Genomic DNA, 52500 nt, shown 5'->3' with positions numbered 1-52500 from the left:
AGGACCATCTCCCAAGGCTAAATACTACCTAGTGATCGATAGTGAACCAGTACCGTGAGGGAAAGGTGAAAAGCACCCCGGAAGGGGAGTGAAAGAGATCCTGAAACCGTGTGCCTACAAATAGTCAGAGCCCGTTAACGGGTGATGGCGTGCCTTTTGTAGAATGAACCGGCGAGTTACGATCCCGTGCGAGGTTAAGCTGAAGAGGCGGAGCCGTAGCGAAAGCGAGTCTGAATAGGGCGTTTAGTACGTGGTCGTAGACCCGAAACCAGGTGATCTACCCATGTCCAGGGTGAAGTTCAGGTAACACTGAATGGAGGCCCGAACCCACGCACGTTGAAAAGTGCGGGGATGAGGTGTGGGTAGCGGAGAAATTCCAATCGAACCTGGAGATAGCTGGTTCTCCCCGAAATAGCTTTAGGGCTAGCCTCAAGTGTGAGAGTCTTGGAGGTAGAGCACTGATTGGACTAGGGGTCCCCATCGGATTACCGAATTCAGTCAAACTCCGAATGCCAATGACTTATCCTTGGGAGTCAGACTGCGAGTGATAAGATCCGTAGTCAAAAGGGAAACAGCCCAGACCGCCAGCTAAGGTCCCAAAGTGTGTATTAAGTGGAAAAGGATGTGGAGTTGCTTAGACAACTAGGATGTTGGCTTAGAAGCAGCCACCATTTAAAGAGTGCGTAATAGCTCACTAGTCGAGTGACTCTGCGCCGAAAATGTACCGGGGCTAAATACACCACCGAAGCTGCGGATTGATACCTATGGTATCAGTGGTAGGGGAGCGTTCTAAGTGCTGTGAAGTCAGATCGTAAGGACTGGTGGAGCGCTTAGAAGTGAGAATGCCGGTATGAGTAGCGAAAGACGGGTGAGAATCCCGTCCACCGAATGCCTAAGGTTTCCTGAGGAAGGCTCGTCCGCTCAGGGTTAGTCAGGACCTAAGCCGAGGCCGACAGGCGTAGGCGATGGACAACAGGTTGATATTCCTGTACCACCTCTTTATCGTTTGAGCAATGGAGGGACGCAGAAGGATAGAAGAAGCGTGCGATTGGTTGTGCACGTCCAAGCAGTTAGGCTGGTAAGTAGGCAAATCCGCTTACCGCGAAGGCTGAGCTGTGATGGGGAAGCTCCTTATGGAGCGAAGTCTTTGATTCCCCGCTGCCAAGAAAAGCTTCTAGCGAGATAAAAGGTGCCTGTACCGCAAACCGACACAGGTAGGCGAGGAGAGAATCCTAAGGTGAGCGAGAGAACTCTGGTTAAGGAACTCGGCAAAATGACCCCGTAACTTCGGGAGAAGGGGTGCTTTCTTAACGGAAAGCCGCAGTGAATAGGCCCAAGCGACTGTTTAGCAAAAACACAGGTCTCTGCGAAGCCGTAAGGCGAAGTATAGGGGCTGACACCTGCCCGGTGCTGGAAGGTTAAGGAGAGGGGTTAGCGCAAGCGAAGCTCTGAACTGAAGCCCCAGTAAACGGCGGCCGTAACTATAACGGTCCTAAGGTAGCGAAATTCCTTGTCGGGTAAGTTCCGACCCGCACGAAAGGTGTAACGATTTGGGCACTGTCTCAACCAGAGACTCGGTGAAATTATAGTACCTGTGAAGATGCAGGTTACCCGCGACAGGACGGAAAGACCCCGTGGAGCTTTACTGTAGCCTGATATTGAATTTTGGTACAGCTTGTACAGGATAGGCGGGAGCCTTTGAAGCCGGAGCGCTAGCTTCGGTGGAGGCGCTGGTGGGATACCGCCCTGGCTGTATTGAAATTCTAACCTACGGGTCTTATCGACCCGGGAGACAGTGTCAGGTGGGCAGTTTGACTGGGGCGGTCGCCTCCTAAAAAGTAACGGAGGCGCCCAAAGGTTCCCTCAGAATGGTTGGAAATCATTCGTAGAGTGCAAAGGCATAAGGGAGCTTGACTGCGAGACCTACAAGTCGAGCAGGGACGAAAGTCGGGCTTAGTGATCCGGTGGTTCCGCATGGAAGGGCCATCGCTCAACGGATAAAAGCTACCCCGGGGATAACAGGCTTATCTCCCCCAAGAGTCCACATCGACGGGGAGGTTTGGCACCTCGATGTCGGCTCATCGCATCCTGGGGCTGTAGTCGGTCCCAAGGGTTGGGCTGTTCGCCCATTAAAGCGGTACGCGAGCTGGGTTCAGAACGTCGTGAGACAGTTCGGTCCCTATCCGTCGTGGGCGTAGGAAATTTGAGAGGAGCTGTCCTTAGTACGAGAGGACCGGGATGGACGCACCGCTGGTGTACCAGTTGTTCTGCCAAGGGCATAGCTGGGTAGCTATGTGCGGAAGGGATAAGTGCTGAAAGCATCTAAGCATGAAGCCCCCCTCAAGATGAGATTTCCCATAGCGTTAAGCTAGTAAGATCCCTGAAAGATGATCAGGTTGATAGGTTCGAGGTGGAAGCGTGGTGACACGTGGAGCTGACGAATACTAATAGATCGAGGACTTAACCATATAATATGAAGCAAATGTTATCTAGTTTTGAAGGAATATACCTTCATAAGTCTGGTAATGATGGCAGAGAGGTCACACCCGTTCCCATACCGAACACGGAAGTTAAGCTCTCTAGCGCCGATGGTAGTTGGGACCTTGTCCCTGTGAGAGTAGGACGTTGCCAGGCAAACGAAAGACGAGTCATTGGACTCGTCTTTTTATTTTTACCCTGCTATTCTTGGCGTAAGATTTACTCTTTAAGAAACAACTGGGAGATTCAACTATTTTTCAGACAGACACTTCGCCTAGAAATGATTCATACAATAAAAGTATAAAAGGGCGTATAAATTTTTAAAAAGTGTTAACGCTTATAAATGTACTGTTTCATTTCATATAGAGGGGAGGGAAAGCTTAATTATCGTTTGTCTAGTTTTATATAATGCTGGTTAGATAGACTACGATAAATAGGCGAACATATGGGGTATGCTACAACAAAAGAAGAGGTTTGTATTGTGTGTGAACATAAGAAGGATAGTGGCATTCATTTGTATACGAGTTTTATATGTGAATCATGCGAGCGAGAAATGATAGGAACAAATACAAATGATCCGAAGTATATGTTTTATTTACAGCAATTGCGGAAGATACAAGTATCGAGTTAGAAAATAGGCATATTTGCCTATTATTTTTTTTGTACAAAACTCGGTATAATGTAGAGAGAATGAATAATAAGGAAGAGTGAGTATGGATCAAAGAAAAATGCCATTATATGAAGCGTTAAAGATTTTTGCAAATAAGAAGCCAATATCCTTTCATGTTCCAGGTCATAAAAATGGAACAAATTTTCCACATGAGGCACAGAAGTATTTTCATGATATACTTTCTATTGATGTAACAGAGCTTAATGGACTTGATGATCTTCATAGTCCATTTGGATGTATAGAAGAAGCACAGCAATTATTAGCAGAGTTATATGAAGTGCAAAAAAGTTATTTTTTAATTAATGGTTCAACCGTTGGAAATTTAGCTATGCTATTGGCATGCTGTAATGAGCATGATACGGTTCTTGTACAACGAAATGCTCATAAATCCATTATGAATGGTCTTAAATTAGCTGGAGCATCCCCTGTTTTTCTAGAGCCATGGATTGACGAAGAATATGGTGTACCTGTTGGTGTTCCCCATGACGTGATTGAAGCTGCAATTCAAAAATATCCGCAAGCAAAAGCTCTTATTTTAACACATCCAAATTATTATGGTATGGGTGTAGATTTAGAAAAGAGCATTGCTTTAGCACATGCATATCGTATTCCTGTTTTAGTAGACGAGGCACATGGAGCTCATTTTTGTGTTGGAGAGCCTTTTCCAATATCAGCTCTTATGTATGGAGCTGATATTGTTGTTCATTCTGCACATAAAACATTACCAGCAATGACAATGGGTTCATACCTACATGTAAATAGCACTCTCGTTGACGAAGAAAAAATTTCTTCTTATTTAAATATGTTGCAATCTAGTAGTCCTTCTTATCCAATAATGGCTTCATTAGATATAGCTCGTTTTACATTAGCAAAAATAAAAGAAGAAGGTTGTAAGGAGATTTCTACATTTACTCAGCAATTTCGTAAAGCATTAAATCGTATTCCGCAATTTTCTGTTTTAGATTATCCAATACAAGATGCATTAAAAGTAACTGTACAAACACGTTGTAAACTCTCTGGATATGAATTACAACGCGTATTTGAAGAGATTGGTATCTATGTTGAAATGGCAGATACATATAATGTTTTACTTATTTTACCGCTCCAAGTAGATGAGGAATATATAAAGATAATCGATAAGCTAGAGGCTGTACTGAGCTCATATGATGTAGAAAATAGTAAACCATGTATTCGCTATCCTTATAAAGAAAGTTTGTCTTCTTTATCATTTACATATAAGCAATTAGAGAAGTATAAGAAAAAAATTGTACCGTTAGAAGAGGCGTTAGGCATGATTGCGGCTGATATGATTATACCGTATCCGCCAGGGATTCCGTTGCTCATGTATGGAGAAGAAATTACGTTAGAGCATATAAATCAAATTTCTTATTTAGAAGAGACGGGTGCACGTTTTCAAGGAAATACAAAAAATATTACTGTATACGATATATAAAGAAAGAAGGTTTTACAGATGAAGGGATTGTTTGTAACAATTGAAGGACCTGAAGGATCAGGAAAATCTACATTAATTACAAAATTACTGCCGTACTTTGAGAAGAAGGAACAAAAGGTAATGGCAACACGTGAACCAGGTGGTATTAAGATTTCAGAAGAAATTCGTACCATTTTACATAAAAAAGAGCATACAATGATGGAAGCACGTACAGAAGCTTTATTATATGCTGCGGCACGAAGACAACACTTAGTAGAAAAAGTTATACCAGCTTTAACAGATAATTATATTGTAATATGCGATCGTTTTATTGATAGCTCTCTTGCTTATCAAGGATATGCAAGGGGGCTTGGCGTTGATAAAGTATTTGAGATTAATCGTTTTGCGACAGAAGATTGTATGCCGGATATTACTATTTATTTAGATATTGAGCCAGAGGTTGGACTAGCTCGTATTAGAAAAGATGGTAATAGGGAAGTAAATCGCTTAGATTTAGAAAGTATGGAATTTCATAAACGTGTTCGTGAAGGATACTTACAATTAGTAGATCGCTTTGCAGATCGCATCGTCGTTGTAAATGCAGATCAACCAATAGACAGTGTTATAGAAGAAGTTACTCAGATTATTGAACAAAAGTTGTTATAATAGAAGAAAGTATAAAAAGTGAGGTATAAAACATGACGAAGACGTGGGAACAACTGTCTCTTATACAACCCATTGTTGTAAAAATGTTAATGAATAGTATTGCAAAAGAGCGGATATCCCACGCTTATTTGTTAGAAGGGCCAAAAGGAACAGGAAAGATTGAAACAGCTATGCAAATGGCGAAAAGCTTTCTTTGTTTGCAGCGAAATGGGGTAGAGCCTTGTCATACATGTACGAATTGCCGGCGTATTCATTCGGGTAATCACCCAAACGTATATACCGTTACACCAGATGGATTATCAATTAAGAAACAGCAAATCCATGAATTACAAGAGGAATTTTCCAAAACTGGTCTAGAAGCAACTAAAAAAATATACATTATTGAGCATGCAGATAAGATGACACCAAATGCTGCAAATACATTGCTTAAATTTTTAGAGGAACCGAGCAGTGACACAACGGCTATTTTGTTAACTGAGCAAAGTCATCAAATTTTAAGTACCATTTTATCACGATGTCAAATTGTTACGTTTCGATCTCTTCCCAAAGATGCACTGATAAATCGTTTACAAAAAGAAGAAGTAAGTATCTCTTTAGGGAATCTTGCGGCTGAACTTACAAATAGTTTTGATGAAGTGTTATCGTTTTGCAGTGATGAATGGTTTGCACAAGCACGAACTTTAGTGATAAAATTATGTGAAGCCCTAGAGAAAGATACCACGTCTCTTTTTTTTGTACAGGAGAAGTGGGTAAAGCATTTTGGAGAGAAAGAACAATTACAGTTAGGATTAGATATGTTGCTCCTTATTTATAAGGATTTATTATATGTTCAATTGGGAGAAGAAGATCGTCTCGTTTTTCAGGACCAAAAAGGGTTATTCCAATCTTTTTCCTATTCTCAAAAGCGCATTGTATCGGCTCTTTTCAATATATTAGAAGCAAAAAATAGAATCAACGCTAATGTAAATGCGCAGCTTGTGTTCGAACAGTTAGTGTTGCGGTTGCAGGAGGGATGACCGTTTGTATGATGTAGTAGGTGTTCGTTTTAAGAAGGCCGGAAAAGTGTATTACTTTGACCCCAATCAATTTGATATCTCAGAAAATGAATTTGCGATCGTGGAAACAGTACGGGGAATCGAATATGGGAAAGTTGTCATCACAAAGAAGCAAGTCGATGAAAATGATGTTGTACTACCATTAAAGAAAGTCATTCGTATAGCAGATGAAAATGATCGTACAATTGTTGAGGAAAATAAACGTGCAGCAAAAGAAGCATATCAGGTTTGTCAGCAGAAAGTAATCGAGCATGATCTTGATATGAAACTTGTTGACGTGGAATATACATTTGATCGCAATAAGGTTATTTTTTATTTTACGGCGGACGGTCGTATTGATTTTCGTGATCTTGTAAAAGACTTAGCGGCTATTTTTCGGACAAGAATCGAGTTAAGACAGATTGGTGTTCGGGATGAAGCAAAAATGCTTGGCGGTATTGGTCCATGCGGTCGAATGCTGTGCTGTTCTACTTTTTTAGGTGATTTTGAACCTGTATCCATTAAAATGGCAAAAGATCAAAATTTATCGTTAAATCCTGCGAAAATCTCTGGGTTATGTGGTCGACTGATGTGTTGTTTAAAGTATGAAAATGATGAATATGAAGCAGCAAAAGAGCAGCTTCCAGATTTAGATGAAAAGATACAAACACCGCATGGTCTTGGTCGTGTAATCGGATTAAATATTTTAGAAAGATTAATTCAAGTGGAATTAGTAGACAAGGAACGGATAGTAGAATATACGTTAGATGAATTAATAAATAAAGGGGTCGTTTCGAGTCAAACCACAGATTAATGAGGTGGGTGCTTGTGGAGAAAAAAGATATTTTTGCAGCTGTTTCCAGTATGGAAGAGCAAATTGGACATCTCTATAAACAGTTGGGAGAGTTAAAGCAGCATCTCGCAGAGCTACTTGAAGAAAACCAACATATTAAAATGGAAAATGAAAATTTGCGAAATCATTTTGAAGAAGTTCAGAATAAACAGAAACAAAAGTCGAGTAAACGAAAAGAGATAAAACCTAAAATAGATATTGGTGAAGGATATGATAATTTGGCACGCCTGTATCAAGAGGGTTTTCATATTTGCAATTTGCATTATGGAAGTGTACGTAAAGAAGGGGATTGTTTATTCTGTTTATCGTTTTTAAATAAAAAATAAAATTACCTTTCCAATAAATTGGAAAGGTAATTTTTTGTACATATAACCAAAATATAAGTAAAGCAGATTAGGCTGTTATGAACATGACATAAATTGTCTTAACGTCTGTTAAAATAAGTTTGAATGATAAGGAAGGAAAGAAATGTATGCAGTTGTATGGAGATGAACGTTTAGATTATTTACTATCAAAAGATATGAAAATTATTCAAAGTCCGTCAGTATTTAACTTTTCATTAGATGCAGTGTTACTGGCGAATTTTGCGTGGGTGCCAATTCAGAAAGGAAATATATTAGATTTGTGCACAGGAAATGCAGTGATTCCTCTTTTATTAAGTTCTCGTACGAAAGGGAAGATTACGGGGGTTGAAATACAAGAGCGCATTTACAACATGGGTGTTAGAAGTGTTCAATATAATGATTTAGAAGAGAGAATACAGCTTATTCATGGTGATTTAAAGCATATGCCTGAGCAAATAGGGCGACATCAGTTTGATGTTGTTACATGTAATCCGCCATACTTTCAAACACCAAAACCATCTGAACAAAATTTAAATGAGCATTTAGCGATTGCTCGTCACGAAATTATGTGTACGTTAGAAGACGTTGTACGTGTTAGCAGCCAGCTTGTTAAACAAGGGGGAAAGGTTGCCTTTGTACATCGCCCTGGTCGTTTACTTGATATTGTAATGCTTATGAGAAAATATAAAATTGAGCCAAAACGCCTCCAATTTGTATATCCAAAAGTAGGTAAAGAAGCCAATACGTTATTAATTGAAGGTATTAAAGATGGGAATGCTGATTTGAAAATTTTGCCGCCTCTTTTTGTATATGAAGATAATAACGAATATACGAAAGAAATGAATGCGATTTTATATGGAGCAGAATAAGCATTATTTTTATGTAGTTGAATGCGCTGATGGGAGCTACTATGCGGGATATACAAACCATTTAGAGAAGCGAATTAAAGCTCATAATAGCGGAAAAGGAGCACGCTATACAAGAGCAAGGCGTCCTGTTATGTTAAAATACTTTGAAACTTATGAAGAAAAAAGGACTGCAATGCAGGCAGAATATCGTTTTAAACAATTAAAGCGAAAACAAAAAGATGAGTATATACAAAAAGGAGACTATTATGTGGCAGCAAAAAAGCTTTCAGATGAATGAGAGAGGAATATTATACTTAGTTCCAACTCCAATTGGAAATTTAGAAGACATGACATTTCGTGCGATTCGTATATTAAAAGAAGCAGACTTTATTGCAGCAGAAGATACAAGGCAAACGAAAAAACTATGTAATTATTTTGAAATTGAAACACCTGTAATGAGTTATCATGAACATAATAAAGAAGTGAGCGGTCGAAAAATTTTAGATATGTTAGAACAAGGAAAAATGGTAGCGCTTGTCAGTGATGCAGGTATGCCGTGTATCTCAGATCCTGGTTATGACATCGTTGTACAAGCAGTAGCGCAGCAGTATTCAGTTGTGCCTCTTCCTGGCCCAAATGCTGCGCTTACAGCATTAATTGCATCTGGATTAGAGACAAAGCACTTTTACTTCTATGGATTTTTACAGAGACATAAAAAAGAGCGTAAAGCAGAATTAGAGAAGTTGCGTTATATTCCAAATACAATGATGTTTTACGAAGCACCACATCGATTAGGAGAAACATTAATTTCTATGAAAGATGTATTAGGGAATAGAAATGTTGTACTATGTCGTGAGCTCACGAAGAAATTTGAAGAATTTATTCGTGGCTCCTTAGAGGAAGTCATTCATTGGGCAAAGGAAAATGAAGTACGCGGAGAATTTTGTGTTCTAGTAGAAGGTTCTACGGAAGAAGAGACAGATGAAGAAATGTGGTGGGAAACATTAACGGTTGAGGGACATGTCGAATACTACATAGAGGAGAAAGGTCTTTCTTCTAAAGAAGCGATTAAAATAGTTGCAAAAGATCGAAATATGTCGAAACGGGATGTATATCAAGCATACCATGTTTAAAAATAAAGCTTCTCTAATAGAGAAGCTTTTATTTTGCTGCTGCGATGAATTGTTGTAACTCTTTTAAGATTTGTTCTGCGCCTTCTGGGCTTAAAATGATTTTACCTTCAGCTAATGAAAGGTTGCTATCAGAAACCTCACCTGTTACTTGGCAAGTCATGTTTGGCTTATATTTTTTTAAGATGATCTTCTCATCGTCAACGTAGATTTCAAGAGCATCCTTTTCTGCAATACCTAGTGTGCGACGTAATTCAATTGGAATTACAACGCGGCCTAACTCATCAACTTTACGAACGATACCAGTAGATTTCATATTTGTTTCTCCTCCTCATATTCTGCAAGTTTGTAAGTCTATTTCAATTCGTCATTTTTCGACAAAATACCCTATGCACATATGATACCAATCATTGACATTTCCGTCAATTCTTTAATTATAAAATTTATAAAAGTTTTGTAGATTTTCGCATCTATTTATTATATATACTAAAAAATAATAGATGTATAGAGAGATTTACTTTATTATCTTAATTTTATTGACAATTCTGAAGTGTTAAAACGTATATTTTTTCTTAATATGAGTAATAGATGATAAAAGATATAGAGCATTCACTCGTTTTTATACGTAAGTTTTTGATATACTGTTTATAAATACATATGAGGTCATTTGGGAGGTTCAAAACGATGACAGAGGAAAATAAGACCTTTTACATTACAACTCCGATTTATTATCCAAGTGGAAAACTTCACATCGGACATGCTTATACGACTGTAGCGGGAGATGCGATGGCACGCTATAAGCGTATGCAAGGATATGATGTCTACTATTTAACAGGCACTGATGAACATGGACAAAAGATTCAAAAGAAAGCAGAAGAATTAAATGTTACACCACAAGCGTATGTTGATAACATTGTAGCAGGAATTAAAGAACTGTGGAGTAAAATGGATATTTCTTATGATGATTTTATCCGTACAACAGAAGATCGTCATAAAGAAGTTGTAGAAAAAATCTTTAAGCAACTTGTTGATCAAGGTGATATTTATCTTGATGAATATGAAGGCTGGTATTCTGTACAAGATGAAACATTCTATACAGAGCATCAACTTGTTGACCCAGTGATGGAAAATGGAAAAGTAATTGGTGGAAAGAGTCCCGATAGTGGTCACCAAGTAGAACTTGTTCGTGAAGAATCGTATTTCTTTAGAATGGGGAAATATGTAGATCGACTATTAAAGTTCTATGAAGATAATCCGCACTTCATTCAACCGGAATCACGCAAAAATGAAATGATTAATAATTTCATTAAACCAGGATTAGAAGATTTAGCTGTTTCTCGTACTTCTTTTGACTGGGGTGTCCGTGTACCGGGTAATCCGAAGCATGTCATTTATGTATGGGTAGATGCATTATCTAACTATATTACAGCATTAGGTTATGGAACAGCGAATGAAGAAAAGTATAAAAAATATTGGCCAGCAGATGTTCATTTAGTAGGAAAAGAAATTGTTCGTTTCCATACAATTTATTGGCCAATTATTTTAATGGCCCTTGATTTACCACTTCCGAAAAAAGTGTTTGCACATGGTTGGATTTTAATGAAAGACGGAAAAATGAGTAAATCAAAAGGAAATGTAGTAGATCCTGTCACATTAATTAATCGTTATGGTTTAGATGCACTTCGTTACTACTTACTTCGTGAAGTACCATTTGGATCAGATGGCGTATTTACACCAGAAGGATTCGTTGAGCGTATTAACTTTGATCTTGCGAATGATTTAGGAAACTTATTAAATCGTACAGTAGCAATGATTGATAAATATTTTGGCGGAGAAATTCCAGCTTATAAAGCAAATGTAACAGAATTTGATGAAGCTTTAGTAACATTTGCAAAAGATACATTGCAAAAAGTAGAAGCTTCAATGGAAAACATGGAGTTTTCAGTGGCGCTAAGCACAATTTGGCAATTTGTTAGTCGTACAAATAAATATATCGATGAAACACAACCGTGGGTATTAGCAAAAGATGAAAGTGATCGTGAGAAACTCGCTTCTGTTATGGCGCATCTTGCAGAAGCGCTTCGTCAAACAGCGATTATGTTAATGCCATTTTTAACAGAAACACCAGGAAAAATCTTTGAACAAATTGGGATTGCAGATGAAGAGTATAAAACTTGGAATAGCCTTTCTGCAATTGGTTGCATTCCAACTGGTACTAAAGTTGCCAAGGGTCAGCCTGTATTCCCGCGTTTAGAAGTAGAAGTAGAAGTAGAATATATTAAAGAACAAATGAAAGGTTCTGCTCCAAAAGTAGAAGAAAAGAAAGAAGCGGAGCCAGAGGCAGAAGAAATTACAATTGACGATTTCTTTAAAGTAGATCTACGTGTAGCAGAAGTGGTAGATGCAGAACCTGTGAAAAAGGCAGACAAGTTGTTAAAGATACAACTTGATTTAGGCGCAGAAAAAAGACAAGTTGTATCTGGAATTGCTAAATTTTATTCTCCAGAAGAATTAAAAGGGAAAAAGGTTATTTGTGTTACAAACTTAAAACCGGTAAAACTACGTGGTGAATTATCACAAGGTATGATTTTGGCAGGCGAAGAAAACGGAAAATTATCGTTAGCAACGGTTGACCAAAACTTACCAAATGGTACAAAAATTAAGTAATAATGACAAAAGGAGAGATGTTTCACGTGTAACATTCGTGAAACATCTTTTTTCTTGTCGAAAATCTTTCTAAAATTTCCTTTTTTGTATCAAAATTGTAATATGGTTGTTATTACGTTGTTAGGAAAGTAATTTTTACCTATGATAGAATTTATTTCAAATAAAAGGAGTTATTGTTATGTTGTTTGATACACATTCACATTTAAATGCAGAACAATTTGAAGAGGATTTGCAGGAAGTAATTGCAAGAATGCAAGAAGCGGGTGTTTCTTATACAGTTGTAGTTGGCTTTGATGAAGTGACAATCAAAAAAGCAATCGAGTTAGCAGAAACATATGACTTTATTTATGCAGCTGTTGGTTGGCACCCTGTTGATGCAATTGATATGACAGAAGAGCATCTAAAATGGTTAGAAGAGTTAGCAAGCCATCCGAAAGTTGTTGCACTTGGTGAAATGGGCTTAGATTATCATTGGGACAAATCTCCAAAAGATGTGCAAAAGGAAGTATTTCGTAAACAGATTAGGCTAGCGAGAAAGGTAAAATTACCAATCATCATACATAATCGCGATGCAACGCAAGACATCGTAGATATTTTAAAAGAGGAAAACGCAGTTGAAGTAGGGGGAATTATGCATTGTTTTAGCGGTAGCGTTGAAGTAGCAAAACAGTGTATTGATATGAATTTCCTTATTTCATTAGGCGGGCCAGTAACTTTTAAAAATGCAAAGAAACCAAAAGAAGTTGCGATGGAAATTCCAATGGAGCAACTTTTAATCGAAACAGATTGTCCGTATTTAACTCCTCATCCGTTTCGTGGAAAACGAAATGAACCAAGCTACGTAAAGCTTGTTGCGGAGGAAATTGCAAAATTAAAAGGACTATCTTATGAAGAAGTAGCAGTAAAAACAACAGAAAATGCAAAAAAACTATTCGGCATTCAATAATGAGAAGTAGAGGAGGAATTCCTCCTCTGTTTTTTCCTTCACCTATGTTTATCTTCAGATAAGTAACACTACTAGAAATAGTAGGAGAATGAGAGTTAATAATTCTGATCTAGACAGGGAGGGCACTTTATTGTGATTGTAAATGCAAGAAACTTATTATCGAGGTTAGAAGCAAGCAAAAAATTAGCGGTAAAAATTACAAGTGCATTAATCATTTCGGGGTCTGTTGGAACTGTAGCTTATGCAGGGACAACGGATAAAATAGTTGTTGAAGTAGATGGAAAGAAACAAGAAATTTATACGCATGCAAATACTGTAAGCGAGTTGTTACAAGAAGAAAAGATTCAAGTAACAGAAAAAGATCATATATATCCAGCACCTTCTACAAAAATTAAGGGTGAAATGAAGGTGGTTGTAGAAAAAGCGAAGCCATTTATGATTATGGTGGATGGAAAAGAGAAACAAGTACAATCAACAGCAAAGACAGTACAGGATTTGTTAATAGAAGAACATATTGAAATTAGTGAACATGACAAAGTGTATCCTAGTTTACATACAAATTTAGAGAATAATCGAAAGGTCATCGTTCAAAAAGCGTTCCCAGTTACATTATATGTTGGCGGTCAAGAGCAGCAAGTATGGTCAACTTCGACTACTGTCGCTGACTTTTTGAAAGAACGGCAAGTATCACTAAGTGAAATGGATAAAACAGAACCTGCTTTGCAGGAAGTGATGCAAAAAAATATGAAGGTCAAAGTGATTCGAGTAGAAAAAGTCAGCGATGCAGTGGAAGAGCCAATTCCTTTTACAGAAGTAAAACAAGAGGATTCTTCACTCTTAAAAGGAACTGAAAAAGTGATTCAAGAAGGAATAGACGGAAAAAAGAAGAAAATATTTGAAGTTGTAAAAGAGGACGGAAATGAAGTCTCAAGAAACTTGCAGAAAGAAGAAGTGGTGCAAGAAGTAAAAAATCGTATTGTAGCTGTTGGTACAAAACAAGAAGAGGAGCATACTTCAGGTAATGAAGAAGGTGTAGCTGTCAAAGAATTTTATGTACAAGCAACAGCATATTCTCCGTACTGTGGGGGCTGCGAAGGTGTAAGTGCAGGAGGTTATAATTATAAGGCAAATCCCAATATGAAACTAATTGCAGTAGATCCGAGTGTTATTCCTCTTGGAACAAGGGTATGGGTAGAAGGATACGGGTATGCAGTTGCTGGTGATACGGGCGGAGCGATTAAAGGAAATCGCATAGATGTTCTTATGCCAACGGAATCCCAAGCAGACTCATGGGGAAGAAAACAGGTGAAAATTAAGGTGTTACAATAAGATTGTAAGCAGAGGGATTTTTTCTCCTCTGCTTTTTAAATTTGTATTAATAGGAAAATAATAATGGAAAAGTAGGCGTTTTTTTGTTTTACTAATTAGAGATGTGAAATGAGTGTGGAGGAAGCTATGAAGATTAAAGAAATAATTGTTGTAGAAGGTAAGGATGATACAGTTGCCATTAAGCGAGCAGTAGATGCAGATACAATTGAAACGAACGGTTCGGCAATTGGAGATCATGTCATTGAACAGGTGAAACTGGCGCAGCAAACAAGAGGTGTGATTATTTTTACAGATCCTGATTATCCAGGAGAGCGTATTCGTAAAATTATTTCTGAGAAAGTACCAGGGTGTAAACATGCCTTCTTACCGAAAGAAGAAGCGTTAGCGAAGCGAAAGAAGGGCGTTGGAATTGAACATGCCTCTAATGAATCTATTCGACGCGCCTTAGAAAGTTTACACGGAGAGATGGAAGCATACACGAGCGAAATTGATTGGATTGACTTAGTAGAAGCCGGACTCGTTGGTGGAGAAAAAGCAAAAAGTCGCAGAGAACGAATGGGTAAGCTATTAAAGATTGGCTATACAAACGCAAAACAGTTACATAAACGTTTGCAAATGTTCCAAATTTCAAAGCAGGATTTTGCAAAAGCGTATGAGCAAGTATTACAGGAGGAAAAGAAATGAAAGATATCGCAACGCCAAATCGCACGAAAGATATTGTTGAGAAGTATGGATTTTCATTTAAAAAGAGCTTAGGGCAAAACTTTTTAATTGATACAAATGTGTTAAATCGTATTGTGGATTACGCGGAAATTGGACCTGAGAGTGGGGCAATTGAGGTTGGGCCTGGTATTGGAGCGTTAACAGAACAATTGGCAAAACGTGCTAAGAAAGTTGTAGCGTTTGAAATTGATCAACGTCTTTTACCTATTTTGGAAGAGACACTAGCTCCTTATAATCACGTGACAGTAATTAATAAGGATATTTTAAAAGCTGATGTAAATGGAGTATTTCAAGAGCAGTTTACCGAAGGTCAAGATGTAATGGTTGTAGCAAATTTACCTTACTATGTGACAACACCAATTTTATTTAAGCTATTAGAAGAGCAATTACCAGTGCGTGGTTTTGTGGTTATGATGCAAAAAGAAGTAGCAGATCGCTTAGCGGCTCGCCCAGGAACAAAAGATTATGGTTCTTTATCAATTGCCATTCAATATTATACAGAACCTGAAACAGTGATGACAGTTCCGCGTACAGTATTTGTACCACAGCCTAATGTAGATTCAGCGGTTATTCGTTTATTAAGACGTCCAAAGCCGCTTGTAGAAGTAAAAGATGAAGCATTCTTCTTTGAAGTGGTGAGAGCTAGCTTTGCGCAGCGACGTAAAACATTAATGAATAACTTATCTAATAATTTAAATGGTTTTCCAAAGGATAAAGTATTGCTTGAGCGTATATTAGCGGAAGTTGAAATTGACCCGAAACGAAGAGGAGAAACATTATCAATTGAAGAGTTTGCAAAGCTAAGCAACGCTTTATTTTCATATAAAATGTAAAAGGTAGCTCGTTTTGAGCTACCTTTTTTGTCACCTTTTTTCTATAAGTTCATAGGCTAAAACAGAACGTAGTGAGTTATATGTCCCTACTAGTTTGGAGGTAGAAGAATGGCTGTACACGTTGGAGATTTAGTGGAGAGGAAGTCTTATCAGCGCGACCTTCTTTTTCGAGTAACAGAAATAAAAGATACGATAGCAATTTTGTTTGGGGAAGAATTTCGGCTCGTAGCAGATGCACCAATAGAAGATTTAGTTCTTGTTGATCAACGAGATTATACGAAAAGAGTGAAGCAGGAACGGGAAACAATGGAAAAGACATATCGTTTATTTCAACAGGATTACGTATTAATGAGGCAGCGTAATGAATATCAATCAACAGGTGGTTATACAAATGAAGTAAATTACTTTCAAATGCCAGGAAAAGTGCTTCACCTTGATGGGGACCCTTTATATTTAAGAAAATGTTTAGATTTATATGCGAAAATCGGTGTGCCAGTACAGGGTATTCATTGTAAAGAAACAGAGATGCACGAGAAGGTTCTAGATTTAATTGAACATGTTCGTCCTGATATCTTAGTGATTACTGGGCATGATGCCTATACAAAGTCAAAAGGAGAAATGGGAGAGTTAGCAGCTTACCGTCATTCTAAGCACTTTGTACAGGCTGTACGTACAGTACGAAAGAAGTATCCCTCATTAGATCATCCTGTTATTTTTGCTGGGGCGTGTCAATCGCATTTTGAAGCTCTTATTCGAGCTGGAGCCAATTTTGCCAGTTCTCCGTCTCGGATTAATATTCATGCATTAGATCCAGTATATGTTGTAGCAAAAGTGAGCTTTACTTCTTTTATGGAACGAGTCAATGTATGGGATGTTATACGCAATACAGTAACTGGTGAGAAGGGGCTTGGCGGAATTGAGACGAAAGGGATTTTACGAACAGGATTGCCGTTTCAATATTATGATGAATAAGCAAGGTAAGCATTTACCTTGCTTTTCATATGCTTGCTTTTGGAAATTTGGATAAAAAAGTATAAGAACGTACAGACTATACATATATGATTTATAATTTTATACTTTCTATCCCAATTACAGCGAGGTGTAGCATGATATGTCGAAACGTTTAGATGAAATCAAAAGTGCACTGGACCATCATCTTGGTCAGAGGCTTATGCTAAAAGCGAATAGTGGGCGAAGAAAAACGATCGAACGATCTGGTGTGTTAGCAGAAACATATCGTTCTGTTTTCGTAGTTCAACTTGACCAGCAAGAAGATACATTTCAGCGTGTTTCTTATAGTTATGCAGACGTATTAACAGAAACAGTTGAGCTTACGTTTTATGATGCACAAGATAATGAAATCATGTTAGGGGAACAGTCTGTTTAAGAATAGTCTTTGTTTGATTACATATATTTTCCGGAATTGAAGAAAGTGGTAGTGTCACATACTAAATGTACCGTAGCTATAAAAGGGGGGCTTGCGTTGAGTAGACGAAGAGGAGTCATGTCAAATCAATTTAAAGAAGAGCTTGCAAAAGAGCTTGGATTTTATGATGTCGTGCAAAAAGAAGGATGGGGCGGAATTCGTGCGAAAGATGCTGGTAACATGGTCAAGCGTGCAATTGAAATTGCAGAGCAGCAATTAATGAAACAAAACCAGTAACAGTAAGATACTTCTATGCTACGGTAGCCGAGGAGATGCTCCTCGGCTTTTTGCACGCGAAAAAGTGGTATAAGTAGTTTCATTCTTGATGCTTTTCGTTATAATTAGGGAAGTGTCATCGTTCTACTATAAATTTATGGTAAAATAAACGATAAAAGATTGAGTACATAGAGTAGGTGAATAGATTGAAGCTACTAGTTAAAGCACCAGCAAAAATTAATTTGTCGTTAGATGTACTAGGAAAAAGGCCAGACGGTTATCATGAAGTTAAAATGATTATGACAACAATTGATTTAGCGGATCGGTTAGAACTAACAGATTTATCTGAAGACCGGATTGAAATCGTGTCTCATAATCGTTATGTCCCAGATGACCAAAGAAATTTAGCTTATCAAGCGGCAAAGCTGTTAAAGGAACGATTCCAAGTAAAAAGAGGAGTATCCATTGCAATTGAAAAAGCAATTCCAGTTGCAGCGGGACTGGCAGGTGGAAGCAGTGATGCGGCTGCAGCGTTACGAGGTTTGAATCAACTATGGAATCTTGGACTTACAATTGATGAACTTGCAGAATTAGGTGCCGAAATTGGATCAGATGTATCATTTTGTGTATATGGTGGAACTGCCATTGCAACGGGCCGTGGAGAGAAAATTGAACATATTAAGACGCCGCCTTCTTTCTGGGTTATTTTGGCAAAGCCGCATATTGGTGTATCAACAGCGGACGTATATGGAAATTTACGATTAGATCGTGTAACACACCCAGATGTAGATCGTATGGTGGAAGTGATTCAAAATGGTGACTATGAGGGAATTTGTCATACAGTTGGTAATGTATTAGAAGATGTAACATTTTCAATGCACCCTGAGGTTGCACATATTAAAGCACAGATGAAACGTTTCGGTGCAGATGCAGTCCTAATGAGTGGTAGTGGACCAACAGTTTTTGGTTTAGTTCGTCACGATTCACGCATGCACCGTATTTATAACGGATTAAAAGGATTTTGTGATCAAGTATATGCAGTACGTTTATTAGGAGAGCGAGAAAGTCTTGAATAAAGACGTATAATAAGTTATGATTTGTTTAAAATATTCGTAATTTGAGGTGAGAGCGTGAAAATCAGACGAAGTACAAGGTTGGTCGATATGACTTATTATTTGCTTCAAAATCCTCGTCAGTTAGTTTCTCTCACTTTTTTTGCTGAACGGTATCAATCTGCTAAATCTTCAATTAGTGAAGACTTAGTCATCATTAAACAAACGTTTGAACAACAAGGAGTCGGCACATTACAAACGGTACCAGGTGCAGCAGGAGGAGTGAAATATATCCCATATATAAGTCAGGAGGAAGCAACGCAAATTATTAATGAGCTTTGTAAATTATTTGAGAATCCTGATCGCATCCTTCCAGGCGGTTATTTATATATGACGGATCTTTTAAGTAACCCGCGTTATATTAATGGTGCAGGGAGACTTTTTGCTTCTGTATTTGCAAGACAGCCAATTGACGCTGTTATGACGGTTGCAACGAAAGGAATTCCTTTGGCATATGCAGTAGCCAATTACCTAGATGTCCCAGTTGTGATTGCTAGAAAAGATAATAAAGTAACAGAGGGCCCAACGGTAAGTATTAATTATGTATCAGGTTCTTCTAAGCGTATACAAACAATGACATTAGCAAAGCGCAGTCTTCCGGAAGGCGCAAATGTATTAATCATTGATGATTTTATGAAGGCTGGCGGAACTGTGCAAGGTATGATAAGCATGCTTGAGGAGTTTAATGCAAATGTAGTGGGTATTGGTGTGTTAGTGGAATCAAGTGATATTGAGGAAAGACTTGTTGATAACTTTGTTTCATTAATTCGCTTGTCTGAAGTAGATGTGAAAGAAAAGGCGATTCAAGTGGAAAAAGGAAATTACTCTTTGAGTCCGTTTGCTGATATGATTGTAGATACTGAGTGAGGTAAAGTGAAACTTTTATTAGTAGAGGGTTTTTAGCCCTCACTGACGAAAAACTTTTACCAATCGGGTGGCAAGTAGCAGGATAAATAATCTTCTTAATAGAGTGGTTTGAAAAAGATGCTATGCGCTAGAGTAGGGAAAAGATAAAGCAACCGCTTTATCTTTTTTTATAAAGTGAAGATGGCTTTTTCTTATTGATAATAAGCCCCCACCTAATTTTTTTGTTTTGGGTATTCCTGATGCATTTCAATAGATATGTTTTAGCAGACGGTAGGCTCTCGATTTTTAGGGAGGTTACCGCCTGCTAAAACTACAGTTTCCCTGTTGGGAGTAGTTTGCGAAAGTGGGAAAAAAATATAAAAGGGTGAAAAAGGATGAAAGTAGTTCAAACAAATGAAGCACCGCAAGCGATTGGCCCATATTCACAAGGTATGATTGTAAATAATATGTTTTACAGTTCAGGACAAATTCCTTTAACAGTAGCTGGTGAACTTGTGACTGGCGATGTAAAGGAACAAACAGAGCAAGTGTTTCGAAACTTACAGGCAGTATTAACAGAAGCTGGAGCATCGTTTGAAACAGTTGTAAAAACCACTGTATTTTTAAAAGATATGAATGATTTTGATGCAGTAAATGAAGTATACAGTACATATTTTTCTGTACATAAACCGGCACGCTCTTGTGTGCAAGTAGCAAAATTACCGAAAGATGTATCAGTTGAAATTGAAGTCATTGCCCTTGTGAAATAAGAATTTGTAAGCGGTAACGTCTGTTTTATTTCCATATTCAGTTAAAATAAAAATTTTTATCTTAAAAATTTTTAAAAAATTGAAGGAGAAATAGAAAATTTGTGGAATTTATAGAAATATATCGCTTATTTAGAAAAAGGGTGGTGAACACAAGATGGAAGTGACTGACGTAAGATTACGCCGCGTAAACACAGAGGGTCGCATGCGAGCGATTGCTTCTATTACACTAGACCATGAGTTTGTTGTTCATGATATTCGTGTAATTGATGGCAATAATGGATTATTTGTAGCAATGCCAAGTAAACGTACTCCAGATGGAGAATTCCGTGATATTGCTCATCCGATTAATTCTAATACTCGTTCTAAAATTCAAGATGCGGTTTTAACTGAGTATCACCGTTTAGGCGAGTTAGAAGAAGTTGAGTTTGAAGAAGCTGGAGCTTCGTAAAATTCGAATAAGAAGAGCTCTATAATAAGAGCTCTATAATTTTGGCAAACTCCTGTAAGTATTTACAGGAGTTTGTTTTTGTTTACCCCGCTATTCGCAGGCGATAAGACTCCGGTTGGCTTAACCATTAGCGGGTGGCGAAAATCCCCCATTAATGGAAATTTTACGTTATATACTTTCTTCCTCAATCTTCCTTTAAAAAGAAATAGTATAGCTTATTTCATAAAAAAGATACTAAATACTAAAACATTACATAAAAGTTATGGTAAAATTTAATAGTTATGCAGTGTTTCTTGAAATATATAATTATTTAAGATAATATCTTTAATGGATAAATAGGTTGCGATGGAGGGTCTATATGTCAAAAAGATTTGCAGTGATTCTTGCTGCAGGAAAAGGTACGCGTATGAAGTCAAGTTTATACAAAGTACTTCATCCTGTATGTGGGAAACCGATGGTACAGCATGTAGTTGATCAAGTCTCTCAGCTAGAAGTACAGAAACTTGTTACGGTTGTTGGACACGGCGCTGAAAAGGTACAAGATCAATTAGGAAGTGCAAGTGAATTTGCATTGCAAACAGAGCAGCTAGGAACAGCGCATGCCGTTATGCAAGCAGCCGATGCACTGGGGAACGAAGAAGGAACAACATTAGTAATTTGTGGTGATACGCCTCTTATTACAGCAGAAACAATGGAAGCTCTGTTAAAGCAGCATGAAGAAGCAGGTGCAATGGCAACAGTACTAACAGCCTGCATAGAGGAACCAACTGGTTATGGACGAATTGTTCGTAATGAGAATGGTCATGTTGAAAAAATTGTCGAACATAAAGATGCAAATGAAGTAGAGAGAGCTATTAAAGAAATTAATACAGGTACGTATTGTTTTGATAATAAAGCGCTATTTGCTTCCCTTTCTAAAGTTTCTAATGAAAATGTGCAAGGAGAATATTACCTTCCAGATGTAATTGAGATTTTGAAAAATGAAGGTCATATTGTATCTGCCTATCAAACAGAGCATTTTGATGAAACGTTAGGAGTTAACGACAGAGTCGCTCTATCGCAAGCGGAAGACATTATGAAAAAACGTATTAACCGTAAACACATGGTGAATGGTGTTACAATTATTGATCCGAACAACACGTATATTTCTGTCGATGCAAAAATCGGTAATGATACGGTTATTTATCCTGGGACAATTATTGAAGGTTATACTGTTATTGGGTCAAATTGTGAAGTTGGACCGCATACAGTAATCCGTGATAGTGAAGTGGGAGATAATACAACAATTCGCCAGTCTACAGTTCATGATAGTAAGATTGGTACTGATGTTGCAATTGGGCCATTTGCTCATATCCGCCCGCAATCTGTTATTGGTAATGAAGTACGCGTTGGAAACTTCGTAGAAATTAAAAAGACTGTTTTCGGAAACGGAAGTAAAGCTTCTCACTTAAGCTATATTGGCGATGCACAAATTGGAGAAGGTGTAAACCTTGGTTGTGGTTCTATTACGGTAAACTACGATGGCCAGAATAAGTTTAAAACTGTGATCGGGGACGGCGTATTTATTGGTTGTAATTCAAACCTTGTTGCTCCTGTAACAGTTGGAGATGGTGCTTATGTTGCGGCGGGTTCTACAATTACAGAAGATGTACCAGCAAAAGCATTATCAATTGCACGTACACGTCAAACAAACAAAGAAGACTATGTTGATCAATTGCTGAACAAGAAAAATTCATAATGTGGAGGGTTAATCTAGATGTCTAATCAATATCTAAATTCTAATTTGAAAGTGTTTTCTTTAAACTCTAATACGGGGCTCGCTGAGCAAATTGCAAAGCACATTGGAGTAGAATTAGGAAAATGTTCTGTTGCGCGTTTTAGTGATGGAGAAATTCAAATTAACATTGAAGAAAGTATCCGTGGTTGCGATGTATTTGTTATCCAATCTACAAGTTTCCCAGTAAACGAGCATATTATGGAATTGCTTATTATGATTGATGCATTAAAACGTGCATCTGCGAAAACAATTAACATTGTTATTCCTTACTATGGTTATGCACGTCAAGATCGTAAAGCGCGTTCTCGTGAGCCGATTACAGCGAAGCTTGTTGCGAACTTACTTGAAACAGCGGGTGCTACTCGTGTAATTACTCTAGATTTACATGCTCCACAAATTCAAGGATTCTTTGATATTCCAATCGACCATTTAATGGGTGTACCTATTCTTTCTGATTACTTTGAGAAGAAAGGTCTTAAGGATATCGTAATTGTATCTCCTGACCATGGCGGTGTAACACGCGCGAGAAAAATGGCAGATCGTTTAAAAGCACCAATCGCTATTATCGATAAACGCCGTCCGCGTCCAAACGTAGCAGAAGTAATGAATATTGTAGGTAATATCGAAGGTAAAACAGCAATTTTAATTGATGACATCATTGATACAGCTGGTACAATTACATTAGCAGCAAACGCTCTTGTAGAGAACGGTGCTTCTGAAGTATATGCTTGCTGTACACACCCAGTTTTATCTGGTCCAGCAATTGAACGTATTCAAAATTCAAACATTAAAGAGTTAGTTGTAACAAACTCTATCTTATTACCAGAAGAAAAGAAAATTGATAAAGTACAAGAACTTTCTGTTGCTCCATTAATTGGAGAAGCAATTATTCGTGTTTACGAAGAAGAATCTGTAAGTGTACTATTTAATTAATTGGATAGAATGAGACGTAACCAATTTTGGTTACGTCTTTTCGTATCGAAAAAAGAAAGTGGTGTTACAATGAAATTAATAGTAGGACTTGGTAACCCAGGGAGAGAATATGAATTAACAAGGCATAACATTGGATTCATGGCTATCGATGAATTGTCTAAACGTTGGAATATCCCGCTCAATGAACAGAAATTTAAAGGGTTATTTGGTGCGGGTTTTGTGAATGGAGAGAAAGTTATTTTATTAAAGCCCCTTACATATATGAATTTATCTGGAGAAAGTATTCGTCCACTTATGGATTACTATAAAATTGATGTTGAAGATTTTGTAGTGATGTACGATGATTTAGATATTCCAGTTGGCAAATTGCGACTTCGTATGAAAGGTAGTGCCGGTGGGCATAACGGTGTAAAATCAACGATTGCACATTTAGGAACGCAGGAATTTCAACGTATTCGTATGGGAATCGACCGTCCTAAAAATGGGATGAAGGTAGTTGATTATGTGTTAGGTCGTTTTACAGTAGATGAGATGCCAGAAGTAGAGCGAGCAATTGAAAAAAGTGCAGATGCATGTGAAGAATGGCTGAAAACTCCATTTTTACAAGTTATGAATACTTTTAATAATTAACGTTTTGGAAATGGAATATTTTCCTGTACTTATATCCATAATAGTAATAATTGTACGGCTAGGAGGAATATATGGACGGACATTATCACTGCAGACATTGTGGATGTAAGATAGGTAGTATTACGGCAGAAAAAGTATATGGCTTTGTATTGGGTCAACTAACAGAGCAAGAGCGATTAGAAATGATTCATTTTGATGAAAACGGAAATATATATATAAAAACAATTTGTGAATCGTGTCAAAAAACGCTCGCATCCTATCCTGAGTACTATGAATATGAATTGTTCTTACAATAGAGTGAAACTTCCATCAGTGAGTGGTTCTTCCTCCCAATGATGGTTAGTTGAACGATTATGAGTAAACTTCTATCCTCCTTTTTAAAAATATGGAGATGGAAGGCCTGTTGCTTATAGAGGATGGGATGCAATGTTTTCGCTTTGGCTTGTCCAAAGCATTTTTCTGTTTTCTTTTTCCAAAATATTTGCATAAAATATAGTAGCTTGCTCTTTATGTTGAGAGGAGTTTTGAAAGATGATAGGTTTACTAGAGCAGTTTTACGAAAATAAAGAAATACAATCGATTATAGATGGGTTAGAAGGAGGATTAAAAGAACAGCTTATCTCGGGTATGGCAGCCTCTTCTCGTTCATTATTAATGGCTAGTTTATATAAAAAAACACAGCAGTCACAACTTGTCGTAACGCATAATTTATACCAAGCGCAAAAAGTATATGAAGATTTAGTTTCATTAATTGGAGAGCAGAATGTTTGGTTATATCCCGTAAATGAATCTATTGCATCAGAAATTGGTGTTGCAAGTCCAGAACTGAAGGCGCAGCGTATTGAAGTATTGAATCGTTTAGCGGCTGGAGAAAAGGGGATTATTGTGGCTCCTGTTGCTGGTTTGCGTCGTTTTCTACCAACAAAAGAGATGTGGAAGAAACAGCAAATTGAATTAAAAATGGGACAAGAAATTGATCTTGATGAATTGCTTTATGTGTTAACGACTATGGGATATGAACGTAAATCTATGGTAGAAGCACCTGGAGAATTTAGTGTTCGTGGTGGGATATTAGATATTTATCCATTAACGGAAGAACTGCCGATTCGTATTGAGTTTTTTGATACAGAAGTAGATTCTATCCGTTCCTTTACTGTAGAAGAGCAGCGTTCGCAAGAGAAGATAGAGAGCGTATCATTTGGCCCGGCTACAGAATTTGTATTTTCTAAAGAAGAAATCGAACTTGGTGTGCAGAAGCTAGAAGCAAGCTTAGCTAATACACTAAAAAAAGTATCTGATGAGAAATTAAAAACAACTATATTAGACACTGTAACGTATGAGCTGGAATTACTGAAAAATGGACAGATTATCGAGCAGATGTTTAAATATTTATCTTTATTTTATAATGAGCCTGCTAGTCTAATAGAATATTTACCGGAAAATGGTGTTGTTATTCTAGATGAAGTTTCTCGAATTCAAGAAACTGCAGATCATTTAGAAACAGAAGAGGCGGAATGGTATATATCGCTTCTTGGAGAAGGTGCAATTGTTCAAGATTTATCTTTTTCTCATGATTTTGCGCAATTTTTACACCATAAAAAAAGAAGTTTCTTATACTTAAATTTGTTTTTACGTCATATTCCACATACACATCCGCAAAATATTGTGAATTTGACATGTAAAACAATGCAAGATTTTCATGGTCAAATGAATTTATTAAAAACAGAAATTGATAGATGGACGAAAAGTCGTTTTACAACGGTTGTACTAGGCGCAAATGAAGAGCGAACGAAGAAATTGCAGCATATTTTAAATGATTATGATATTGAAGCAGATATTATTGAAGGGACAGATGTATTGCTTCCGGGGCGTGTCCAGGTTGCGGTAGGTGATCTACATGCAGGTTTTGAAATGCCGATGCAAAAGCTTGCGATTATTACCGAAAAAGAATTATTCAATAAAAAGGTAAAAAAATCACAGCGTAAGCAAAAACTTTCGAATGCAGAGAGAATTAAAAGCTACTCTGAATTAAAAGTTGGCGATTATGTTGTTCACGTAAATCACGGTATTGGTAAATTTTTGGGGATTGAAACTCTGGAAATTAACGGGGTCCATAAAGATTATTTGCATATCAAATATCAAGGAAATGATAAATTATACGTCCCAATTGAGCAAATTGATCAAGTGCAGAAGTATGTAGGATCTGAAGGGAAAGATCCGAAAATTTATAAACTTGGTGGAAATGACTGGAAGAAAGTTAAGACAAAGGTAGAAAAATCTGTTCAAGATATTGCAGATGATTTAATTAAATTGTATGCAGAGCGTGAGGCTTCAAAAGGATACGCATTTACTCCGGATACTTCTGAGCAACAGGAATTTGAATCATCGTTCCCTTATCAAGAAACAGAAGATCAGCTGCGTTCAATTACAGAGATTAAAAAGGATATGGAGCGCAGTCGTCCGATGGATCGCCTACTTTGCGGCGACGTTGGATATGGAAAAACAGAAGTGGCAATTCGTGCTGCTTTTAAAGCAATTATGGATGAAAAACAAGTTGCAATTTTAGTACCAACGACAATTTTAGCGCAGCAGCATTATGAAACAATTCGAGAGCGTTTTCAAGATTATCCAATTAATATTGGATTATTAAGCCGCTTCCGTACGAGAAAGCAACAAAATGAAACAATTAAAGGATTAAAAGATGGTACTGTTGATATTGTTATCGGTACACATCGCCTTCTTTCAAAAGATGTCATATATAAAGACTTGGGATTACTTATTATTGATGAAGAGCAGCGATTTGGCGTGACACATAAAGAAAAAATTAAGCAACTAAAAGCCAATATCGATGTACTTACATTAACGGCAACGCCAATTCCACGGACACTTCATATGTCTATGTTAGGTGTTCGTGATTTATCTGTTATTGAAACACCGCCAGAAAATCGTTTCCCAGTGCAAACGTATGTTGTGGAGTATAATCCGGCGTTAATGCGTGAAGCGATTGAACGTGAGCTTGCACGAGGTGGCCAAATATACTTTTTATATAATCGCGTTGAAGATATTGAGCGGAAAGCAGATGAAATTTCGATGCTTGTTCCTGATGCGCGGGTAACCTTTGCGCATGGAAAGATGAATGAAAGTGAATTGGAATCTGTTATGCTTTCCTTCTTAGAGGGGCAACATGATGTACTTGTAAGTACAACGATTATTGAAACCGGCGTTGATATTCCCAATGTAAATACATTAATCGTATTTGATGCGGATCGTATGGGGTTATCGCAGTTGTATCAATTGCGTGGTCGGGTAGGACGCTCAAATCGCGTTGCCTATGCATATTTCACTTATAAACGTGATAAAGTGCTATCTGAAGTTGCAGAAAAACGTTTGCAAGCCATTAAGGAATTTACAGAGCTCGGGTCTGGATTTAAAATTGCAATGCGTGATTTATCTATCCGTGGGGCTGGTAATCTATTAGGTGCAGAGCAGCATGGCTTTATTGATTCTGTTGGTTTTGATTTATATTCACAAATGTTAAAAGATGCGATCGAGCAGCGTAGAGGTACGAACATGGAAGAGCAAGTGCCTGATGTTGAAATTGACCTAGAGGTAGATGCATACTTACCAGATGCGTATATTTCTGACAGTAAACAAAAAATTATGATGTATAAGCAATTTAGAGGTGTTTCTACTATTGAGGATATTGAGGAATTACAAGAAGAAATGATTGATCGCTTCGGTGATTATCCGCAAGAGGTCGGATACTTACTGCAAATTGCGAATATTAAAGTGTTAGCAATGCAAGAAAAAATTGAATTAATGAAACAAACAAAACAAGAAGTTACGATGCTATTTTCTGAAAAAGCCAGCCAAAATATTGATGGCGGGAAATTATTTATGCTCGGTAGCAGTTTTGGGCGTATGATTGGTCTTGGTATGGAAGGTTCTCGTTTAAAAATTGTGATGAATGTTCGTGAAATAGAAACATCGAAGTGGCTTACAATTGCTGAAAATTTACTAAAAGGCTTAAAAGATGTGAAAAAAGAAGAGATAAATGCCTAAATGAGGATAAAAAATACAATTCGACGTGTATAGAAGAACTAATGTGTAAAATACTATGCTTAATAGTTGGTGATTTTTACATGAACAGGTAAAATCACGACTTTTATCATCAGTAGAAAGTGAGGCAGCATTAGAATGAAAGCAACTGGAATTGTACGTCGAATTGATGATTTAGGAAGGGTTGTTATCCCGAAAGAAATTCGCAGAACTCTCCGTATTCGGGAAGGCGATCCATTAGAAATTTTCGTGGATCGCGATGGGGAAGTTATTTTAAAGAAATATTCTCCAATTAGCGAGTTAAGTGATTTTGCTAAAGAGTATGCAGATGCTTTATATGATAGCTTAGGACATAACATCCTTGTTTGTGACCGAGATTCAATTATTGCTGTCGCTGGCGTGTCAAAAAAAGAATACTTAAATAAAAGTGTTGGCGATTTAATTGAGAAAGCAATGGAAGAACGCAAATCCGTCGTAATGACGGATGAAAGTGAAATTTCCATTATCGATGGAGTAACAGAAAAGGTACAATCTTATACAATTGGTCCAATTATCGCAAATGGTGATCCAATTGGAGCTGTTATTATTTTTTCAAAAGAAGCAATCATTAGTGATGTAGAACACAAAGCTGTTGATACAGCAGCAAGCTTTCTAGCGAAGCAGATGGAGCAATAAAGTGACGTCTTCTTACTGATAGTTAGTCCGCAAATTGGGCTCATACAGGCGGCCGTGCTTTGTGATACATTTAAACATACCGCCTGTTGAAATGAAATTATATATTTTTGTAAAGGTAGCATTTTGCTACCTTTTTTACGTGATAACTTTTAATGTCGCAAGCTGCTTTTTTCTTTGTGATATAATACGTAGGATGAGTATAGAAAAAGGGAGATTGCATGGTCATGGAGACGAAGAAGTATCACGCTTTTTGGCGCGGCGCGATTATATTAACAATTGCAAGCTTTGTTACAAAAGTATTAAGCGCTTTTTACCGTATTCCATATCAAAATATAGCTGGTGATATTGGATTTTATATTTATCAGCAAATTTACCCGTTTTACGGGTTTTGTTTAATTTTAGCGACATATGGTTTCCCAATCATTATTTCAAAAATGATTGCAGAACGCCTAGAACGAGGAGAACATAAAGAAGCAGAGTCCGTTATATGTGTTTCTTTTTGGTTTTTATTAGCTATTGGGAGCATGGGTTGTATTGTGTTGTTTTTTGGCGCGCATACAATAGCGTCTTTAATGGGAGATGCTCATTTGGATAAGTTAATTCGTGTTATTGCATTCTCTTTTTTATTAATGCCTTTTCTCTCTGTAGCGCGTGGTTATTTTCAAGGATTTGGGAATATGATACCAACAGCTATATCACAAGTAATAGAACAGACTATTCGTGTATCCATTATTGTATTTTTATCATTATTCCTTATAAAAAAGGGGTTTGATTTGTATACGGTAGGAGCAGGCGCTATGTTTGGTTCTATAGCAGGCAGTTTTATTGGTGTGATTGTATTGTTTTTATATTTACGAAAAGACTTTCGTTCCATTTTTCTGCAAGGTTTTAAAGGAATTTATAATAAAAAGAGAATTATTGGTACGTTGTTTTGGCAAGGAATTGCGATTTGCGTTAGTAACTTAGTGTTAATTTTTATACAAATGGCAGATTCTGTTTCACTGTATAGCTTACTTGTTCAGAATGGGGAACCAGTAGAAATAGCAAAAATGTTAAAGGGTATATACGATCGCAGCATTCCTCTTATGCAGCTTGGGACGGTCGTGACAACCTCATTTTCACTTTCTTTAATTCCGATGATTACAGCTGCAAAAGAGAGAGGAGATTATGCATTTATTCGCGAAAAAGTACAGCTAGCAATTAAAATTACATTTGTAATTGGGCTTGCTGCATCGTTAGGACTCGCGAGCATTATTCGTCCAACAAATATTATGCTATTTGCAAATGACGATGGTTCTGGCGTGCTGGGGATTTTATCTATTTCTATCTTATTTAGTTCATTAGCGATTACCACTGCATCTATTTTGCAAGGAGTAGGACAAACAGTAAAACCAGCTATGTTTGTTGTGATTGGTGCATGTGTAAAATTATTATTCAATTATATGTTCATTCCACATTTTGGTGTGATCGGCGCAGCGATTGCCACTGTAATTGCGTTGCTGTGCATTGCTTTATTGAATAGCGTATTGTTGATTCGAGTTGTTAATGAGCCGCTTATGCAGAGAAGAACTATCATAGGTGTGACAATCGGAGTGTTAGGCATGGTATTAGTGCTTGCTGGATTTACGTATATGTTTGAATGGTTTGGCGTGCAAGTTAACGAGGAACATAGAGAAATCGCGATGATTCAAGCTTTGCTAGGTGTGAGTGTTGGTGGTTTACTATATGTATTTTTAATTTTAAAGCTGCGTGTATTTACAGCAAAGGAACTTGGTGCAGTTATGAAACATGAAAAAGTACAAAGTTCGTTGAAGAAGAGTGGATAGAGGTGGGCGTTATGAGAAGAACAATTACAATTTTGGGATTAGGGGCTGGTGAATTAGATCAGCTTACAATGGGCGTATATCGCAAAGTGAAAGAAGCAGTGCATATGTATGTTCGAACAAAAGAGCATCCAGTTATAACAGAACTTGAGAAAGAAGGTGTATTATACACATCTTTTGACGATATATATGAAGCGTATGATACGTTTGATGAAGTATATGAAACAATTTCTAACACATTGATTGAAAAAGCTAAGGATGCTGATGTTTTATATGCAGTTCCAGGGCATCCACTTGTGGCAGAACGTACTGTACAGCTTTTGTTACAAAAAGGGGAACAAGAGAATATTGATGTACGTATTGAAGGTGGACAAAGCTTTTTAGATCCAATGTTTGCAAGTTTGAAAATTGATCCAATTGAAGGATTTCAGTTGATTGATGCAACGTCATTCGAACGAGGACAATTAGAGCTTCGTCAGCACTTGATTTTTTGCCAAGTGTACGATGCATTTATTGCATCTGAAGTCAAACTAACATTAATGGAAATGCTTCCAGATGATTATGAAGTATATATTGTAACTGCAGCTGGAACGTCGTTTGAACAAGTGAAAAAAGTACCGCTTTATTTATTAGATCATGAGGCAGAGCTTAACAATTTAACGAGTGTGTACGTGCCGCCTGTACTAAATCGACAATCGTTATACCAGCAATTTGATGTATTGCGTAATATTATTGCAGAGTTACGCGGACCAAATGGATGTCCGTGGGATAAAAAACAAACGCATCAATCGTTAAAGAAATATTTAATTGAGGAAGCGTATGAAGTGTTAGAGGCTATTGATGAGGAAGATGATGATCATCTTGTTGAAGAGCTAGGTGATGTTCTTTTACAGGTGATGCTTCATGCACAAATTGGTGAAGATGAAGGTTGGTTTTCGATTGATGATGTAATTCGTACGTTGTCTGAAAAAATGGTACGTCGTCATCCTCATGTATTCGGAGATATTAATGTAGAGACTGCTGCTGATGTTGTTGTGAATTGGGAGGAAATTAAGAAACAGGAAAAAGGAAATATAAAAGAGTCTATTTTATCAGGCATTCCTAAAAGTTTACCTCAACTAATGCGCGCTTATGAAATCCAAAAAGAAGCAGCGAAAGTTGGTTTTGATTGGGATGATGTCGAGCCGATGATGGAAAAAGTGGGAGAAGAGTGGGAAGAATTTCAACGTGAAGTGACAGCTATGGATGAAGAGAAGATGTTAGCGGAATTTGGTGACTTAGTATTTGCATTTGTAAATATTGCTCGCTACTATAAAATCAATCCAGAAGAAGCGCTTCATAAAACAAATGAAAAATTTATGAGTCGTTTTTTATACATGGAAGCAAAGGTTGCTAGTATGGAGAAAGAAATGAAAGACCTTTCTTTAAAAGAGCTCGATGCACTATGGGAAGAGGCAAAACGAATAGAGAACGAATAAGGGGGAGTCGTCATGCGTTTAGATAAATTTCTAAAAGTATCTCGTCTTATCAAAAGAAGAACGTTAGCAAAAGAAGTTGCGGATCAAGGCCGCATTATGATTAATGGCCAGGCTGCAAAAGCCAGTTCAACTGTAAAGGTAGAAGATGAATTAACAATTCGTTTCGGCCAAAAAATTGTTACTGTGAAAATTAATGAATTAAAAGAAACGACAAAAAAAGAAGATGCTGCAAATTTATACACTATTGTTCGTGAAGAGAAAGTTGAAGTAAAAGCAGAAGATAGTTTGTTCTAAAAAAAATTGTCTCCTCATACATTGGTACTAGTATAAAGTTATGGGGGGATGGACGTGAACAAAGGTTATTCAATGTCGTCTTCTAATCAGCAAAATGTTACTGTAGAACATGATGTCGTAATGAGAGGAAGACGCATTCTCGATATTACAGGAGTCAAGCAAGTAGAAAGTTTTGATAGCGAAGAATTTTTATTAGAAACAGTTATGGGATTTTTAACAATACGCGGTCAAAATCTGCAAATGAAAAACCTTGATGTTGAAAAAGGGCTTGTATCCATTAAAGGGAAAATATATGAGATGGCTTACATTGATGAGCATCAAGGGGAGAAAGCTAAAGGATTCTTTAGCAAGTTGTTTAAATGAGCTTAACTGTTCAATTATATACAATGCTTTCGATGATTGGGATGGGCGCTTCGCTTGGAGCGGCTTTAGACACGTATCATCGTTTTTTGAAGCGCAGAGAGCGAAAGCGTTGGCTTGTATTTATTTATGATATTTTATTTTGGATTGTCCAAGCTCTTTTTGTATTTTATGTGCTATTGCTTGTAAATGAAGCAGAGTTACGTATGTACGTATTTTTAGCATTGCTTTGTGGGTTTGCTGCATATCAAAGTTTGTTAAAGTCATTGTACATGAAAGTGTTAAATTTGCTGATTCACATTTTTGTTCAAACATTTTATTTTTGTGTTCGTGTTTTTCAATTATTTCTTGTTAAGCCGGTTACAATTTTAATCCACTTAATTATAGCTCTTGCGTTATTTTTATTCCGTTTTTTTGTTGGATTTGGAATGGGATTGTGGCGGTTTATTATAGCAATATTACGTTTAATATGGAAATTTATTTTCATCCCTGTTCGATTTGTTTTCCTTGTTATATGGAAACTTCTCCCTAACCGTGTTAAAATTTTTATAAAGAGACAAGCAGGATTTTTGAAATATGTCAAGAAAATGAAGAAGCATATATTTCTAATTTGGGAACGTATAAAAAAGAAGTTAGGGGGACCTCGAAAATGAGGGAACTAAGGCAAAGATATGTATCGGAACAGAATCCAATTTCTGCTAAAGAACATATAATACAATCGAACGAAAGTAGGAAGCGTGTATATCGTCGATTAGCTTTATTTTTCGTGTTTGCTTTTGTAATTATTGTAAGTGTCAGTGTGACGTTCTATAAACAAAATAGTTCGATTAATGCTAAAGAAGCAAAAGTGAAAGAGCTAAAAAAAGAAACAGATACGTTAACGACGAAAGAAAAGAAGCTGAAAGATGAGATCCAAAAGTTACATGACGAGGACTACGTTTTAGAGATTGCTAGAAGAGATTATTACTTCTCAAAGCCTGAAGAGATAATTTTTCCTATTTCTAAGTAGTGGGTGTCGTATTGACACTATATTTTAAGATTATATATAATGAAGTAAAATTTGACTTTTTAACCACTAAGGAGGAGCGTTTTTTTTATGTCAATCGAGGTAGGCAGCAAGTTACAGGGTAAAGTAACAGGTATTACGAATTTTGGGGCTTTTGTAGAGCTGCCAGAAGGATTAACAGGTCTTGTTCATATTAGTGAAGTTGCTGATAATTATGTAAAAGATATTAATGATCACTTAAAAGTAGGTGATCAAGTAGAAGTAAAAGTTATTAACGTTGAGAAAGACGGTAAAATTGGTTTATCTATTAAAAAAGCGAAAGAACGTGAAAGAGCAGAAGGTGAGCAACGTGATAATCAACGCGATAATCAACGCGCTGGACGCCCTGGTGGGCGTAATCGCTCTTTTAACAGAGATAACCGTGGTGGCAATGATAACCGCAACCAAAAAGAAACATTTGAGCAAAAGATGGCTCGCTTTTTAAAAGACAGTGAAGACCGTTTAACTTCTTTAAAGCGTAATACGGAGTCAAAACGTGGCGGCCGTGGCGCTCGTCGCGGATAAAACTTGCTGTTTATTTTAAAATAAAGAGAAGCACCCGGAGTGTTTACTTAGGGTGCTTTTTTATGGTGAAAACAGTGTGTAGAAAAAAAGAATAAAAAATATTTAAAACGTGTTGACTTAAAATGATATTTAAGATATTATATTAATTGTCCGTTAAATACGACATGGCGGTGTAGCTCAGCTGGCTAGAGCGTACGGTTCATACCCGTGAGGTCGGGGGTTCGATCCCCTCCGCCGCTATATTTTTGACGGCCCGTTGGTCAAGTGGTTAAGACACCGCCCTTTCACGGCGGTAACACGGGTTCGAATCCCGTACGGGTCATAGACGAAAAGATCATGCAAATATGCATGATCTTTTTTTGTGTTAAGGAATTGTAAATGTATGAGCTTCTTCTACAAAAACAACTATTATTTTCTGAAAATTCCATCATTATATAAAGGCTTTAGGTGTAAGCCTGTATATATATGGTGCTATTTTGTATAAAAGGTCGAACAATTATTTTACTACAAACTGTTATTTTGACAAAAATTCCGTAAAATGCCTTTTATAATTACAAGTAATAAAATATGCAGGTGGTGTTCAAAATATGCCAAGAGCAGGAAGGAATACTGTCAATCCGAATTCTAGTACGCTTGCTATAGGTCGTGGGCAAATGACAACTGTGAAGTGGACAAGTAAATTAAGATTGAAACTGGAACAAATTTTCTTTCGATGGGGATTTGTGGTTGCGTTGGTTGGTTTTCTTTTAGGAAGAGCATATATTTTAACGAACATTTTACCTTTTGCTTTGCCGTTTTTCGCTGCTGTATATGTGATGAAACGCGATAAAATGGCTCTTGCATTTCTTGCCGTAATGGCTGGTGCGTTTTCGGTTTCATTAGAAAATTTCTTCTTTGCCTTTGCATCTATATTTACATTCTTCATCTATAATATCTTCTTTAGTCGTTTCACAAGTAAGACGATTGGACTTGTACCATTTCAAGTATTTATTTCTGCATTAACGGCCCATCTTATCGTTGTCTATTTCGCACAAGGTGCAATTGGTATGTACGATTTGCTAGTTAGTACAATTGAAGCAGGATTAAGCTTCGTACTAACGATGATTTTCTTGCAAAGCGTTCCACTTTTAATAGAACGAAAAGGAAAACAACAATCATTAGAAACAGAAGAAATTGTTTGTTTAATTATATTACTGGCATCTGTACTAACGGGTACAACAGATTGGTTTATTTATGATTTATCAGTTCAGCATATTTTTACGAGGTTTTTAGTATTGGTGTTTGCCTTTGTGGCAGGAGCAGCAACCGGTTCTACGGTGGGTGTTGTAACAGGGCTAATTTTAAGTTTAGCAAATGTAGCGAGCTTATATCAATTGAGTTTATTGGCATTTTCTGGGTTGTTAGGTGGGTTATTGAAAGAAGGAAGGCGGATAGGTGTAAGTTTAGGTTTGTTAATCGGTACGAGTTTAATTACGTTGTACGTAGATAAACAAACAAGTATTGTGACAACTTTATTAGAGTCGGGTGTAGCGATTGCTTTATTTTTATTAATGCCTAGATTCATTATTGAACGTCTTTCTAAGTATATGCCGGGAACACAGGAACATTCTAATGACCAACAGCAATATTTGCGAAGAATGCGTGATGTGACGGCAAATAAAATTAATCAATTTGCAAATGTGTTTGAAGCGTTATCTAATAGCTTTTCTGTATACGGATATGTAGAAGACGAGGATAAGGATACGGAGACGGATTTATTTTTAAGTACAATTACTGCCAAGACATGTCAAACATGCTTTAAGAAAGATCAATGCTGGGTTGTGAATTTTGATAAAACATATGATTATATGAGGCAGCTTATGGATGAAACAGAGGAAGGTACATTGCAGCATAATCGTAAACTGCTTCGTGATTTTGAAAAATATTGTGTGAGAGGAACAAAAGTAACAGGTTTAATAGAAGGTGAATTAGGGCATTTTTATGAAGGACAAAAGCTAAGGAAACAAATGCGAGATAATCGTAGAATTGTTGCGGAACAACTTATGGGTGTTTCGAAAGTAATGGCGGATTTTTCTAAAGAGATTCAAAAGGAAAGGGAGAATCATCAAGTACAAGAGGAACAAATTTTACAAGCATTTCGGGACTTCGGAGTAGAGGTTGAACATGTTGATATTTATTGCTTAGATCGAGGGAACATTGACATTGAAATGCTGATTCCTGCTGCATGTAATCAGCATGGAGAATGCGAAAAGCTGGTTGCTCCGATGTTGTCTGATATTTTACGAGAAACAGTTGTTGTGAAACATGAAGAACAATCGGCATATCCGAACGGTTACAGTACAATATCGTTTGGTTCAGCAAAAACATTCTCTGTAGATACAGGGCTTGCTACGGCGGCTAAAGGTGGGGGATTTGTATCTGGTGATTCCTATGCCATGATGGAATTAAGTGTAGGGAAGTATGCGCTTGCTATTAGCGATGGGATGGGAAATGGAAAGCGGGCGCATATGGAAAGTAAAGAAACGGTTAAGTTACTGCAAAAAATATTACAATCAGGTATTGATGAGGAAATCGCGATTAAATCGATTAATTCCATTCTTTCATTGCGAACGACGGAAGAAATGTTTACAACATTAGATTTAGCGATGATCGATTTACGTGATGCAAATGCTAAATTTTTAAAGATTGGTTCTACTCCGAGTTTTATAAAACGCGGCAATCAGGTATTTAAAATAGAAGCAAGTAATTTACCGATGGGAATTATTGAAGATTTTGAAGTGGACGTTGTCGGTGAACAATTGAAATCCGGTGATATTTTAGTAATGATGAGTGATGGAATTTTTGAAGGTGCAAAACATGTAGAGAATCATGAAGTATGGATGAAGCGGAAGATTAAAGAATTGGAAACGGAAGACCCGCAAGAGATTGCTGATATTATTATGGAGGACGTAATTCGCACCGACAATGGATATATTAATGATGATATGACAATTGTGGTAGCGAAGATAAAAAAGAATATGCCGAAATGGGCAACGATTCCTATTATTAGTAAACAAGCACAATAAAGTGAAGCTTCCATCAATAGGGGGATTCCTACTGGTTAGTTGAACCAATTGGGTACATGTCAGCAGCTATCTCCTTCGATTTCCCATAATCTTGAAGTGGAGGTGTCTTATTGTCTATTGGAAACAGGGCTCAGGAATATACCTGAGCCCTGTTTGTTGTATATTCGTATGTTTAACTTTACTTATTTTTGAATCCGAAGAAAAAAATTATCCCGTTATTTGCGGGCAGTAATACTCCCACCACAAAGTTCGATGAAGCATTGTCCAGCTCTAGTGGCTAGAATGTTCGATGGCCTCGCTTCTTCCTAAGAGGTAAAAAACACCTCTTAGGAAGAAGCTCTACCCCCCTCACATTCTGAACGAGCCACTTCCGCTTTTTTAAAGAAGTTAGGTGAGAGATAAACTGCTGGCATACGCCCGATTGGTTAGGACTAATAATCAGTGGGGGATGAAGAAAACCCCCACTGATTAAAGTTTCACTTTATATGTAAGATAAATTGTGAAATTTATACATCTTTGTTTTGCAGAAAGTTTGTAAAAGTTGTACCATTATAATTAAGGTGTGCTATCGTTTTAGCTCAATGAAAGGTGATTGCAGCATTGAAAGATGAATTTGTTAAAAAGGTAGATGCTTTTGTAGAAAGGCATGATCTATTAGAAGCGCATTCTACAGTTGTTGTCGGTGTATCAGGAGGACCAGATTCTTTAGCGCTTCTCTTTTATTTGTTGAAGAAGTGTGAAGAGAAGAAGTTGCAAATTGTAGTTGCTCACGTAGATCATATGTTTCGCGGCGAGGAATCACAGCAAGATTTACAATTTGTAAAACAGCTTTGTGACAATCTTAATGTTACTTGTGAAACAACGCAAATTGATGTAACGAGATATCAAAAACAAAACCGAATGAGTGCACAAGTTGCAGCAAGAGAATGTCGATATGCATTTTTGGAAAGAATAATGAGTAAATATAATGCACAGTATTTAGCTCTTGGTCATCATGGTGATGATCAGATTGAGACAATTTTAATGCGTCTTATTCGTGGAAGTACTTCGAAAGGCTATGCTGGAATTCTTGCAAAGCGTGCTTTTAATAAAGGTTTTTTGATCCGACCTTTGTTAGCAGTAACGAAAGAAGAGATTCTTGATTATTGTAAGAGAAAGAATGTTGAACCTCGCATTGACCCGAGTAATACAAAGGAAACATATACAAGGAATCGATTGCGGAAGCACGTTCTTCCTTATTTAAAGCAAGAGAATCCCCATGTTCATGAACGTTTTCAAGCCTTTAGTACATTTATACAAGAGGATGAAGCGTATTTGCAGGAATTAGCATTTGAAAAAATGAATAAAATAATTAAGAAAAAAGACCCAAAAAGAATTGTCTTATCAATTCCTTCGTTTGAATCTATGCCTATACCTTTACAAAGGAGAGGGATTCAACTAATATTAAACTATCTTTATGAATATAAGATTCCATCTTCGCTTTCTTCTGTACATATTGACAAGGTGATTGAGTTTTTCAAACGAGCCCACCCTTCTGGTGTGCTTCATTTCCCTGATGGATTGGAGATTGTTCGTACATATGAAGAATGTATTTTCCGGTTTGGAGAAGAAAAAGTTACGCTCTCTCCTCGCGAGTTACAAGTACCAGGAAAGATAACATTAGTAAATGGTGACGAGCTCGAAGTGGAAATCAGTAATTGTGTACCTAATATGGTGAATGATATGATGTTTGTTGCAAAACATAATGAAATAGCATATCCACTTATTGTTCGTTCCAGAGAAAACGGGGATCGAATGTCAATGCAAGGTATGAATGGTACGAAGAAGATAAAGTCCATTTTTATTGAAGCGAAAGTACCGAAGGAAAAAAGAGAGGACTGGCCAATTGTTTGTGATGCCAGTGGGAATATTATTTGGGTTCCATTGTTGAAACGATCTGCATTTGCTATTTCGCAAGAAAAAGCAGATAAGGATACATATATTATTATTCATTACAAAAGCAAGGAGTCTTCCAGGAGGATAATCAAATGATGAATCAAGATATTGAAAAAGTATTAATTTCTGAAGAGCAAATACAAGACAAAGTAAGAGAGTTAGGTGCAATTCTTGCAGAGGATTATAAAAATACAGTGCCTCTTGCAATCGGTGTATTAAAAGGTGCAATGCCATTTATGGCGGATTTATTAAAGCGAACAGATACATATCTTGAAATGGATTTTATGGCTGTATCTAGCTATGGTCATTCTACTGTTTCAACTGGTGAAGTGAAAATTTTAAAAGATCTAGATACTTCTGTAGAAGGACGCGACATTTTAATCGTAGAAGATATTATCGATAGTGGTCTTACATTAAGCTACTTAGTGGATTTGTTTAAATATCGTAAAGCAAAATCTGTGAAGATTGTAACATTATTAGATAAGCCGTCTGGTCGAAAAGTTGATCTTCAAGCAGACTATGTTGGATTTACTGTTCCACATGAATTTGTTGTGGGATATGGATTAGACTATAAGGAGCAATATCGTAACCTTCCTTATGTTGGTGTATTAAAACCAAGCGTATATTCAAATTAATAATATAAGCTTACAATTGGATAGGAAAGTTTTTCTATGGTACTATTTACTATTATAGTTTGTATGCTGTGAGAGGAGGTTAGGGATGAATCGGATCTTCCGTAATACCATCTTTTATTTACTTATATTTTTAGTGGTAATTGGTATTGTGAGTTATTTTAATGGTTCAACGCAAAAAACAAAACCAATTAGCTACGATAAATTCATTGCTAAACTTGAAAAGGGTGAAGTTCGTAATGTGCAACTTCAACCAAAAAATGGTGTATTTGAAGTAAAAGGACAATTCAGTACTGATAGTCAAGGGCAACAATTTGTAACTTATGCACCTAATACTGAAGAATTACAAAAGAAAATCAATGACAAAGCACAAGGCACAGAAGTGAAATATCAACCAGCAGAAGAAACAAGTGCTTGGGTAACATTCTTCACTTCCATCATTCCTTTTGTGATTATCTTCATTCTATTCTTCTTCCTACTTAACCAAGCGCAAGGCGGTGGTAGCCGTGTTATGAACTTCGGTAAAAGCAAGGCAAAGTTATACAATGATGATAAGAAAAAAGTCCGTTTTAGAGATGTAGCTGGAGCGGATGAAGAGAAGCAAGAACTTGTTGAGGTTGTAGAGTTCCTAAAAGACCCTCGTAAGTTTGCGGAGGTTGGTGCTCGTATTCCGAAGGGGGTTTTATTAGTTGGACCTCCAGGGACAGGTAAAACATTACTCGCGCGTGCTGTTGCGGGTGAAGCTGGTGTTCCGTTCTTCTCTATTAGTGGTTCTGACTTCGTAGAGATGTTCGTCGGTGTCGGTGCTTCTCGTGTGCGTGACTTATTTGAAAATGCAAAGAAAAACGCACCTTGTATCATTTTCATTGATGAAATTGATGCGGTAGGTCGTCAACGTGGGGCAGGTCTTGGTGGTGGTCACGATGAGCGTGAACAAACATTAAACCAATTGCTTGTAGAAATGGATGGTTTCGGAGCAAATGAAGGCATTATTATCATTGCTGCAACAAACCGCCCTGATATTCTTGACCCAGCGTTATTACGTCCAGGACGCTTTGACCGTCAAATTACAGTGGATCGTCCGGATGTAAACGGTCGTGAAGCGGTGCTTAAAGTACACGCTCGCAACAAACCGCTTGATGAAAATATTGATTTACGTGCTATAGCAACGCGTACACCAGGTTTCTCTGGTGCTGATCTTGAAAACTTATTAAACGAAGCAGCTCTTGTAGCAGCACGACAAGATAAGAAGAAAATTGATATGAGTGACATTGATGAAGCGACTGACCGCGTTATTGCAGGTCCGGCTAAGAAAAGTCGTGTTATCTCTGAGAAAGAACGCAATATCGTTGCATTCCATGAAGCAGGACATACTGTAATTGGTGTAGTACTTGATGAAGCAGATGTAGTTCATAAAGTAACAATTGTGCCACGTGGTCAAGCTGGTGGATATGCAGTAATGCTTCCGAAAGAAGATCGTTACTTCATGACAAAACCAGAATTGCTGGATAAAATTACTGGTCTCCTTGGTGGACGAGTGGCTGAGGAAATTGTATTTGGGGAAGTAAGTACAGGCGCTCATAATGACTTCCAACGTGCGACAGGAATAGCTAGACGCATGGTAACAGAATTCGGTATGAGTGATAAGCTTGGACCAATGCAATTTGGTAGTTCACAGGGTGGTCAAGTATTCTTAGGAAGAGACTTCCATTCTGAGCAAAACTATAGTGATGCAATTGCACATGAAATTGATATGGAAATGCAAAGCATTATGAAAGAATGTTATGCTCGTGCAAAACAAATTCTTACTGAAAACCGTGATAAGCTTGATATTATCGCAAAAACGTTACTTGAAGTGGAAACGTTAGATGCAGAGCAAATCAATCATTTATATGAACATGGTACATTACCGGAGCGTAAAACATCTTCTGAAAGTGATGTAAAAGTGAACATCTCAATGAAAAAAGAAGATGAAGCGCCAGAAGATAAAGAAGAAACGAAGGAGTGACAATTGTCACTCCTTTTTTCTTTGTTACCCCAGTAAGCCCCTCACCTTAAACGTGAGAGAAAAACGAAGAAGATAGGTGGGGAGAGCCCTCGCTGATGGAAGTTTCGCTTTATGTAATTGAACTTATAAATTGAAAAAGGGAAATGGATTTTTGTAAAATGGTGAGGATAGGAAAGCTGAACATGTGTATAAATATGGTATGATGAGATTATAAGTTTTGTACATATTGTGTAAATATACATTAAATAAGATAAGTGGTGAGAATATGATTTTCGTATTGGATGTAGGGAATACAAATGCAGTACTAGGTGTGTTTGAAAATGGTAAGCTTCTTCAACATTGGCGTATGGAAACAGATCGTCATAAAACGGAAGATGAATATGGGATGCTCGTGAAACAATTACTTGAACACGAAGGAATTGCTTTTCATGATATAAAAGGAATTATTATTTCTTCTGTTGTACCGCCTATTATGTTTGCTTTAGAGCGTATGTGTGAAAAGTATTTTAGAATTAAGCCTCTTGTAGTGGGGCCTGGTATTAAAACTGGTTTAAATATTAAGTATGAAAATCCGCGCGAAGTAGGTGCTGACCGCATTGTAAATGCGGTAGCTGGTATTCAACTGTATGGAAGTCCGCTTATTATAGTCGACTTTGGAACAGCGACAACATATTGTTATATTGATGAACATAAACAGTATATGGGTGGTGTCATTACACCTGGTATTATGATTTCAGCTGAAGCTTTATATAATAGAGCAGCGAAACTACCGCGTATTGAAATCACAAGACCAAGTAGTATCATTGGAAAGAATACAGTAAGTGCAATGCAAGCTGGTATTTTATATGGTTATGTTGGACAAGTAGAAGGTATTGTAAAGCGGATGAAAGAAGAAGCTAAACAAGAACCGACTGTTATCGCGACAGGTGGATTAGCAAAATTGATTGCAGAGGAATCGAATGTTATTGATATTGTCGATCCATTTTTAACGCTTAAAGGTCTATATATGTTATATGAGCGTAATGCAAATTTACAACACGAGAAAGGTGAATAAATGCGAATGAAAGATTATTTAGTAAAGGCGCTAGCGTTTAATGGAGAAGTTCGTGCTTATAGCGTGCACACAACAAATACGGTGAGTGAAGCGCAAAGACGTCACGATACATGGAGAACTGCTTCTGCGGCACTTGGTCGTTCTTTAACGGCAGGTACAATGATGGGTGCAATGCTTAAAGGTAATCAGAAACTTACGATTAAAGTAGAGGGTAATGGTCCTCTCGGTCCGATTTTAGTAGACGCACATGCGAATGGAGATGTACGTGGTTATGTAACGAATCCGCATGTTGACTTTGAAGCGACAGAGCAAGGGAAGCTGCGTGTATATCAAGCTGTAGGAACAGAGGGTTTTTTAACGGTTATTAAAGATATTGGTATGCGTGAACCATTTATTGGTCAAGTTCCGCTTGTTTCTGGTGAATTAGGAGAAGATTTCACGTATTATTTCGCTGTTTCTGAACAAACGCCGTCTTCTGTTGGTGTTGGAGTTCTCGTTAATGGCGATGATAGTATTTTAGCTGCAGGTGGATTTGTTTTACAAATCATGCCTGATGCGCAAGAAGAGACAATTTCAGTTCTTGAAGAGCGCCTGCAAAAAATTCCGCCTGTTTCTAAGCTTATTGAACAAGGTTTAACTCCAGAAGAGTTGCTATACGAGCTATTAGGCAAAGATAATGTGAAAATTTTAGAGACGATGGATGTACAATTTAGCTGTACATGTTCTCGTGAGCGTATTGAAGGTGTATTAATGAGTTTAGGGAAAACAGAATTAACGCAAGTGCGTGATGAAGAAGAAAAGACAGAAGTACATTGTCATTTTTGTAACGAACGATATAACTTTTCTAAGGAAGATATAACAAAATTAATAGAAAGTTTGTAAGGGAGAAAAAGGTTATTTATCTATTTAGAATCATCTAAATAGATTGACAAATAACCTTTTCTTTGACAATATGTATATAAATCCAATAAAAATACTTGGTGTTAGGAGTGACGGAGATGCGAGTGGCACAATCGGTTTCAGATTTAATTGGAAAAACGCCAATTGTTAAATTGAACCGCATCGTAGAAGAAGGCAGTGCAGATATTTATTTAAAACTAGAGTTCATGAATCCTGGAAGCAGTGTAAAAGATCGAATTGCATTAGCGATGATTGAAGATGCTGAGAAAAAGGGGTTATTAAAAGAAGGCGATACAATTATTGAACCGACAAGTGGAAACACTGGGATTGGTTTAGCGATGGTAGCGGCGGCCAAAGGATATAAGGCAATTCTGGTTATGCCGGAAACGATGAGTGTCGAACGCCGTAATTTATTGCGTGCTTATGGAGCAGAATTAGTGTTAACGCCAGGATCAGAAGGGATGGGCGGTGCAATTCGCAAGGCAACAGAGTTATCAAAAGAACATGGCTACTTTATACCTCAACAGTTTCAAAACGATGCAAATCCAGAAATCCATCGTTTAACTACAGGTCCGGAAATTGTGGAACAGATGGGTGATCAATTAGATGCATTCATTTCAGGAGTTGGTACAGGCGGAACGATTACGGGTGCTGGTGAAGTATTAAAAGAGAATTATAAAGATATTAAAATTTATGCAGTAGAGCCTGCTGATTCCCCAGTGCTATCGGGTGGAAAACCAGGTCCTCATAAAATTCAAGGGATTGGTGCTGGATTTGTTCCTGGAACGTTAGATACAGATGTGTATGATGAAGTGATTCAGGTGAAAACAGAACAAGCATTTGAATATGCAAGAAGGGTAGCTCGTGAAGAAGGTATTTTAGTGGGTATTTCTTCTGGAGCAGCTATTTATGCAGCAGCAGAAGTTGCGGAAAAACTTGGAAAAGGAAAGAAAGTACTTGTTATCATTCCAAGTAATGGTGAGCGTTACTTAAGTACGCCACTTTATCAATTTGAATCATAAGCTTAATGTATGAAAAGCATCCCTCGAAAGGGGGATGCTTTTTCTTTTTTCGTTTGAAAATAGGAAAAGAGTGAATGACTAGAAAACTTCATGTAAAATAAGTGTTAGTTGAACTAAATGGGCTTATATGGACGGTTCAATGTTTTTAAACGACCGTTAGAGCGGGATAAAGTGAAACTTCCATCAGTGGGAGGGCATTCCCCCACTGATGGTTAGTTGAACCAATCGGGCTTTTATGGACAGTTGTCCCCCGCCTATCTTCTTTGCTTTTCTCTGAATTTTGGGGTGGGGGTCTTACTGTCCGTTAGAGCGGGATAAAATAAAACGAGGTGTTTGTATGCAGCGACGAAAATCTTTAGCTATTTCAGTTCCGTATCAGTTAGACTTTTTTAAACAGTATAAATTTCTTTCGCAAAATAAACCTCATCATATCATTTTAGAAAGTGGTCGCGGAGGACGTTATAGTATTGCTGGGCTTGATCCGGTAGCGATCGTTCGTGGGAAAGAGGAAGCCTTGCATATATGGGAAAATGGAGAGGAAACAATAGAAAAGGGGAATCCATTGCACCTTATGCAAAGATATATGGAACAATGGAAAACGGAACATAATGACGCATATCCGCCGTTTCAAGGTGGTGCGATTGGTTATTTTAGTTATGATTGCATCCGCTATATAGAGAAAATTCCTTCTCTTGCAGAAGATGATGTGAATGTACCAGATATATTCTTCTTATTGTTTGATGATGTATTTGTTTATGATCAAAAAGAACAAGTGTTATGGATTATTACACATTATATAAATGATGAGAAACAAGCTGAGCAACATTTGAATGAATTAAAAGGGCTTTGGTTACAAGAAGTGCCAGAAGTGACGATGCCGTTTATTCGCCCTGAAATAAATAAAGAGGCAGTTTCCTTTACGGAAAAAGAGTTTATGGAAGCTGTTCAAAGAATTCAAGAGTATATTGGTGCGGGAGATGTGTTTCAAGTAAATTTGTCTACAAGACAAGAAAAAACATTGCAAACGCATCCGTTGGAAGTGTATACGAAGCTTCGTGAAATTAATCCATCACCATACATGGGTTATTTAGAACTTGGAGATTTCCAAATTGTAAGTGCTTCACCAGAGTTGTTGATTAAAAAACAAGGTAATGAAATGAGTACGCGTCCAATTGCGGGTACGCGCTCTCGCGGGAAAGATGAGCAAGAAGATCAAGAACTTGCAAAAGAGTTAATTGAAAATGAAAAAGAGCGTGCAGAACACGTTATGCTTGTTGATTTAGAGCGAAATGATTTAGGGCGTGTTTGTGAGTATGGAACGGTAGAAGTAGATGAATTCATGGTGATTGAGAAATATTCCCATGTTATGCACATCGTTTCAAATGTACGCGGACAATTGCAGCGAGGAAAAGATGCTTTTGATGGTGTAAAGGCTGTATTTCCGGGTGGAACGATTACCGGAGCACCGAAAATTCGCACGATGGAAATTATTGAAGAGTTAGAGCCGGTTCGCCGTGGTATTTATACAGGTTCAATTGGTTGGATTGGTTATTCAGGGGATATGGAATTAAATATTGTCATTCGTACGTTGCTTGCGAAAGATGGGCAAGCATATGTACAGGCAGGGGCAGGGATTGTTATTGATTCTAATCCGAAAAACGAGTATAAAGAGTCATTAAAGAAAGCGATAGCTTTATGGCGAGCAAAAGAAAGTAGCGAAGAAACGGTTAGGTGAGATAAATGATATTAATGATTGATAACTATGATTCCTTTACGTTTAATTTAGTGCAATTTCTTGGAGAGCTAGGACAAGAACTTATCGTCAAGCGTAACGACGAAATTACAATTAAAGATATTGAACAAATGCAGCCGGACTTCTTAATGATTTCTCCAGGACCGTGCAGCCCGAATGAAGCTGGGGTAAGTATGGATGTGATTCGTCATTTTGCAGGACAAATCCCGATTTTTGGTGTTTGTTTAGGACATCAATCGATTGCTCAAGTGTTTGGGGGAGATGTTGTTCGTGCAGATCGTTTCATGCATGGGAAAACATCTTTAATGCATCATGATGAGAAAACAATCTTTACCGATATTCCCAATCCGTTTACAGCAACGCGTTACCATTCTCTAATTGTCAAAAAAGAAACATTACCAGAGTGCCTGGAAGTAACATCTTGGACAGAGGAAGGAGAAATTATGGCCCTTCGTCATAAAACATTACCAATTGAAGGGGTACAGTTTCATCCTGAATCTATTATGACTTCTCATGGTAAGGAATTGTTGCAAAATTTCATTCGTAATTATAGCCGGAGTGCTGCTACATGCTAATTTATGTGAACGGTTCATTTGTTGAGGCGAGTGAAGCTAAAATTTCTCCGTACGATCATGGATATTTATATGGTCTTGGTGTATTTGAGACGTTTCGTATTTACAACGGACATCCTTTCTTATTCGATGATCATTATGAGCGGCTTATGACCGCTCTTTCGTCGTTGCATATTGCATGGGAAATGACAAAAGACGATGTAAAAAGCATTTTAAAAGAGTTAATTGTAAGGAATCATTTGCAAAATGCATATGTTCGTTTGAATGTGTCTGCAGGTAGTGGCGAAATCGGATTGCAGACGGAGATTTACGAAGAGCCTTCTATTATCGTTTTTATAAAGCCTTTACAAGCTCCAGGAGATGTAGTGGAAAAAGAAGGGGTAATTTTAAGGCAAACTCGTAATACACCAGAAGGAGAGTTTCGTTTAAAGTCACATCATTATTTAAATAATATTTTAGGGAAACGTGAGATTGGGAATACAACTGCGAAAGAAGGGATTTTTCTTACGAAAGAAGGGTATGTTGCGGAAGGGATTGTTTCGAACATCTTCTTCGTGAAAAATGGCATATTGTATACACCATCACTACAGACTGGAATTTTAAATGGAATTACACGTGCTTTTATATTGGCTGCTGCTGAAATGTTGGGGCTTGAGATAAAAGAGGGGTTATTCTTAAAAGATGAGTTATTTGCGGCCGATGAAGTGTTTGTTACGAATTCTATACAGGAAATTGTGCCCCTTTGTTGCATTGGAGAAGTCCATTTTCCAGGTAAAGAAGGGCTTGTTACAAGTCAGCTTTTACGTGTATATGAAACATACCGTGAAAGACTTTGGAGCCGAAATGAGTTGTTAAGAGGAGATGGTTAATATGCAATTGTCTTATGAGATGCAGTGTGGTAAATATGTATTGAATTTAAATGAAAAGACATTCATTATGGGGATCTTGAATGTTACACCTGACTCTTTCTCTGATGGTGGTAATTACAATGAAGTGGAAACGGCTGTCCGCCATGCGAAAGAGATGGTAATTGACGGGGCGCATATTATTGATATTGGGGGAGAGTCTACTCGTCCTGGTTTTGATAAAGTATCAGAAGAAGAAGAGTTACGACGCATTTTACCGATGGTTCGAGCTGTATCGCAAGCGGTAGATGTACCTATATCTATTGACACGTATAAAGCAGAGGTTGCAAAGCAAGCCATTGAAGCTGGAGCACATATTATTAATGACATTTGGGGTGCGAAAGCAGAACCGGAAATTGCAAAAGTAGCGGCGCGTTACGATGTGCCAATTATTTTAATGCATAATCGTGATAATACAAACTACCGAAATCTCATGGCAGATATGATTGCTGACCTATATGAAAGTGTTACAATTGCGAAACGTGCAGGTGTGCGAGATGAAAATATTATTTTAGATCCAGGTATTGGATTTGCGAAAACATTTGAGCAAAACTTAGAAGTGATGCGGAATCTAGAGCAATTAAAATTGTTGGGATATCCAGTCCTTCTCGGAACATCTCGAAAATCATTTATTGGTCATGCGTTAGACTTGCCAGTGGAAGAACGTTTAGAAGGAACAGGTGCAACAGTTTGTCTTGGCATTCAAAAAGGCTGTGAAATTGTGCGTGTGCATGATGTGAAAGAGATGTCCCGCATGGCAAAAATGATGGATGCTATGTTAAGGGGGTAAAAGATTTGGATAAAATTTTTGTTCATGATATGGAGTTCTATGGTTACCATGGTGTATTTCCTGAAGAAAATAAGTTGGGGCAGCGATTTAAGGTAGATTTAACTGTAGAGTTAGATTTAAAGCGAGCAGGAACAACTGATGACTTAAAGCATTCTGTAAATTATGGAGAGTTATACGAGTTATGCAGAAGTGTTGTAGAAGAGAAAACATATAAGCTTTTGGAAAGTATTGCAGAAAACATTGCGGGGGATATATTAGAACGGTACGATTGCGTTATGAACTGCATTGTAAAAGTTATTAAGCCAGATCCGCCAATTCCGGGACATTACCGCGCGGTGGCGGTTGAGATTGAGAGAGGGCGCTCATGAATAATGTAGTTTATATTGCTTTGGGCTCAAACATGGATAATCGCCATATGTATTTATCGCAAGCGATAGAGTTGTTGCATAAGCATCCGGCTATTGAAGTTGAGGATGTATCATCTGTTTATGAAACAGATCCGGTTGGGTATATAGAACAAGAGAAATTTTTAAATTTAGTTATAAAAATTTCTACCAATTTATTACCTCAAGAATTATTGATGGTAACACAAAGGGTAGAGAATGAGCTAGGAAGAAAAAGGGAGATTAAATGGGGCCCTCGTACCATTGACCTTGACATTTTGCTTTATAATCACGAAAATATTGAGGCAGAGAATCTTATTGTTCCGCATCCGCGGATGTTTGAAAGAGCTTTTGTTATCGTTCCATTGATGGAAATTAATCAAGAAATGAACCGAAACATTTCACGTTCACAAGTAGAAGAAATGAAAAGGCGAGAGGGAGTAACGGTATGGAAGCAGAGAAATGGGGAAGACGCATTCGCGCTTTTCGTAAATTAAAAGGCTATACACAAGAAGGGTTTGCGAAAGAATTAGGGGTATCTGTATCTGTTTTAGGTGAAGTAGAGAGAGGGAATCGAGTTCCGTCTCAGGATTTTGTTATAGAAGTTGCGAAGACATTGAAAGTTTCGATAGAAGAATTGATGCCGCAATAGGAATAACGAAGGAAGGTAATCAAGTGTTAAAGATTGCAAACATTGAAATGAAAAATCCGGTTGTGCTAGCGCCAATGGCAGGAGTATGTAATTCTGCATTCCGTTTAACGGTTAAAGAATTTGGTGCAGGATTAGTATGTGCGGAAATGGTAAGTGATAAGGCGATTTTATTTAACAACAAAAAAACGCTGGACATGTTATATATTGATGAGAGAGAAAAGCCATTAAGTCTGCAAATTTTTGGTGGAGAGAAAGAAACACTTGTAGAAGCAGCGAAATATGTAGATAAAAATACAACGGCAGATATTATTGATATTAATATGGGTTGTCCGGTACCGAAAATTACAAAATGCGATGCTGGTGCAAAGTGGCTGCTTGATCCGAATAAGGTGTACGAAATGGTAGCGGCGGTAGTAGACGCAGTTCAGAAGCCGGTTACAGTAAAAATGCGTATCGGTTGGGATGAAGATCACATTTTTGCGATTGAAAATGCTCAAGCGGTTGAACGTGCAGGTGGTCAGGCGGTCGCAGTTCACGGTCGTACTCGTGTTCAAATGTATGAAGGAAAAGCGGATTGGAATATCATTAAGCAAGTAAAACAAGCTGTCAATATTCCTGTTATCGGAAATGGTGATGTGGAAACGCCGCAAGATGCAAAGCGCATGTTAGATGAAGTTGGTGTAGACGGTGTAATGATTGGCCGTGCAGCACTTGGTAATCCGTGGATGATTTATCGTACAGTAAAGTATTTAGAAACTGGTGAATTAATGCCGGAGCCATCTGTGCGTGAAAAGATTGATGTATGTATGCTGCATTTAGATCGTCTTATTGATTTGAAGAATGAAGACATTGCAGTTCGGGAAATGCGTAAACATGCTGCGTGGTATTTAAAGAGTGTTCGTGGTAATGCAAGAGTGCGTAATGAAATTAATAGTTGTAATACTCGTGCAGACCTTGCCTCTTTACTGACAGCATTTGTAGAAGAGGTAGAAGCGAAACAAAAATCCATTCAAGTTGGATAATAAGGGTGATTAAAAGGGTGTTTGACATTCCTTTTCTCACTACCTATAATTACGTCTAAGAAAAACTGCCAGCTTGTTGCTGGCAGTTTTTCTAGTTGGATAGAAAATGCTATACTATATATATTATAAAATTTAATAGAGCTGGAGTGATATCAATACTATGGATAACATGAACCACGAAGAATTAAATGACCAATTGCTCGTTCGTCGCGAGAAGCTACATAACTTACGAGAACAAGGAATGGATCCGTTTGGTAAACGTTTTGAACGTACACACTCAACAAAAGAATTATTAAGCTTGTACGGAGAAATTTCTAAAGAAGAATTAGAAGAGAAAGAAATCCCTGTTTCTATAGCTGGTCGTATTATGACAAAACGCGGTAAAGGAAAAGCTGGTTTTGCGCATATTCAAGATTTACATGGACAAATTCAAATTTACGTTCGTAAAGATGCGGTTGGTGATGAGCAGTACGAACTATTTAACACAGCGGATTTAGGTGATTTAGTAGGAATTGAAGGTAAAGTATTTAAGACAAAAGTTGGAGAACTTTCAGTTAAGGTAACTGGCTTTACTTTATTAACGAAATCTCTGCGTCCACTTCCAGATAAATATCATGGATTAAAAGACGTTGAACAACGTTACCGTCAACGTTACTTAGATTTAATTACGAGCATGGAGAGTCGTGAAACGTTTGTAACTCGCAGTAAAATCATTCGAGAGATGAGAAGATATTTAGATAACAATGGTTATCTTGAAGTAGAAACACCGATGTTGCATGCTATTGCAGGCGGAGCATCTGCACGTCCGTTTATTACGCACCATAATGCGTTAGATATGGAATTCTACATGCGTATTGCAATTGAGTTGCATTTAAAACGTCTAATTGTGGGTGGATTAGAGAAAGTATACGAAATTGGTCGTGTATTCCGTAATGAAGGTGTATCAACTCGTCATAATCCGGAATTTACGATGATTGAATTATATGAAGCATATGCAGATTATAAAGATATCATGAAGCTAACAGAAAACATGGTTGCTTATATTGCGAAAGAAGTGTTAGGTACAACGACAGTTCAATATGGTGAGTATGAAATTAACTTAGAGCCAGAGTGGACAAGGCTGCATATGGTAGATGCAATCAAACAATATTCTGGAGCGGATTTCTGGAGCCCGATGAGCGTAGAAGAAGCTCGTGCATTAGCAAAAGAGCATAGTGTAGAAATTAAGGATACAATGGAAGTTGGTCATATTATTAATGAGTTCTTCGAGCAAAAAGTAGAAGAACATTTAATTCAACCTACATTTATTTATGGTCATCCAGTGGAGATTTCTCCTCTTGCGAAAAAGAATGAAGAAGATCCGCGTTTTACAGATCGTTTCGAGTTATTTATTGTGGCTCGTGAACATGCGAATGCATTTACAGAATTAAATGATCC

At 37.5% G+C, this 52500-nt stretch carries 51 protein-coding genes, 2 tRNA genes and 2 rRNA genes (2 of these 55 cut by a window edge); 54 read left to right on the top strand and 1 reads right to left on the bottom strand.

All coding sequences use genetic code 11. The features are described from left to right. The 11 genes from AB1279_RS24015 to rsmI form a co-directional block, all read left to right on the top strand. Positions 1–2468: ribosomal RNA gene (locus AB1279_RS24015) — 23S ribosomal RNA — on the top strand; it begins 455 nt to the left of the window's first position. A gap of 50 nt (positions 2469–2518) precedes the next feature. Beyond that, a 5S ribosomal RNA gene (rrf, locus tag AB1279_RS24010) occupies positions 2519–2634 on the top strand. A 289-nt stretch (positions 2635–2923) separates the two neighbouring features. After that, on the top strand, positions 2924–3109 hold the full coding sequence (locus tag AB1279_RS24005; protein ID WP_429752879.1) for a sigma factor G inhibitor Gin: 186 nt from the start codon (positions 2924–2926) through the stop codon (positions 3107–3109). Positions 3110–3191: 82 nt separating this feature from the next. After that, a complete protein-coding gene (locus AB1279_RS24000; protein ID WP_429761244.1) occupies positions 3192–4601 on the top strand; it encodes an aminotransferase class I/II-fold pyridoxal phosphate-dependent enzyme in 1410 nt (469 codons plus the stop codon). A gap of 18 nt (positions 4602–4619) precedes the next feature. After that, positions 4620–5246 (top strand): dTMP kinase, encoded by a 627-nt coding sequence (gene tmk / locus AB1279_RS23995; RefSeq protein ID WP_429752877.1) that lies wholly within the window; start codon positions 4620–4622, stop codon positions 5244–5246. A 32-nt stretch (positions 5247–5278) separates the two neighbouring features. Next, positions 5279–6262, top strand: a complete 984-nt coding sequence (holB, locus tag AB1279_RS23990; RefSeq protein WP_429752876.1) for a DNA polymerase III subunit delta' — start codon at positions 5279–5281, stop codon at positions 6260–6262. Positions 6263–6266: 4 nt separating this feature from the next. Continuing rightward, positions 6267–7094 carry a PSP1 domain-containing protein gene (locus AB1279_RS23985; protein WP_429752875.1) on the top strand — a complete coding sequence of 276 codons (828 nt, stop codon included), beginning with the start codon at positions 6267–6269 and terminating at the stop codon, positions 7092–7094. Between the two features lie 14 nt (positions 7095–7108). Then, positions 7109–7459: a DNA replication initiation control protein YabA gene (gene yabA, locus AB1279_RS23980; protein WP_429752874.1), complete on the top strand. Its 351-nt coding sequence runs from the start codon at positions 7109–7111 to the stop codon at positions 7457–7459. A gap of 146 nt (positions 7460–7605) precedes the next feature. Continuing rightward, entirely contained in the window at positions 7606–8346 is a 741-nt protein-coding gene (locus AB1279_RS23975) for a tRNA1(Val) (adenine(37)-N6)-methyltransferase (RefSeq protein WP_429761243.1), read from the top strand. Then, positions 8333–8623: a GIY-YIG nuclease family protein gene (locus AB1279_RS23970; RefSeq protein ID WP_429752872.1), complete on the top strand. Its 291-nt coding sequence runs from the start codon at positions 8333–8335 to the stop codon at positions 8621–8623. The genes AB1279_RS23975 and AB1279_RS23970 overlap by 14 nt, the downstream gene beginning before the upstream one ends. Next, positions 8592–9458, top strand: a complete 867-nt coding sequence (rsmI, locus tag AB1279_RS23965) for a 16S rRNA (cytidine(1402)-2'-O)-methyltransferase (protein ID WP_429761241.1) — start codon at positions 8592–8594, stop codon at positions 9456–9458. The genes AB1279_RS23970 and rsmI overlap by 32 nt, the downstream gene beginning before the upstream one ends. A gap of 28 nt (positions 9459–9486) precedes the next feature. Here the strand turns inward: rsmI and AB1279_RS23960 are convergent, their stop codons facing one another. Continuing rightward, positions 9487–9771, bottom strand: coding sequence for an AbrB/MazE/SpoVT family DNA-binding domain-containing protein (locus AB1279_RS23960; RefSeq protein ID WP_098305010.1), 285 nt, complete (start codon positions 9769–9771; stop codon positions 9487–9489). A 368-nt stretch (positions 9772–10139) separates the two neighbouring features. Here AB1279_RS23960 and metG point away from each other — a divergent pair, with 368 nt between their 5' ends. The 43 genes from metG to lysS all read left to right on the top strand — a co-directional run. After that, on the top strand, positions 10140–12122 hold the full coding sequence (gene metG / locus AB1279_RS23955; protein WP_429752870.1) for a methionine--tRNA ligase: 1983 nt from the start codon (positions 10140–10142) through the stop codon (positions 12120–12122). Between the two features lie 178 nt (positions 12123–12300). Further along, on the top strand, positions 12301–13068 hold the full coding sequence (locus AB1279_RS23950; RefSeq protein ID WP_429752869.1) for a TatD family hydrolase: 768 nt from the start codon (positions 12301–12303) through the stop codon (positions 13066–13068). A gap of 132 nt (positions 13069–13200) precedes the next feature. Continuing rightward, entirely contained in the window at positions 13201–14397 is a 1197-nt protein-coding gene (locus AB1279_RS23945; protein ID WP_429761239.1) for a ubiquitin-like domain-containing protein, read from the top strand. A gap of 126 nt (positions 14398–14523) precedes the next feature. Then, positions 14524–15081: a ribonuclease M5 gene (gene rnmV / locus AB1279_RS23940; protein WP_429761237.1), complete on the top strand. Its 558-nt coding sequence runs from the start codon at positions 14524–14526 to the stop codon at positions 15079–15081. Continuing rightward, positions 15078–15953: a 16S rRNA (adenine(1518)-N(6)/adenine(1519)-N(6))-dimethyltransferase RsmA gene (rsmA, locus tag AB1279_RS23935; protein ID WP_429752867.1), complete on the top strand. Its 876-nt coding sequence runs from the start codon at positions 15078–15080 to the stop codon at positions 15951–15953. Before rnmV ends, rsmA begins: the two co-directional genes overlap by 4 nt. A 108-nt stretch (positions 15954–16061) precedes the next feature. Then, the gene (gene yabG / locus AB1279_RS23930; RefSeq protein WP_336484603.1) at positions 16062–16925 is read left to right on the top strand and encodes a sporulation peptidase YabG; all 864 of its coding nucleotides are present in this window, start codon (positions 16062–16064) and stop codon (positions 16923–16925) included. 139 nt (positions 16926–17064) lie between these two features. Continuing rightward, complete coding sequence (gene veg / locus AB1279_RS23925; protein WP_035433605.1) at positions 17065–17340, top strand: biofilm formation stimulator Veg; 276 nt, start codon at positions 17065–17067, stop codon at positions 17338–17340. Between the two features lie 96 nt (positions 17341–17436). After that, positions 17437–17616: an acid-soluble spore protein SspF gene (sspF, locus tag AB1279_RS23920; RefSeq protein ID WP_001985066.1), complete on the top strand. Its 180-nt coding sequence runs from the start codon at positions 17437–17439 to the stop codon at positions 17614–17616. A 185-nt stretch (positions 17617–17801) separates the two neighbouring features. Next, on the top strand, positions 17802–18671 hold the full coding sequence (gene ispE, locus AB1279_RS23915; protein WP_429752865.1) for a 4-(cytidine 5'-diphospho)-2-C-methyl-D-erythritol kinase: 870 nt from the start codon (positions 17802–17804) through the stop codon (positions 18669–18671). Between the two features lie 54 nt (positions 18672–18725). Continuing rightward, a complete protein-coding gene (gene purR / locus AB1279_RS23910; protein WP_429752864.1) occupies positions 18726–19574 on the top strand; it encodes a pur operon repressor in 849 nt (282 codons plus the stop codon). A gap of 374 nt (positions 19575–19948) precedes the next feature. Next, positions 19949–20323, top strand: a complete 375-nt coding sequence (locus AB1279_RS23905; RefSeq protein ID WP_429761236.1) for a RidA family protein — start codon at positions 19949–19951, stop codon at positions 20321–20323. Between the two features lie 154 nt (positions 20324–20477). Beyond that, positions 20478–20771, top strand: coding sequence for a septation regulator SpoVG (gene spoVG, locus AB1279_RS23900; RefSeq protein WP_000454042.1), 294 nt, complete (start codon positions 20478–20480; stop codon positions 20769–20771). Positions 20772–21129: 358 nt separating this feature from the next. Then, positions 21130–22509 (top strand): bifunctional UDP-N-acetylglucosamine diphosphorylase/glucosamine-1-phosphate N-acetyltransferase GlmU, encoded by a 1380-nt coding sequence (glmU, locus tag AB1279_RS23895; RefSeq protein ID WP_429761235.1) that lies wholly within the window; start codon positions 21130–21132, stop codon positions 22507–22509. An 18-nt stretch (positions 22510–22527) separates the two neighbouring features. Beyond that, positions 22528–23481 carry a ribose-phosphate diphosphokinase gene (locus AB1279_RS23890; RefSeq protein ID WP_429752862.1) on the top strand — a complete coding sequence of 318 codons (954 nt, stop codon included), beginning with the start codon at positions 22528–22530 and terminating at the stop codon, positions 23479–23481. A gap of 69 nt (positions 23482–23550) precedes the next feature. After that, positions 23551–24111 carry an aminoacyl-tRNA hydrolase gene (gene pth, locus AB1279_RS23885; RefSeq protein ID WP_429761233.1) on the top strand — a complete coding sequence of 187 codons (561 nt, stop codon included), beginning with the start codon at positions 23551–23553 and terminating at the stop codon, positions 24109–24111. 71 nt (positions 24112–24182) lie between these two features. Further along, positions 24183–24407 carry an anti-sigma-F factor Fin family protein gene (locus tag AB1279_RS23880; RefSeq protein ID WP_154713001.1) on the top strand — a complete coding sequence of 75 codons (225 nt, stop codon included), beginning with the start codon at positions 24183–24185 and terminating at the stop codon, positions 24405–24407. 235 nt (positions 24408–24642) lie between these two features. Further along, entirely contained in the window at positions 24643–28173 is a 3531-nt protein-coding gene (gene mfd, locus AB1279_RS23875; RefSeq protein ID WP_429761232.1) for a transcription-repair coupling factor, read from the top strand. 135 nt (positions 28174–28308) lie between these two features. Further along, a complete protein-coding gene (gene spoVT / locus AB1279_RS23870) occupies positions 28309–28845 on the top strand; it encodes a stage V sporulation protein T (protein WP_429761231.1) in 537 nt (178 codons plus the stop codon). Between the two features lie 224 nt (positions 28846–29069). Continuing rightward, on the top strand, positions 29070–30671 hold the full coding sequence (locus tag AB1279_RS23865; protein ID WP_429761229.1) for a putative polysaccharide biosynthesis protein: 1602 nt from the start codon (positions 29070–29072) through the stop codon (positions 30669–30671). A gap of 11 nt (positions 30672–30682) precedes the next feature. After that, on the top strand, positions 30683–32146 hold the full coding sequence (mazG, locus tag AB1279_RS23860; RefSeq protein WP_429761228.1) for a nucleoside triphosphate pyrophosphohydrolase: 1464 nt from the start codon (positions 30683–30685) through the stop codon (positions 32144–32146). Between the two features lie 12 nt (positions 32147–32158). Then, complete coding sequence (locus AB1279_RS23855) at positions 32159–32440, top strand: RNA-binding S4 domain-containing protein (protein WP_429713362.1); 282 nt, start codon at positions 32159–32161, stop codon at positions 32438–32440. Positions 32441–32494: 54 nt separating this feature from the next. After that, positions 32495–32803 (top strand): sporulation protein YabP, encoded by a 309-nt coding sequence (gene yabP, locus AB1279_RS23850; RefSeq protein ID WP_098304970.1) that lies wholly within the window; start codon positions 32495–32497, stop codon positions 32801–32803. Then, positions 32800–33453, top strand: coding sequence for a spore cortex biosynthesis protein YabQ (yabQ, locus tag AB1279_RS23845; RefSeq protein WP_429761227.1), 654 nt, complete (start codon positions 32800–32802; stop codon positions 33451–33453). The genes yabP and yabQ overlap by 4 nt, the downstream gene beginning before the upstream one ends. Next, positions 33450–33809, top strand: a complete 360-nt coding sequence (gene divIC, locus AB1279_RS23840) for a cell division protein DivIC (RefSeq protein ID WP_429752854.1) — start codon at positions 33450–33452, stop codon at positions 33807–33809. Before yabQ ends, divIC begins: the two co-directional genes overlap by 4 nt. Before the next feature lie 87 nt (positions 33810–33896). Further along, positions 33897–34370 carry a S1 domain-containing RNA-binding protein gene (locus tag AB1279_RS23835; RefSeq protein WP_377881087.1) on the top strand — a complete coding sequence of 158 codons (474 nt, stop codon included), beginning with the start codon at positions 33897–33899 and terminating at the stop codon, positions 34368–34370. 166 nt (positions 34371–34536) lie between these two features. Beyond that, a tRNA-Met gene (locus AB1279_RS23830) sits at positions 34537–34610 on the top strand. Positions 34611–34620: 10 nt separating this feature from the next. Then, a tRNA-Glu gene (locus AB1279_RS23825) sits at positions 34621–34692 on the top strand. Positions 34693–34957: 265 nt separating this feature from the next. Continuing rightward, positions 34958–37435: a stage II sporulation protein E gene (spoIIE, locus tag AB1279_RS23820; RefSeq protein ID WP_429761225.1), complete on the top strand. Its 2478-nt coding sequence runs from the start codon at positions 34958–34960 to the stop codon at positions 37433–37435. Between the two features lie 600 nt (positions 37436–38035). Continuing rightward, on the top strand, positions 38036–39466 hold the full coding sequence (tilS, locus tag AB1279_RS23815; protein ID WP_429761224.1) for a tRNA lysidine(34) synthetase TilS: 1431 nt from the start codon (positions 38036–38038) through the stop codon (positions 39464–39466). Then, positions 39463–40005, top strand: a complete 543-nt coding sequence (hpt, locus tag AB1279_RS23810; RefSeq protein ID WP_098304960.1) for a hypoxanthine phosphoribosyltransferase — start codon at positions 39463–39465, stop codon at positions 40003–40005. The genes tilS and hpt overlap by 4 nt, the downstream gene beginning before the upstream one ends. An 85-nt stretch (positions 40006–40090) precedes the next feature. Next, complete coding sequence (gene ftsH, locus AB1279_RS23805; RefSeq protein WP_429761222.1) at positions 40091–42010, top strand: ATP-dependent zinc metalloprotease FtsH; 1920 nt, start codon at positions 40091–40093, stop codon at positions 42008–42010. A gap of 265 nt (positions 42011–42275) precedes the next feature. Next, positions 42276–43064: a type III pantothenate kinase gene (locus AB1279_RS23800; RefSeq protein WP_429761221.1), complete on the top strand. Its 789-nt coding sequence runs from the start codon at positions 42276–42278 to the stop codon at positions 43062–43064. Between the two features lie 6 nt (positions 43065–43070). Beyond that, complete coding sequence (gene hslO, locus AB1279_RS23795; RefSeq protein WP_429761220.1) at positions 43071–43946, top strand: Hsp33 family molecular chaperone HslO; 876 nt, start codon at positions 43071–43073, stop codon at positions 43944–43946. 116 nt (positions 43947–44062) lie between these two features. Next, a complete protein-coding gene (gene cysK / locus AB1279_RS23790; protein ID WP_429752848.1) occupies positions 44063–44986 on the top strand; it encodes a cysteine synthase A in 924 nt (307 codons plus the stop codon). A 337-nt stretch (positions 44987–45323) separates the two neighbouring features. Continuing rightward, complete coding sequence (gene trpE / locus AB1279_RS23785) at positions 45324–46721, top strand: anthranilate synthase component I (RefSeq protein WP_429752847.1); 1398 nt, start codon at positions 45324–45326, stop codon at positions 46719–46721. Positions 46722–46726: 5 nt separating this feature from the next. Continuing rightward, a complete protein-coding gene (gene pabA, locus AB1279_RS23780; RefSeq protein ID WP_429752846.1) occupies positions 46727–47314 on the top strand; it encodes an aminodeoxychorismate/anthranilate synthase component II in 588 nt (195 codons plus the stop codon). Then, positions 47308–48180: an aminodeoxychorismate lyase gene (gene pabC, locus AB1279_RS23775; protein WP_429761219.1), complete on the top strand. Its 873-nt coding sequence runs from the start codon at positions 47308–47310 to the stop codon at positions 48178–48180. The genes pabA and pabC overlap by 7 nt, the downstream gene beginning before the upstream one ends. Before the next feature lies 1 nt (position 48181). Next, positions 48182–49006 (top strand): dihydropteroate synthase, encoded by an 825-nt coding sequence (gene folP, locus AB1279_RS23770; RefSeq protein ID WP_429752844.1) that lies wholly within the window; start codon positions 48182–48184, stop codon positions 49004–49006. A gap of 5 nt (positions 49007–49011) precedes the next feature. Next, positions 49012–49374: a dihydroneopterin aldolase gene (gene folB / locus AB1279_RS23765; RefSeq protein ID WP_429752843.1), complete on the top strand. Its 363-nt coding sequence runs from the start codon at positions 49012–49014 to the stop codon at positions 49372–49374. Further along, entirely contained in the window at positions 49371–49886 is a 516-nt protein-coding gene (folK, locus tag AB1279_RS23760) for a 2-amino-4-hydroxy-6-hydroxymethyldihydropteridine diphosphokinase (protein WP_429761217.1), read from the top strand. Before folB ends, folK begins: the two co-directional genes overlap by 4 nt. Further along, the gene (locus AB1279_RS23755) at positions 49838–50041 is read left to right on the top strand and encodes a helix-turn-helix domain-containing protein (RefSeq protein ID WP_429752841.1); all 204 of its coding nucleotides are present in this window, start codon (positions 49838–49840) and stop codon (positions 50039–50041) included. The genes folK and AB1279_RS23755 overlap by 49 nt, the downstream gene beginning before the upstream one ends. A 23-nt stretch (positions 50042–50064) precedes the next feature. After that, the gene (gene dusB, locus AB1279_RS23750) at positions 50065–51063 is read left to right on the top strand and encodes a tRNA dihydrouridine synthase DusB (RefSeq protein ID WP_429752840.1); all 999 of its coding nucleotides are present in this window, start codon (positions 50065–50067) and stop codon (positions 51061–51063) included. 160 nt (positions 51064–51223) lie between these two features. Further along, positions 51224–52500, top strand: the 5' portion of a protein-coding gene (lysS, locus tag AB1279_RS23745) for a lysine--tRNA ligase (RefSeq protein ID WP_429761216.1). It continues 223 nt past the right edge of the window; 1277 of the gene's 1500 nt are visible here — the first part of the coding sequence; it begins with the start codon at positions 51224–51226; its stop codon lies beyond the right edge, outside the window.

It is taken from the genome of Bacillus sp. S14(2024), assembly GCF_050473785.1.
Classification (GTDB): Bacteria; Bacillota; Bacilli; order Bacillales; family Bacillaceae_G; genus Bacillus_A; species Bacillus_A yunxiaonensis.
Note: the sequence above shows the minus strand (reverse complement) of the source record. Positions and strands in the feature narration are given on the sequence as shown.

Excerpts from the sequence above, each read along its gene's own strand:
- AB1279_RS24005 (WP_429752879.1), top strand. The coding sequence starts at position 2,924 with ATGGGGTATGCTACAACAAAAGAAGAGGTTTGTATTGTGTGTGAACAT.
- AB1279_RS24000 (WP_429761244.1), top strand. The coding sequence starts at position 3,192 with ATGGATCAAAGAAAAATGCCATTATATGAAGCGTTAAAGATTTTTGCA.
- tmk (WP_429752877.1), top strand. The coding sequence starts at position 4,620 with ATGAAGGGATTGTTTGTAACAATTGAAGGACCTGAAGGATCAGGAAAA.
- holB (WP_429752876.1), top strand. The coding sequence starts at position 5,279 with ATGACGAAGACGTGGGAACAACTGTCTCTTATACAACCCATTGTTGTA.
- AB1279_RS23975 (WP_429761243.1), top strand. The coding sequence starts at position 7,606 with ATGCAGTTGTATGGAGATGAACGTTTAGATTATTTACTATCAAAAGAT.
- AB1279_RS23970 (WP_429752872.1), top strand. The coding sequence starts at position 8,333 with ATGGAGCAGAATAAGCATTATTTTTATGTAGTTGAATGCGCTGATGGG.
- rsmI (WP_429761241.1), top strand. The coding sequence starts at position 8,592 with ATGTGGCAGCAAAAAAGCTTTCAGATGAATGAGAGAGGAATATTATAC.
- AB1279_RS23960 (WP_098305010.1), bottom strand. The coding sequence starts at position 9,771 with ATGAAATCTACTGGTATCGTTCGTAAAGTTGATGAGTTAGGCCGCGTT.
- metG (WP_429752870.1), top strand. The coding sequence starts at position 10,140 with ATGACAGAGGAAAATAAGACCTTTTACATTACAACTCCGATTTATTAT.
- AB1279_RS23950 (WP_429752869.1), top strand. The coding sequence starts at position 12,301 with ATGTTGTTTGATACACATTCACATTTAAATGCAGAACAATTTGAAGAG.
- rnmV (WP_429761237.1), top strand. The coding sequence starts at position 14,524 with ATGAAGATTAAAGAAATAATTGTTGTAGAAGGTAAGGATGATACAGTT.
- rsmA (WP_429752867.1), top strand. The coding sequence starts at position 15,078 with ATGAAAGATATCGCAACGCCAAATCGCACGAAAGATATTGTTGAGAAG.
- yabG (WP_336484603.1), top strand. The coding sequence starts at position 16,062 with ATGGCTGTACACGTTGGAGATTTAGTGGAGAGGAAGTCTTATCAGCGC.
- veg (WP_035433605.1), top strand. The coding sequence starts at position 17,065 with ATGTCGAAACGTTTAGATGAAATCAAAAGTGCACTGGACCATCATCTT.
- AB1279_RS23905 (WP_429761236.1), top strand. The coding sequence starts at position 19,949 with ATGAAAGTAGTTCAAACAAATGAAGCACCGCAAGCGATTGGCCCATAT.
- spoVG (WP_000454042.1), top strand. The coding sequence starts at position 20,478 with ATGGAAGTGACTGACGTAAGATTACGCCGCGTAAACACAGAGGGTCGC.
- glmU (WP_429761235.1), top strand. The coding sequence starts at position 21,130 with ATGTCAAAAAGATTTGCAGTGATTCTTGCTGCAGGAAAAGGTACGCGT.
- AB1279_RS23890 (WP_429752862.1), top strand. The coding sequence starts at position 22,528 with ATGTCTAATCAATATCTAAATTCTAATTTGAAAGTGTTTTCTTTAAAC.
- pth (WP_429761233.1), top strand. The coding sequence starts at position 23,551 with ATGAAATTAATAGTAGGACTTGGTAACCCAGGGAGAGAATATGAATTA.
- AB1279_RS23880 (WP_154713001.1), top strand. The coding sequence starts at position 24,183 with ATGGACGGACATTATCACTGCAGACATTGTGGATGTAAGATAGGTAGT.
- mfd (WP_429761232.1), top strand. The coding sequence starts at position 24,643 with ATGATAGGTTTACTAGAGCAGTTTTACGAAAATAAAGAAATACAATCG.
- spoVT (WP_429761231.1), top strand. The coding sequence starts at position 28,309 with ATGAAAGCAACTGGAATTGTACGTCGAATTGATGATTTAGGAAGGGTT.
- AB1279_RS23865 (WP_429761229.1), top strand. The coding sequence starts at position 29,070 with ATGGAGACGAAGAAGTATCACGCTTTTTGGCGCGGCGCGATTATATTA.
- mazG (WP_429761228.1), top strand. The coding sequence starts at position 30,683 with ATGAGAAGAACAATTACAATTTTGGGATTAGGGGCTGGTGAATTAGAT.
- AB1279_RS23855 (WP_429713362.1), top strand. The coding sequence starts at position 32,159 with ATGCGTTTAGATAAATTTCTAAAAGTATCTCGTCTTATCAAAAGAAGA.
- yabQ (WP_429761227.1), top strand. The coding sequence starts at position 32,800 with ATGAGCTTAACTGTTCAATTATATACAATGCTTTCGATGATTGGGATG.
- divIC (WP_429752854.1), top strand. The coding sequence starts at position 33,450 with ATGAGGGAACTAAGGCAAAGATATGTATCGGAACAGAATCCAATTTCT.
- AB1279_RS23835 (WP_377881087.1), top strand. The coding sequence starts at position 33,897 with ATGTCAATCGAGGTAGGCAGCAAGTTACAGGGTAAAGTAACAGGTATT.
- spoIIE (WP_429761225.1), top strand. The coding sequence starts at position 34,958 with ATGCCAAGAGCAGGAAGGAATACTGTCAATCCGAATTCTAGTACGCTT.
- hpt (WP_098304960.1), top strand. The coding sequence starts at position 39,463 with ATGATGAATCAAGATATTGAAAAAGTATTAATTTCTGAAGAGCAAATA.
- ftsH (WP_429761222.1), top strand. The coding sequence starts at position 40,091 with ATGAATCGGATCTTCCGTAATACCATCTTTTATTTACTTATATTTTTA.
- AB1279_RS23800 (WP_429761221.1), top strand. The coding sequence starts at position 42,276 with ATGATTTTCGTATTGGATGTAGGGAATACAAATGCAGTACTAGGTGTG.
- hslO (WP_429761220.1), top strand. The coding sequence starts at position 43,071 with ATGAAAGATTATTTAGTAAAGGCGCTAGCGTTTAATGGAGAAGTTCGT.
- cysK (WP_429752848.1), top strand. The coding sequence starts at position 44,063 with ATGCGAGTGGCACAATCGGTTTCAGATTTAATTGGAAAAACGCCAATT.
- trpE (WP_429752847.1), top strand. The coding sequence starts at position 45,324 with ATGCAGCGACGAAAATCTTTAGCTATTTCAGTTCCGTATCAGTTAGAC.
- pabA (WP_429752846.1), top strand. The coding sequence starts at position 46,727 with ATGATATTAATGATTGATAACTATGATTCCTTTACGTTTAATTTAGTG.
- pabC (WP_429761219.1), top strand. The coding sequence starts at position 47,308 with ATGCTAATTTATGTGAACGGTTCATTTGTTGAGGCGAGTGAAGCTAAA.
- folP (WP_429752844.1), top strand. The coding sequence starts at position 48,182 with ATGCAATTGTCTTATGAGATGCAGTGTGGTAAATATGTATTGAATTTA.
- folK (WP_429761217.1), top strand. The coding sequence starts at position 49,371 with ATGAATAATGTAGTTTATATTGCTTTGGGCTCAAACATGGATAATCGC.
- AB1279_RS23755 (WP_429752841.1), top strand. The coding sequence starts at position 49,838 with ATGGAAGCAGAGAAATGGGGAAGACGCATTCGCGCTTTTCGTAAATTA.